Genomic DNA, 57,045 nt, shown 5'->3' with positions numbered 1-57,045 from the left:
CGGTGTACCAGCGCCTCGAGGTCGGGGCCGGTACCAGGATGCTCTCCCTCGGCTGCGGTTCCGGGCTCGCGCTGCTGATCGCGGCCTCGCGCGGGGCGCGCGTCACCGGCGTCGACACCGACCGCGAACGGCTCACCCTGGCCCGCGAACGCCTTGCCGCCGATCCGGGACAGGCCGTCGGACCGGGCGGTAGCGATCCGCGTGCGAGGCTCGTGGACAGCATTCCGGCGGCCACCCCCGACGGCGAGGCGCCCTACAACCTGCTGACCGCCTTCCAGCCGATCGGCTGCGCGGCAGGGGACTCCGACGGCCTCGCCCCCGCGCTGGCCTCCGCGGTGCCGCTGGCCCTGCGGGGAGCGACGGTGGTGCTGGCCGGCTGGGGACCGCCGGAGCGGTGCGCGACGGCTCCGGTGCTGCGGGTGGCGGCCCGGCTCACCGAGTCGGCGCGTGCCCCGCGCTCCGGGAACGGCTGGCGGCCGGCGCTGCGGGACGACCTCGAGGAGGTCGCGGCGCGGGCCGGCCTCAAGCCGGACGGCTCGGGCCGGGTGTCCTGTCCGTTCGGCTACGCGGACGTGGACAGCGCGGTGCGCGGCCTGCTGTCGACCGGGCTGTTCGACACGGCCATCCGGGCGACGGACCGTACCCAGGTGGAGAAGGAGGTCGCGGAGGCGCTGCATCCGCATCTGCGGCCCGACGGCACGGTGTGGATGCCGAACGTCTTCCGCTACCTGGTGTGCGTGACCTGACGGGAAGGCGAAGGGCGCCCCGCTTGGCGGGGCGCCCTTCGTACGTGCTGCCGTCCGGTCCGTCCGCGGCCTGACCGGTCAGCCCATGAACTTCTTGAACTCGTCGGGCAGTTCGAAGTTCTTGTCCTCCTGGGCGGGCAGGTTGAACGCGCCGCCCTGCGCCGCCTGCTCGCGACGGGCCGCCGCGGCCTGCTCCTCGGCCTTGCGCTTCATCGGGTTGCCGCTCTTGCGCTTGCCCTTGGCCTGCTTGACCTGCTTCTTCTGGCGGCCGGCCCCGCCGCCCATGCCCGGCATCCCCGGCATGCCGGGCATGCCGCCGCCCTGGGCCATCTTCGACATCATCTTGCGGGCCTCGAAGAACCGCTCCACGAGGTTCTTCACGGCGGAGACCTCGACACCGGAGCCCTTGGCGATGCGGGCCCGGCGGGAGCCGTTGATGATCGTCGGCTCGGCGCGCTCCTTGGGGGTCATCGACTTGATGATCGCGGCCGTGCGGTCGACGTCCCGCTCGTCGATGTTGTTGATCTGGTCCTTGATCTGTCCCATGCCGGGCAGCATCCCGAGCAGCTTGGAGATGGAGCCCATCTTCCTGACCTGCTCCATCTGCGCCAGGAAGTCGTCGAGCGTGAAGTCCTTGCCCTTGCTCGACGCCAGCTTGGAGGCCATTTTGGCGGCCTCTTCCTGGCTGAAGGTCTTCTCCGCCTGCTCGATCAGGGTGAGCAGGTCACCCATGTCGAGGATGCGGGACGCCATCCGGTCGGGGTGGAAGGCGTCGAAGTCCTCGAGCTTCTCACCGTTCGACGCGAACATGATCTGCTTGCCCGTGACGTGGGCGATCGACAGGGCCGCACCACCGCGGGCGTCGCCGTCGAGCTTGGAGAGCACCACGCCGTCGAAGCCGACGCCGTCGCGGAAGGCCTCGGCGGTGTTGACCGCGTCCTGGCCGATCATCGCGTCGACGACGAAGAGGATCTCGTCGGGGCTGACGGCGTCGCGGATGTCCGCGGCCTGCCGCATCAGTTCCTCGTCGATGCCCAGCCGGCCGGCGGTGTCGACGATGACGATGTCGTGGACCTTGGACGTGGCGAACTCGATGGAGTCCTTGGCGACCTTGACCGGGTCGCCCACGCCGTTGCCGGGCTCCGGCGCGTACACCGCGACACCGGCGCGGTCGGCGACGACGCTCAGCTGGTTCACGGCGTTGGGGCGCTGGAGGTCACAGGCGACGAGCAGCGGCGAGTGGCCCTGTGCCTTGAGCCAGAGGCCGAGCTTTCCGGCGAGGGTGGTCTTACCGGCACCCTGCAGACCCGCGAGCATGATCACGGTGGGCGGGTTCTTGGCGAACCTCAACCGCCGGGTCTCGCCGCCGAGGATGCCGACGAGCTCCTCGTTGACGATCTTGACGACCTGCTGGGCGGGGTTCAGCGCCTGGGAGACCTCGGCGCCGCGCGCCCGCTCCTTGACGTTGGCGATGAACGCGCGGACGACGGGGAGGGCGACATCTGCCTCGAGGAGGGCGATACGGATCTCGCGAGCCGTGGCGTCGATGTCCGCCTCGGACAAGCGGCCCTTGCCCCTGAGGTTTTTGAAAGTCGCGCTAAGGCGGTCGGAGAGAGTATCGAACACGGCGCTCGTCGGTCCTCAGGGTCGGGGGCGTGGCAGGTCAATCGCCCTCCAGGGTATCCGGACCCCGGAGGACGCGGAGCCCTCGCCCGTTTCTCGTGACGAACAGGCTCCGGGCACGGGCTCAGCCCAGCTCCTTCTCGACCTCTCCGGCCACCTCGGCGGCCCGGGACGGGGACAGGGGATCACCGTCGCGGTCCGTGACGTAGAAGGCGTCCACGGCGTTCGCCCCGAGGGTGGAGATGTGGGCGCTGCGCACTCTCACCGCGCTCTGCTCCAGCGCCCGGCCGATCCGGTGCAGCAGCCCGGGGGCGTCCTGGGCGCGGACCTCGATCACCGTGGCCAGCCGGGAACCGGCCGCCGCGACGGTCACCCTGGGCGGTGGCGCCTTCACGCCGCGCCGCCGCGGGTAGGCGGCCTCCCGCTCGGCGAGTCTGGCCCGGATGTCCAGGGAGCCGTCCAGGGCGCGCACGAGGTCGGCGCGCAGCCGGGCGGCCTGCGGGAGGGACCCGTACTCGGCCGCGACCCGCCAGCTGAGCACCAGCAGCCCGGCCGTCTCGCCCATCTCGGTGGGCAGCTCCACGGCGCGCAGGTCGGCGGCGCGCACGGTGAGGCGGTGCAGGGCGAGCACCCCGGCCGCCGCGGGCAGCACGCCCGGCCGGTCGGGCAGCGCGATGAGGAGTTCCACTCCGACGGGTTCGGATCCGCCGTCCTCGGCGGCCGGTTCGGGCCGGGTGTGCAGGGACAGGACGGGCTCGCCGGTGCGCAGGGCCTCGACGGCGAGGCGTTCCTGTTCGGCGCTGGGTGCGAGCGGTTCCGGTGCGGGGGGTTCCTCGCCGACCAGGAGCGCGGCGACCCGCTTGACGAGGTCGGTGACGAGGGACGCCCGCCAGGAGCTCCAGGCGGCGGGGCCGGTGGCGAGCGCGTCGGCCTCGGTGAGCGCGTGGAGGAGTTCCAGGGTGGAGGCGCCGCCCACGGCGGTGGCCACGGAGCGCACGGTCGCGGGGTCGTCGAGGTCGCGACGGGTGGCCGTCTCGATGAGCAGCAGGTGGTGGCGCACGAGCGTGGCGACGACGCCCACGTCCTGCTTGTCGAAGCCGATGCGGGCGGCCATGTCGCGGGCGATCACCTCACCCGCGACGGAGTGGTCCCCGGGCCAGCCCTTGCCGATGTCGTGGAGCAGGGCGGCGATCAGGAGGAGGTCGGGACGGCCGACGCGGCGGGTGAGGTGCGAGGCGCGGACGGCTGTCTCGACGAGGTGGCGGTCGACGGTCCAGGTGTGGACGGGGTTGCGCTGGGGCCTGCAGTGGACCCGCTCCCAGTCGGGCAGCAGCCGGGTGATGATGCCTTCCGCTTCGAGGGCCTCCCAGACCCCGACGGTGGACTCACCGGCACCGAGCAGCGTGACGAGCTCCTCGCGGGCCTGCGCGGGCCACGGCACGGGCAGCGGCTGGGCGGCGGTACCGAGGTGGCGTACGAGGTGGCGTGAGAGCGGCAGTCCGGCCTCGGCTGCCGCGGCGGCGGCCCGGAGGGTGAGCACGGGGTCGCGTTCGGGGCGCGCGGTGCGGGCGAGGACCACTTCGCCCTCGGCCTCGACGACGCCGTCGGCGAGCGGCGTGCGTTCCGGTGCGGTCTTGGCCCCGCCGCCGAGGATCGTCCGCAGCCGGGGGCGCGCGGAGCGGGAGCGCAGGACGCGGTTGACCTCGCGCCAGGTGACGTCGGTGGCGTACGAGACCGTCCGTGCGGCCTCGTAGACCTGGCGCAGCAGGGCGTCCGCGTCGAGGAGGCCGAGAGCTGCGGCGACCTGGTCCTGCTCCTGGAGGGCCAGGCGGTCGGTGGCCCTGCCGGTGGTGAGGTGGAGCGCGTCGCGTGCGTCCAGGAGGGTGCGCCGGGCCTCCGCGAGACCTTCGCGGGGCGCGTCCGCGAGCCAGGAGGCGGCGACCGCGCGCAGGGCGGTCGCGTCGCGGAGGCCGCCGCGGGCTTCCTTGAGGTCGGGTTCGAGGAGGAACTGGAGCTCGCCCATGCGTTCGGCCCGTTCACGGCAGAGCTCGTCGAGGGCGGGAAGGCGCTTGGGTGCCTGGTTGCGCCAGTCGGCGAGGACCGTGGTCCGCAGTCCGGCGACGAGGCCGAGGTCTCCGGCGACGGGGCGCGCGTCGAGCAGTCCGAGCTGGACCTTGAGGTCCTCCCCCGCCGTCCTGGTCGCTTCGCCGGGGGTGCGTACGGAGTGGTCGAGGGCCAGGCCGAGGTCCCAGACGGGGTACCAGATCCGGTCGGCGAGGGTGGCCACGGCTCCGGCGTCCGCGGTGCCGTCGTGCAGGAGCAGGAGGTCGAGGTCGCTGCGGGGGGAGAGCTCGCCGCGGCCGTAACCGCCGACGGCGACGAGGGCGGCGCCGCGGACGCCCGCTTCCCCGGCCGCCGCGGTGAACAGTCCGTGCAGCCAGTCGTCGGTGAGCCGGGCCAGGGCTGCACGGCGCGGCGGCCCGGACCGCGCCTCCTCCTGGAGGAGGCGCAGCCGGGCCGCCGCATAGCCGCTGGGTCCCGAGTCCTCGGATCCGGTGGTCACTTCGGTGCTCGTCACCCAGCTGCCTTTCCGTTCACAGGGACCGTCGGTCAGAGTGCGTCCGGGCCGCGTTCGCCGGTCCGTACGCGGATCGCGGTGTCGACCGGGACGCTCCAGACCTTGCCGTCACCGATCTTGCCCGTGCGGGCGGCCTTGACCACGACGTCGATGAGCTGTTCGGCGTCCTCGTCCTCGACGAGGACCTCGATACGGATCTTCGGGACGAGGTCGACCGTGTACTCGGCACCACGGTAGACCTCGGTGTGTCCGCGCTGACGCCCGTAGCCGCTGGCTTCCGTGACCGTGAGGCCCTGGACACCGAAGGCCTGGAGGGCCTCCTTGATCTCGTCCAGCCTGTGCGGCTTCACGACTGCGGTGATGAGCTTCATGCGTCCACCTTCTTGTTCGTCGGGGCTGCCGTGGCGCCGGGCGCCGGGGTGGTGCGGGAGGCGGAGCCGCCGCCTGCTCCGCTGAAGTCGTAGGCCGTCTCGGCGTGCTCGACCTGGTCGATGCCGGAGACCTCGACGTCCTCGCTGACCCTCATCCCGATCGTCCTGTCGAGGACGAACGCGAGGACGGCGGAGACCACCAGGGAGTAGGCGAGGACCGCGAGGACACCGACGGCCTGCTTGCCGAGCTGTTCGAGTCCGCCGCCGTAGAAGAGGCCCTTGGCATCGGACTGCACACCACCGGTGGCGAAGAAGCCGACGAGAAGGGAGCCGAGGATACCGCCGACGAGGTGGACGCCGACGACGTCGAGGGAGTCGTCGTAGCCGAACCTGTACTTGAGGCCGACGGCCATGGCGCACAGGACACCGGCGATGACACCGATCGCGATGGCGCCGAGCGGGCTGACCGCTCCGCCCGCGGGGGTGATGGCGACGAGGCCCGCGACGGCGCCGGACGCGGCGCCCAGGGTCGTGAAGGAGCCGTGGCGGATCTTCTCGTAGGCGAGCCAGCCCAGGACCGCCGCACCCGTGGCGACCTGCGTGTTGACGAACATGACGGCCCCGACCCCGTCGTCGTTGCCGAGCCACGAGCCGGCGTTGAAGCCGAACCAGCCGAACCACAGGAGGGCGGCTCCGAGCATGACGAGCGGCAGGCTGTGCGGCCGCATCGGGTCCTTCTTGAAGCCCACCCGCTTGCCGATGACCAGGATCACGCCGAGGGCGGCGGCACCGGCGTTGATGTGCACGGCCGTACCACCGGCGAAGTCGATGACGCCCATCTCGAAGAGCCAGCCGCCCGCGCCCCAGACCCAGTGCGCGACCGGGAAGTAGACGACGGTGACCCACAGGGCCACGAACAGGGCCCAGGAGGTGAACTTGACCCGGTCGGCGAGAGCGCCGCTGATGAGGGCCGGGGTGAGGATGGCGAACATCATCTGGAAGACCGCGAAGACGTACACCGGGATGGTGTAGCCGTCCCAGAGTTCGGTGACGCCGATCCCGCTGAGGCCGACGAAGTCCGAGCTCCAGCCGATGACCGAGCCGACGTCGGTGCCGAACGCGAGGCTGAATCCGTAGAGCACCCACAGGACCGTGACGATCCCGAGGCTGATGAAGCTCATCATCAGCATGTTCAGGGTGCTCTTGACGCGGACCATGCCTCCGTAGAAGAAGGCCAGGGCCGGGGTCATGAGCATCACCAGCGCGGTGCAGATGAGCATGAACCCTGTGTTGGCGGCAGACAGCTCGGGGGCGTCTGCGGCAAGCGTCGTGATGCCTGGGGGCATCGGCGTCTCCTCGTCGTCGGTGCGGCCACGTGCGGGGGTGCGGGACCACGGTGAAAAGGTGCGGGCCGGTTATGCGCCATGAGATTCGCGCAGCGCGGTTTCCACGAATGCCGCACGGTGTTTCACCGCAGTGACGAAGGAGCTCCGCGTGTTACGTCCGAATGAACCAGTGGTGTCGGACCCGGTGCGGTGCCTACCATGCTGCCCGCACCGCATACGGCGGGGCCGGCCTGCCCTCGGACGTGAACCGGCCACGACGGCGGCCCGTCGACCTGGCGATGGGGGAGCCGAGTCGGGTTGGTACGGGCGGTCGTCGTGGCCGGTGGTGCGGGGTCCGTTCAGACCGCTTCCGCGGTCTCCGGGAGCTGCTCGGTGAGCAGGTCGGTGAGCCGGGCGACCTCCGGGATGTCCCCGAAGTCCCTGGCAGCGGTGTCGACGGTCTTGCGGAGCCTGGTGTTGACGCGTTCCGACCTGACCTTCTTGGCGATCCTCAGCGCGGCGGTGGCGGGCACGGTCGACTCCTCCGGCTCACGCTTGAGGAGGTGCACGGTGGCCATGCCGATCAGGTTGAGCGCGTACGACCTCTGGTGCTCGTCGTCCTCGCCGAAGAGCTCGACGGCACGGGCCATCACGGGCTCGGCGAGCGAGGCGTACGTGGGGCTGCGGCCCGCGACATAGGCGAGGTCACGGTAGGAGTGGGCGTTCTCGCCGTGCAGTTCGGCGTCGGAGAAGAAGCGGATCCAGTCGGGCTCGGGCTCGTCGTCGAGGACGGCGTCGGCGAAGGTGTCCTCGGCCATCCGGACGGCTCGCTTGCACTTGCTCGGCTGGCCCATGTTGGCGTAGGCGCGCGCCTCCATCGCATACAGCATGGCCTGGGTCCGTGCGGTGGCGCAGTCGCGGCTGCCGTACTGGGCGAGGTGGATGAGTTCGAGTGCGTCGTCGGGCCGGCCGAGGTGGATCATCTGGCGGCTCATGCTGGAGAGGATGTACGAGCCCAGCGGCTTGTCGCCGGCCTCCTTCGAGGCGTGCAGGGCGAGCACGAAGTACTTCTGGGCGGTGGGCTGGAGGCCCACGTCGTAGCTCATCCAGCCCGCGAGTTCGGCCAGCTCGGCGGCGCAGCGGAACAGGCGCCTGGCGGTGGCCTGGGGCTGCGGCTCCTGCAGCAGGTCGGTGACTTCGTGGAGCTGGCCGACGACGGCCTTGCGGCGCAGTCCGCCGCCGCACTGGGCGTCCCACTGGCGGAACATGGCCGTGGTGGATTCCAGCAGGTCGAGCTCGGGTCCGGAGAGCCGTGAGGGGCGGCTCTCCGCGGTCGGCAGCTCGGGTTCGGGCTGTCCCGGGCGGGTGACCGGCACCAGCCAGCGCTGCATGGGTTCTACGAGGGTGGGCCCGGCGGCCAGGGCGAGGGAGCTGCCGAGGAAGCCGCGCCGGGCGAGCATGAGGTCGCTGCGCGAGAACTCGCTGAGCAGCGCGACGGTCTGCGGTCCCGCCCAGGGCAGGTCGACTCCGGCTACCGAGGGTGCCTGGTGCGGGGTGCGCAGCCCGAGGTCCTCGACGGAGACGACGGCGCCGAAGCGCTCCGAGAGGAGTTCGGAGAGAATCCGCGGGATGGGTTCGCGCGGCTGTTCGCCGTCGAGCCAGCGGCGCACGCGGGAGGTGTCGGTGCTGATGTGGTGGGCACCCAGCTGCCGGGCCCGCCGGTTCACCTGGCGGGCGAGCTCGCCCTTCGACCAGCCGCTCCGCACGAACCACGATCCCAGTTGCCCGTTGGGGCGCTTTCCGGCATGCGTCTCGCCTGCGCCACTGCCACCCACTGGAACGCCCCCATCCCGCTGAAAACTGTCGCGCGAACCTCTATCAGAATCCCGCGCCCCGGTGCTGTCCGTGCGGGCGCTGTGCGCCGTCGAACAGATCGACGGATTGCCCGAGGCATACTCAACTGCACATGCAATTGCAGGTTCGAGTACCCACAGTAATCCTACGATCACCGCTCCGGCGAGGGTCGTTGCAGAAACGCCACCATTCGCCACCCCTTCGGATGAACCCGATCCACGTGGTTCGCGATTCACTTGACAGGTCACGTTCAGCAGCGAGCGGAGTGAAGCATTCAGGGGCGCGCGACACTCAGCGCGCCCCTCTGTGACGCCACCTCGCGCGCCGGCGGATCGGCAGCGCGCGGAGTACGCCGAGTACGGGGCTCCGGGTCGTAACCACCGGCGAGTCGGACCCGTTGGAGGGGGCATGGGCTTCACGATCGGCGGCATCCGGGACATGCGGTCCGCCACGCGGCGCCGCGGCCGCGCGGCCGGGGCGACCGAGGTGGCCGAGTACACAGGACTCTGGGGCTGGGCGGTGGCTCCGGGCGCCCGTGCGGCGGCCGGCATGTGCTCCTGCGGTGACACCGCGTGTGCCGCCCCCGGCGCGCATCCGCTGGACTTCGCCCCGGAGGTCCCGCCGGGCGCCACCCTGGGCACGGCCGCGGACGCCTGGGCCGAGGTGCCGGGCGCCTCGATCCTCCTCCCGGTGGGCCGGACCTTCGACGTGCTCGACGTCGCGGAGGCGGCGGGGCGGCGCGCGCTGGTGCGGATGGAGCGGATGGGGCTGCCGCTGGGACCGGTCGCGGTGACCCCGACCGGCCGTACACAGTTCTTCGTCGCACCCGGCGCCGCGGCGGGCCTGCCAGGGCTGCTCTACCGGATGGGCTGGGACGACGCGGATCTCGACCTGCGGGCGCTGGGTCCCGGTGCCTACGTGACCGCTCCCCCCTCGGACCTCGGGGGCCTCGGCCCTGTCAGCTGGCTGCGTCCGCCCGTGCCGGACACGGCCGCCACTCCCCCGCAGGCCCGGCTCCTCCTGGGCACCCTCGCCTACATATGCCACCGCTGGTGAACGCCGGAGGGCGGTGAACCCCTTCCGGGTCCACCGCCCTCAGCGCCTGTGCGGGGCCGGGCCTGTCAGTCGCCGATCAGCGCGTCGACGAAGGCACCCGGCTCGAACGGGGCCAGGTCGTCCGGCCCCTCGCCGAGGCCGATGAGCTTCACGGGGACGCCCAGTTCGCGCTGGACCGCGATCACGATGCCGCCCTTGGCGGTGCCGTCCAGCTTGGTGAGGACGATGCCGGTGATGTCGACCACCTCGGCGAAGACCCGCGCCTGGACGAGGCCGTTCTGACCGGTGGTGGCGTCGAGCACGAGCAGGATCTCGTCGAGCGGTCCGTGCTTCTCCACGACCCGCTTGACCTTGCCGAGCTCGTCCATCAGGCCCGTCTTGGTGTGCAGCCTGCCCGCCGTGTCGATGAGCACCACGTCGGCGCCCTCGGCGATGCCCTCCTTCACCGCGTCGAAGGCGATCGACGCGGGGTCGCCGCCCTCCGGGCCGCGCACCGTGCGGGCGCCGACGCGCTCGCCCCAGGTCTGGAGCTGGTCGGCGGCGGCTGCGCGGAAGGTGTCCGCGGCACCGAGGACGACGCTGCGCCCGTCGGCGACGAGTACCCGCGCGAGCTTGCCCGTCGTGGTCGTCTTACCGGTGCCGTTGACCCCGACGACCATCACGACGCCGGGAGTCCCGTCGCCGCCCTCCGTCCTGACCGCTCGGTCGAAGTCGGGGCCGAGCAGAGTGACGAGCTCTTCGCGCAACAGGGCGCGCAGTTCGTCGGGCGTACGGGTGCCGAGGACGCGGACCCGCTCACGGAGCCTCTCCACCAGCTCCTGGGTGGGTGCGACGCCGACATCGGCGGTGAGGAGGGTGTCCTCGATCTCCTCCCAGGTGTCCTCGTCGAGGTTGTCGCGGGACAGGAGCGTGAGGAGCCCCTTGCCCAGGGAGTTCTGCGAACGGGCGAGTCTGGCGCGCAGCCGCACCAGACGGCCGGCGGTGGGCTCGGGTACCTCGAGCGCGGGGGTCTCCGGCTCGATGACGACCGGGGTGTCCTCGACGGGGGTCCCGGCGCCGGGAAGACCGACCTCCTCGATGGTGCGCCGCGCTTCGTCGCGCGGCGTCTCGGCTTCCTCGCCGACACGGGGCTCGGTGGGAGGAGTGATGGTCGGCGTGCTCGACGGCGCCGAGGGCGGCAGCTGCTTCTTCTTGCGGCTGCTGACCACGAGCCCGCTGATCAGGCCGACCGCGACCAGGGCGATGACTACAGCAAGGATGACGATTTCCATAACGCGTCCAGTATCGGCCACGGCGGCGGTCCGGCGCGGTTGTGGAGAGCGGCCGGCGCCGGACGCCGGGGCGGTATGCCACGTTTGGGGGTAAAGGTACCCTGCTGCCCGTGGAGAACCGCGGCCTGGATCCCGTCCCCGACCACGAGCGCACCGGCCGGGTCCGCGCCCTCTTCCCCACCTGGGCGACGGCCAACATGACCGTGTTGCTGCTGACCGTGGGAGCGGGGCTCACCGTCTTCAACGGGCTGAACTTCTGGCAGGTGCTGGTCGTGGCGGTCACGGCCCCCGTGCTGTCGTTCGGACTGGTGGGGCTGGTCTCGATCGCGGGCAAGCGCGGCGGGGCACCGGGCATGGCCCTGTCCCGAGCGGTTTTCGGACAGCGTGGCAACCACCTTCCCGGCGCCCTGCTGTGGGTGGCCCGCTGGGGCTGGGAGACGCTGAACGCGGTCACCGGCTCCTACGCACTGCTGGCGGTGCTCGACCTGGCGTTCGGCATCCGGAGCAGCCATCCGCTGGTGCTGGTGACTCTGACCGCCTTCGTCGCCGGGAGCTTCCTGGTCTCGGGGCTCGGCATCAGGGCGCTGCGGCTGTGTTCCCGGACCTCCGCCTGGCTCTTCGCGGGCGCCGGTCTCCTGGTCCTGGTCCACCTGATCGGCGCATCCCCCTGGCACGCCGTCCTGGGCCGGCCACCGGGGCCGGCCGCGATGATGGTCGCCGGGATCGGGACACTGGCTGCCGGGGGCATCAGCTGGGTCCCCTCGGCGCCGGACTTCGCCCGCTACCTGCCCCGTTCCGCCTCCGGGAGGGTGATGGTCGCGGCCACGGTGGGCGGGGCGCTGGTCACGGTGCTGCCGCTGGTGATGATGGGCGCGGTGATGGCGGTGAGCTCACCCCGGCTGGCCGTCACGAAGGACCCGGTGGCATTCATCGGCGAGCTGCTGCCGGGCTGGATCTCGGTGCCGTATCTCCTGACCGCCGTCGTCGGCATGATGCTGATCAACGCGATGTCGATGTACTCCGCGGGTTTCGTCGCACAGACACTCGGATTCGCGGTCCCCCGCGCCTGGGCCGTGGGGGTGAACGCGGCGATCAGCCTGCTGCTCGGGGGAGCTCTGATGCTGGTGGCCAGGAGTTTCCTCGACACGTTCCTGTCGTTCCTGACCTTGCTCGGCGTCACGTTCTCCGCCTGGATCGGCGTCTTCGGCGTCGATCTGCTGCGGGGCCGCGTCTACGACTCCGCGGCCCTGATGGACACCGCTCCCGGCAGCGGCTACTGGTACGCCGCCGGGTTCAGCCGGCAGGCCGTGGGCGCCTGGGGAGCGGCGCTCGTGGTGGGACTGCTGCTGACGGACGTGGAGTGGTTCACCGGCCCGCTGGCCGCCTCCTGGACCGGGCGTCACGGGCTGGGGTGGGCGGCCACGATCCTGGTCGCGGCCGGGGTGTACGGGGCGCTGCCGCGCCCTGCGGACGGTACGGGTGGCACGGTGACCCGGTTCTGACGCCGTGTGCCGGCGCACCGGCCGGGGCGGGACAGAACGCTGCCCCGGGCCGGCATGGGCCGGACCGGGGCAGCGGGTCGAGGAGAGGGGCAGCGGGGATTAGCCCATCTCCTCCAGCGCCTTGCCCTTGGTCTCCTTCACGAACTTGAGCACGAAGGGGATCGAGAGCACGGCGAAGCAGGTGTAGATGATGTAGGTGCCCGACAGGTTCCAGTCGGCCAGGCTCGGGAAGCTCGCGGTGATCGCCCAGTTGGCGATCCACTGGGCGGACGCGGCGACGCCGAGCGCGGCGGCGCGGATCCGGTTCGGGAACATCTCGCCGAGGAAGACCCAGACCACGACACCCCACGAGAGGGCGAAGAAGAGTACGAAGACGTGGGCCGCCACCAGTGCCACGACGCCCTGGGTGCCGGGCAGTTTGCCGTCGACCAGGTCGGCGGAGAAGGCCCAGGCTTCGAACGCCAGGGCGATGGCCATGCCGGTGGACCCGACGAGCGCGAGCGGCCTGCGGCCCACCCGGTCCACCAGGACCATGGCGATCACGGTGCCGATGATGTTGATGATCGACGTGGTGAAGGAGTAGAAGAACGAGCCGGACGGGTCGATGCCGACGGACTGCCACAGCGTCGCCGAGTAGTAGAACGCCACGTTGATGCCGACGAGCTGCTGGAAGACCGAGAGCCCGATACCGACCCAGACGATCGGCAGGAAGCCGAAGCGGCTTCCGAGCAGGTCGCTGAACTTGGACTTGTGCTCCCGGCGCATGGCCGTCTCGATCTCGTTCACCCGCGCGTCGAGGTCGACGTTCTTGCCCTCGACCTCCTCGAGGATCTTCCGGGCCCGGTCCTTCTTCCCGACGGAGATCAGGAAGCGCGGCGACTCGGGGATCGCGAAGGACAGCAGTCCGTACAGGACGGCCGGCACGACCATCACTCCGAGCATCCACTGCCAGGCCTCGAGGCCGCCGATCTCGCCGCGCTGGTCGCCGTCGGCGAGCTGGAGGATGCCGTAGTTGACCAGCTGCGAGACCGCGATGCCGATGACGATGGCGGCCTGCTGGAAGGAGCCGAGGCGGCCCCGGTAGGCGGGCGGCGAGACCTCGGCGATGTAGGCCGGGCCGATGACCGACGCCATGCCGATCGCGAAGCCTCCGATGACCCGCCACATGGCGAGGTCCCAGAGGGCGAAGGGGAGCGCGGAGCCGACGGCGCTGATGGTGAACAGCACCGAGGCGATCTGCATGCAGCGGATACGGCCGATCCGGTCGGCGATGCGCCCTGCCGTCGCCGCGCCGATGGCACAGCCGATCAGCGCGATGGCGATCACCTGGGCCAGCGTTCCCGACCCGATGTCGTAGCGGTCGCGGATGGCCTCGACGGCCCCGTTGATCACCGAACTGTCGTAGCCGAACAGGAAGCCGCCCATCGCTGCGGCTGCCGTGATGAAGATGACATGGCCGAGGTGGTCCGGGTGGGCCTCCCGGGCTCCGGACTCCGGTCCGCGCGCTGTGCTGGTCACATGAACTCCTGGTACCTGGCCGCAACGTCAGGTGTGGGGGGTGAACCCTCCCAGTGGCGCACAACTTCTAGCCGACCACCACTTGAAGGTAAAAACAACATTGCTGAGGTTATGCGTTCAAGTTTCGAAGTCAAGACTCGGGTCCGAGTCGAGAGGTGCCTCACAAGTACCCGGGAGTGCCCAAAAGGCGCGTTGAAGTGTTGAAGATTAGGTGAAGAGAGTGTGAGTATCCGTCAGCCGTTGTACGGAAGCCTCAGCGAAGCCGCTGGCTGATCACCTTGGAGACGCCGTCACCCTGCATGGAGACTCCGTAGAGCGCGTCGGCGACCTCCATCGTCCGCTTCTGGTGCGTGATGACGATGAGCTGGGAGCTCTCCTGGAGCTCCACCATGATGCGGATCAGGCGCTGCAGGTTGGTGTCGTCGAGCGCCGCCTCGACCTCGTCCATGACGTAGAACGGGCTCGGCCGGGCCTTGAAGATGGAGACCAGCAGGGCAACGGCCGTAAGGGACCGCTCGCCGCCGGACAGCAGCGAGAGCCGCTTGACCTTCTTGCCCGGCGGCCTGGCCTCGACGTCGAGACCGGTCGTCAGCATGTTGTCGGGGTCGGTGAGGACGAGACGGCCCTCGCCCCCCGGGAAGAGCCGGGAGAAGACGCCTTCGAACTCGCGGGCGGTGTCCCGGAACGCCTCCGTGAACACCTGCTCGACCCGCTCGTCGACCTCCTTGATCACCTGCATCAGATCGGCCCGGGTCTTCTTCAGGTCTTCGAGCTGCTCGGACAGGAACTTGTGCCGTTCCTCGAGCGCCGAGAACTCCTCCAGGGCGAGCGGATTCACCTTCCCGAGTTGCTGATACGCCCGTTCGGCGGCCTTCAGCCGCTTCTCCTGCTCGGACCTGACGAACGGCTTCGGCTGGTTGCGGGGATGGCCCGGATCCGCCGGGAGGTCCTCGCCCTCCGCCGCGGGGGACGGGGGCACCAGCTGCTCCGGCCCGTACTCGGCTGCCAGGCCGGCCGGCTCGACACCGAACTCCTCCAGCGCCCTGGCCTCCACCTGCTCCATGCGCAGACGCTTCTCGGCTCCGAGCACCTCGCCCCGGTGCACCGAGTCGGTGAGCCGGTCGAGCTCGCCCTTGAGGTCGCGGCCGCGACCGCGTTCGGCTGCCAGGTCCCGCTCGCGGTCGGCCTTCGCCGCCTCGGCCCTGGTCCGTTCCTCCCCCGCCCGGACGACCGAGACCTCGACGTGGGCGAGCAGTTGCCGGGCACCCGACGCCACGGCGGTGGCGACGGCGGCCTCGTGACGCAGCCGGGCGCGGCGCTGCTCGGCGCGGGCGCGTGCCTCGCGCTCGGCGCGGGCCGCGCGGTCGAGGGCGTCGGCCCGCCCGGCGAGGGCCTTGACCCGCTCCTCATGGGTACGCGCCTGGAGCCGGGCCTCCATCTCGGTCTGGCGCGCGTTGGCGCCGTCGGCCGCGAGCCTGTCCCGGACGGAGGTGTCGGGCTCCTCCTCCATGGGGTTCTCCTGCGCGACGAGCAGCCGCTCCGCCAGTTCCTCGGCCTCCGTCACGGCACGCTCCAGTGCCCCCTGCGCCCGGGCCGCGGAAGAGGTCATCCGCTCGGCCTCCTCCGCGGCACCCCGGGCCTGTCCCGCCAGCCGCCCGAGCTGCTGCGCCACTTGTGACTTCTCCCGGTCGGCGGCCCGGCGCCGCTCGCCCAGCTCCTCCACCCGGGCCGCGCCCTCCTCACGCCGTGCAGCGGCGGCGCGCTGGGCCGACGCGAGTTCCTCGCACCGCACGGCGAGCTCGGCCAGTTCGGCGGCGGCCTCGTCGACGGAGGCCTGGACCTCCAGCAGGCTGGGCGCCCCGGCGGATCCGCCGTGTGCGTAATGGGAGCCCAGCACATCGCCCTCGGCGGTGACGGCGGTCAGCCCCGGGTGCGCGGCGACCAGCTCCTCGGCGTCCTCCAGGGTGCCGACGACGACCATGCCGTGGACCAGCCGCCGTACGGCCGCCGTCAGTTCGGCGGGCCCCTGCAGCAGACCGGCGACGGCGGGCGCGGCGCATCCCCCGGTGGCGACGGCCCGGCCGGCCTCCGGTACGGCCGCCCCGGAGGCCGCCGGACCACCTCCGGTGCGCTCGGCCCCGGCGACCGCGCTTCCCGGGCCGTGTCCCGCCCCGGACGCCTGCCCGGGCACCTGGCCTGTGGGCGAGCCGACGGGCTCCGGCACGTGCTGCGCGCCCTGTGCCGGTACCAGCCCCGCTCCCGCTCCGCCGGGCACGAGCGCCGCGCGGCCCGCGTCCTGCTTCCGCAGCAGGCGGATGGCGTCCGCCGCGGCGGCCGGATCCGTCACCGCCACGGCGTCGGCGGCGGCGCCCAGCGCGGCGGCCACGGCGACCTCGTGCCCCGGGGCCACGGTGAGCAGCTCCGCGACCGGCCCGAGCAGTCCCGGGAGCCGGTCCCCCGCGTCGAGCAGTACCCCGGTGCCGTCCTTGCGCCGCAGTCCCAGCGACAGTGCCTCGTGCCGGGCGGAGACCGCCGCGCGGCTGCGTTCCGCCGTGGTGACCGCCTCACGCGCCGCGCTCAGGGCCGCCTCCGACCCGGCGAGCTCCCGCTTGGCGGACTCGTGCTGTTCCGCCAGCTCCGCGTCATCCGCGTCCAGGCCGTCGACCTCGGCCTTCAGCCGCTCGTACTCCTCCTGTGCCGCGACCGCGCGGTCCCGCGCCTCGTCCCGCGACGCCGCCAGCCGGTCGATCTCCGCCTGGGCCGAACCCGCCCGGCTGCGGGCGGCGTTGACCTGCCCGCTGAGCCGGGCGAGCCCTTCTCGCCGGTCGGCGACGGCCCGGGCCGCGTCCCGGAGCCGACGTTCCTCGGAGGCCAGCTCCTTCTCCAGTTCCGCCCGGTGTGCCGTGGTGTCCTCCAGGGCGTGCTCGGCGGCTTCGAGTGCCGCCTCCAGCTCCGCCTCCTGCTCGCGGATGCGCGCCGCCTCACGCTCCATGTCCTCCGGGTCCCGCCCGCGCCGCTCCTCCTCCGGCGCGGCGGTGGCGCTCTTCACCCGGGCGTCGGCGAGCGAGATCGTGCCTCGTACGCGCTCGGCCAGCTGGGAGAGCTCGTACCAGGTCTGCTGGGCCCGCTGCAGTCGCGGTGCGAGCCGGCGCACCTGGTCCTCCAGGTCCGCCTCGCGGGCCAGCGCCGCCTTGAGTTCGGCCTCGGTCGCCTGCCGGCGCTGTTTGAGGGCGGCCTCGTCGGCGATCTCCTCGCGCAGCGCCTCCCGGAGCCGCACGAGGTCATCGGCGAGGAGCCGCAGCCGGGCGTCCCGCAGGTCGGCCTGGATCACAGCGGCCCGGCGCGCCACGGCGGCCTGCCGTCCCAGCGGTTTGAGCTGGCGTCGCAGCTCGTCGGTGAGGTCCTGGACGCGGGCGAGGTTGGCACCCATCGCCTCCAGCTTCCGCAGCGCTTTCTCCTTGCGCTTGCGGTGCTTGAGCACACCCGCCGCTTCCTCGATGAACGCGCGGCGTCCCGTCGGATCGGCGTGCAGGACCGAGTCCAGCCGGCCCTGGCCGACGATGACGTGCATCTCCCGGCCGATACCGGAATCCGAGAGGAGTTCCTGGATGTCGAGCAGCCGGCAGGTGTCGCCGTTGATCTGGTATTCACTGCCGCCGTTGCGGAACATGATCCGGGTGATGGTCACCTCGGCGTACTCGATGGGCAGCGCGCCGTCGGAATTGTCGATCGTCAGCGACACCTCGGCACGGCCCAGAGGCGGCCTTCCCGTGGTGCCGGCGAAGATCACGTCTTCCATCTTGCCGCCGCGCAGGGATTTGGCCCCTTGTTCCCCCATGACCCAGGAGAGCGCGTCCACCACATTGGATTTGCCTGATCCGTTGGGACCGACGACGCAGGTGATCCCCGGTTCGAACCGCAGGGTCGTGGCGGAGGCGAACGATTTGAAACCACGGAGGGTCAGGGCCTTGAGGTGCACGCCGCCGGACTCTACCTTTCACTCTCGGTTTCGCTGATGAAGGTGCAGGGCACATCAGACGGTAAGCGAAGAGCGAAAGGCCGGAGACGGCACAGGGGGGAAAGAAAGAAGGGACGCCGGAGCGTCCCTGGTAAATCCTGCACGGTGCTTCTGTGCAGTCCTCCGAGCACAGCCTTACGCGACGGATCGCGGACCGACCGGATCACGAGCGATCTCGGTGCTCCAGGACGACGATCCGTGACGCAGACTTCGATGGTTGATCCCGAGCGGCCGACTTGCGGCCCGACCGGCCCCGGCAGGGCCTTGGGGTCAGGTCAGCGCGGGCTCCGCCTGGGGTACGTCGATGTCGATGCTGTCGAGCAGCGACTCCTGGTGCTGAGCGGCGGCGTTGAGCGCGTCGTTCTCGTCCTGGATCCGTACGAGCTCGGATTCCAGGTCCTGGACGCGCTTCTGAAGCCGTCGCATCTCGGCGAGGAGTCGCGGGTCGGAACCGCCGACGTAACCGAGAAGCGCCTTTGCCATGATGGATGGTCCTCCACACTGAGTGACACCGATGCGGTGTGGGTCGTGAGGGAATCGCACCCGCGGTGTTCGGCAGTGCTCTGTATCCACTGCTGTTCTGCTGCTACCAGCTCTACCGAACAGCTAAGGTGCGCGGGGTTTTCAGCGTCTCACCAAAAAGTTTGACGGTCAACACGATCACACGCCAGGAGGCCGGGCGTCCCGGGGGTGCGCGGCCTTACGATCATGCGGCGCGACTCTCCTGCGGGCTCCCGGGAGCGTGGAGATCTTCGTCAATGCCGCAGCCTGGCACGCCGCGCGCTTCTTGGCAACCATGTCCGGGTGGCCACTGCTTTCGCAGGTCATTTCGGGTGTGAGGCGCCGCCCGCCCTTCCCGGTCACTGTTCGCGGCCCCTCGTGCACGCAATGGATGCGAGCGCTTTCCCGGGGCACCCTCAGCGGATCGCGAATCCGTCGTATCCGCCGCGAGGCGTGTCCCAGATCTCAGTCACTCCGTCCACGTGGCCGGGCGTGTCGTCGGAAGCGAGCCAGTCCAGCAGACGGTGGCAATTCTCACGCGACCCTTCGGCCACCACCTGCACCCGGCCGTCGTCGAGATTAAGGGCGAAGCCCGTGAGGTTTCCGATCTCCAAAGCATTTGCCCTGGTGAACCAGCGGAACCCTACTTGCTGTACTCGTCCGCGTACCCATACGACGAGTCGTGCGTCTTCGTTCATGCCCGAACGCTAACCGGCCAATTGCTCGACGAGCACATGCCCCCGATCCGCCATGGCGTAAGGTCCCCTCGCAATACCTCACCCGAACGGGTGAGTTCGATCTTGAATACGGTGACGTCGTGACGTCGTGACGACGCCCGGAGCACGAGGAAGGCACAGCGCATGGGACGGCATCGACGCGCAGGCGCGGCCCCCGCCGCTGAGCAGCAGGCGGCGGACGCGGAGCACGTGCACCGGAGTGCGCACCGGAGGAGGCGAGCCGGCATACCGGTGCGCGCCGGGCTTCTCGGAGTCTCCGCGGCCGTGGCAGTCGGAGCCGTCGCCGTCGCCTCCGGCCTGCTGCCCGGCGGTGACAGCTACAGCGTCAGCGGCGGTGGAGCGGCCGACCAGGTGCACGCGGGCGGTGCTCCCGACCTGCTGACCCAGGGCGAGTCCTCCGCCGAGCCGACCGGCCGCACGCCGGCCTCCGCCTCGACCGGGGCCGACCGGGGTGCCGGACGTTCCGCCGCACCGTCGAAGTCCCCCTCGGCCACACCCAGCCAGAAGAAGCCGGGCACGAAGCCGTCCACGTCCGCCCCGAAGCCGACGACGAAGGCTCCGGAACGGACCAAGGCTCCGGCCCCCCGGCCGACGAAGAGCACGTCGGCCGGCTCCGCCGCCAGGACGCCGACTGCTCCGAAGCCCTCGTCGGCCGCCCCGAGCAGCAGGCCCGCCGTCCCGGCGAGTCCGTCCGCCGTCTCCGACCAGGCCGCCGTGCTCGCCCTGGTCAACCAGGAGCGCGCCAAGGTCGGCTGCAGCCCGGTGACCACCAGCAGCTCGCTCACCGCGCTCGCCCAGGACTTCAGCGAGGACATGGCGGCACGCGGTTTCTTCGGCCACACCGACCCCGACGGGGCGACCCCCTGGGACCGCGCCGCGGCGGCCGGCGTCCAGGGCCTCGGCGGCGAGAACATCGCCCGCGGACAGGCCGGTGCCCAGGCCGTGATGGACGCCTGGATGAACAGCGACGGCCACCGCGCGAACATTCTCAACTGCGATTACAAGACCCTCGGGGTCGGCGTGCACCTCGGTTCCGGCGGCCCCTGGTGGACGCAGGACTTCGGCTTCTGATCCGTCGCCCTCGTCCTCCGTCGCGCCGGTGCGGCCCTCACCACGAGTGGGAGGCGCACCGGCGTGAGCCGTGGACATGGGTGAGCGGAGGACAGCGCGTGGTGACACGGCGACGTCCGCGCGCGCCGACGACGGCTCGGCCTTCGACGTCTTCTCGCGGCAGTGCCCCTCCCGCGGAACGCCGGACGTCACCGGCCGAGGCGGCGGCCTGAGGCTGTGCGCGCGCCGCACGGGAGCGGCGCCCGCCTCAACGAGCCGCGCCGCCGGGTGCCCGAAGTCGTGGAGGCCCGGAGCCGGTACGACGCGGCACACCGGGCCTGACACCGGGACGTCAGACGATCCGCGGCGGGCGCTGGCAGCGCGGACAGAAGTAGCTGGACCGGTTCATCCACGGCCGCCTGCGCATCGGCGTACCGCAGCGGCGGCAGGGCTCGTCCTCGCGTCCGTACGCGTCCAGCGACCGGTCGAAGTATCCGGACTCCCCGTTCACGTTCACGTACAGGCTGTCGAAGCTGGTGCCTCCCTGGTCGAGGGCCTCCCGCATCACGGCCCGGACGTGACCGAGCAGTTCCGCCGTCCTGGGGCGGGTCAGGGTCGCGGTCGGCCGCTCGTAGTGCAGCCGGCTGCGCCAGAGCGCCTCGTCCGCGTAGATGTTGCCGACGCCGCTGATCAGTGACTGGTCGAGCAGCGCGCGTTTGACCGTCGTACGGCGCAGGCGCAGGGCCAGATGGAACGCCGTGTCGTCGAAGGCCGGGTCGAGGGGGTCGCGTGCGATGTGCGCGATGACGTCCGGCAGGCCGTCGGGGGTGTTGTGGTGCAACGACAGCCCGCCGAAGGTGCGCTGGTCGACGAAGCGCAGTTCGGTGCCGAGCGTGTCGTCGAAGCGGATCCTGATGCGCAGGTGCTTCTCGTCCGCGGCCTCCCCGGGCTGCACCAGCAGTTGTCCGCTCATGCCCAGGTGGCCCAGGAGCGAGGACTCCGCCTCGTCGAGGGGGATCCAGAGGTACTTGCCGCGGCGCATCGCCGTGCCGAAGCGCAGGCCGCGGAGCCGGGCCGCGAAGTCCGCGCCGCCCAGGAGGTGCCGGCGGACCGCGCGGGGGTGGAGGACCTCGACGTCCTCGACGGTGCGCCCGGCGGTCCAGCGCTCCAGACCCCGCCGCACGACTTCGACCTCGGGCAGTTCGGGCACGGCGGGCGCTCCTTCGAAGACGTGACGGGACAGAGGAAACCCCCCGGCGCGCCAGGGCGCCGGGGGGTTTCCGGATGACTCAGGCCGGAGCCGCGTCCGAGTGCGGCGACGGGTCGGCAGGGATGTCGGCGATCCCTCCGTCGGCTGCGGCCTTGGCCGCGGCCTCCCGCGCTTCCGCGGCGGCGCTGATCTCACGCCAGGCGGACTCCGCCGCCTGCTGCTCCGCTTCCTTCTTGCTACGGCCGGTGCCGGTGCCGTACGAGACACCACCGACGCGAGCAGCAGCAGTAAAGGTCTTCTCGTGGTCCGGGCCGGTCTCCGTGACGAGGTACTCGGGGACTCCGAGGCTCTCGCTCGCGGTGAGCTCCTGGAGACTGGTCTTCCAGTCCAGGCCGGCTCCGAGGTTGGAGGACCTGTCGATCAGCGGGTCGAAGAGCCGGTGCACCAGCTCCGAGGCCGCACTGAGGCCCTGGTCGAGATAGACGGCGCCGATCACCGCTTCAAGGGTGTCGGCGAGGATGGAAGCCTTGTCCCGGCCACCCGTGCCCTCTTCACCGCGGCCGAGCCGGATGAAGGAGCCGAGTTCTAGGCCGCGGCCCACTTCCGCAAGCGCACGCGAGTTGACCACCGCGGCCCGCAACTTGGCCAGCTGGCCTTCGGGCAGGTCGGGGTGGGTGCGGTACAGCGTGTCCGTGACCACCAGGCCGAGCACCGAATCCCCGAGGAATTCGAGCCGCTCGTTGGTGGGCAGACCGCCGTTCTCGTATGCGTACGAGCGATGGGTCAGCGCACGCACCAGAAGGGCGGACTCGAGGTGATACCCGAGCCGCCCTTCCAGAAGCGTGTGGGACGAGGCTGTGTTGACGTTGTCTGCCTGCTTCTTGGCGCTGGACAACTCAGACATCGGGCCTCTCACCAGCCGCTCAGACCTCGAGGACCTGGCGCTTGTTGTAGGTGCCGCAGCTCGGGCACGCAATGTGCTGGAGCTTCGGCTCCTGGCAACGCTCGCACGAAACCAGGGTGGGGACCGCAGCCTTCCACTGCGACCGGCGGTGGCGCGTGTTGCTGCGCGACATCTTCCGCTTCGGAACAGCCACGGCTACTTCTCCTGCTTCTCGTCGACGCCCGGTTCGGCGCCGCCCATGTTGTCCTTCTCGCCGTCCTGAACGGTCTCGGCGAGTCCTTGCAGTGCCGCCCAACGTATGTCGGCGACATCGTGGTGGTGGTCCGGATTCTCGTCCAGCCTGATTCCGCATTCGGAACACAGACCGGCACAGGTCTCCTTGCACACCGGCTGCAGCGGCAGTGCGAGCACCACCGCGTCACGCAGCACAGGCTCGAGGTCGAACGAGTCGTCCTCGAGAAAGAACCTGTCCTCGTCGTCCTCGGCGTCGTCGACCGGGTCCGCGGTCCTGCTGCGGTTCCGGTCATCGGCGTCAGGGTACGAGAACAACTCCTGGAAGTCCGCTTCGACCTCGAGGGCCAGCGGCTCCAGACACCTTACGCACTCCCCCTCGGCCGTCGCACGGGCGGTGCCTGTGACGAGCACCCCTTCCATGACTGATTCGAGGCGGAGGTCCAGCGCCACCGGCGCGTTCTCCGGTACGCCGATGACCCCGTCGATGCCGAGGTCCTTCGGTGCTTCCGCCGTGCGGGTCAGCCGCTTCTGGGTACCCGGACGCCGGCCCAGCTCGCGCGTATCGAACACGAGAGGGCTGCGGTGGTCGAGGTGGCCGTTCAGGGCTTTTCCTGCTTTCGAGATCATGTGCGTGGTGCGGCTTCGGGAAGGCCGCCCCTGTCCCTTGGGGAAGAGGGCAGCCGGGATCGCGGACATACGCGCGACCGAAGAGCCAGGATACTGGACGTACCGCCCAGCTCCCAATCCGGTACGGACCGCTCCGGTCAGCGGCCCTGTTCGTACCGGCGCAGCTGTTCCAGGTCGATCATGCTCGTGTCGAACAGGCTGGTCTCGTCGAGCGCGCTCTCGCCCTGCTGCGCGGGGGCCTGGTCCTGCTGCTGCCAGCCGTACTCCTGCTGCCGGTCCGGGTCGTACGCCTGCTGCTGCTGGTAGGCGGCGTACGGGTCGGGCTGCTGCTGGTAGCCGTATCCGTCCTGGACCTGCTGGTCCTGGTAGCCGTAGGTCTGCGCGTACTGCGGCCCGGCCTCACCCTGGACCGGGAATCCGGTCTGTGCGGGGTCCTGGTAGCCGGCCGCCGGCGCGTAGTCCGGCTGTGCGGGCTCCGCGTAGGAGGGCTGCGGGGTGCTCTGCCGGGGTTCGGGGGTGGAGAGCTCCGCCAGGCCCGCCCAGTGGTCCTCGTCGCTGGTGTGCAGGTGACCGCCGGCCGCGTCCTGGGCGGCCATGTGCGCGCCGAGCTCGTCGGTGGCGACCCGGCCGTGCAGCTTCTGACGCCCCCGGCCGACGGCCTCCAGGGTCTTGGCGAGCACGGCCTCGAAGGCGCCGAGCTTGGTGTCCACGTAGTCGTCGGCCCGTCGGCGGAGCGTCTCCGGGTCCGCGCTCCGCTCCGGCGCCTCGGCGAAGTCGGGGTCCTCGTAGCCCTGCTCGTCGACGCCCGCGCTCCGGCCCAGCAGCTTCTCCCGGCCCCGGTCCACCGAACCGATCGTCTTGGTGAGGACGACCTCGAAGTTGGCCAGCTTGCTGTCGACGTACTCGTCGGCCTCGCCGCGGACCTCGTCCGCCTCCCTGCGCGCCTCGGCCAGGATCCGGTCGGCCTCGGCCTGCGCGCGCTGGGCGATCTCGGTGCCGGAGATCAGCGAGCCGCGCTCGGCGCGGGCGGAGTCGAGGATCCGCTCGGCTTCCCGCCGGGCCTGCTCGACGAGCTGCTCACGGCCGCCGATGAGCTCCTCGGCGTGGGCGAGCGAGCCGGGAAGGGCCTCACGGACCTCCTCGAGCATCGCGAGCAGTTCGGCCCGGTTGACCACGCAGGACGCCGACATGGGCATGGAGCGGGCGTTCCCCACCGTTTCGACGATCTCGTCGAGCTTCTTCTGCACGTCCACCGTGTGCTCGCCACTCTCTGCTGCTGTTGGAGACGGACGGGACGACTGTAAGGCCAGTCGCCTCCCGTCCGACACCTGGTGACGGGCGGTCAGCGCATCACGTGCGGCCGAGACGCTCCACGAGGGCTTCGTGGACCGTCGGCGGCAGCAGGTGCGCCACGTCACCGCCCCAGGTGGCGACCTCCTTGACCAGGGAGGACGACAGGAAGCTGTAGGTGGGGTTCGTCGGCACGAAGAGGGTCTCGACGCCCGAGAGGCCGTTGTTCATCTGGGCCATCTGCAGCTCGTAGTCGAAGTCGCTGACGGCCCGCAGGCCCTTCACGATCGCCGGGATGTCGCGCTGCTTGCAGAAGTCGACCAGCAGACCGTGGAAGGACTCGACCTCGACGTTGCCGAAGTCCGCCGTGACCTCGCGGATCATCCCGATCCGCTCGTCGATCGTGAACAGGCCCTTCTTGGACTGGTTGATCATCACGGCGACGTGAACGACGTCGTACAGCTTCGACGCTCGTCCGATGATGTCGAGATGTCCGTTGGTGATGGGGTCGAACGACCCCGGACAGACGGCGCGGCGCAACGTGGTTCCCTCGCTCTCCGGTGCGGTCATCGTGCGTCTTCGCACGTAGAGGCGGCGCGACCGTACCAAAACGTGGCCTCGCCGTAGCGACGGGCCCGCTGCGGCTCGAATCCTTCGGGCCAGTTGAATTCCCCGCCTCTTGTGCTCCGTTCCACCGTGACGAGAGCGTCGCCCCTGAGCCACCCCTGAGCACGGAGTGTGAGCAGGATCTCCCGAAGATCGTCGTCCGTGACGGCGTACGGCGGATCGAGGAACACCACGTCGTAGGGGTCGGACGGCGCCGGGCCCGTCACGATCTGTTCGGCTTTGCCCGTACGGAGTTCGGCACCGGGCAGACCGAGGGTGCGGATGTTGTCACGCACGGTACGCGCGGCCTTGGGGTCGGCCTCCACGAGCAGCGCGTGGGCCGCTCCGCGCGAGAGCGCCTCCAGGCCCACCGCGCCGGAACCCGCGTACAGGTCGGCGACGCGGACGCCGTCGAGCGTCCCCAGGAGCGCTTCCCAGGTGGAGAACATGCCCTCGCGCGCACGGTCGGAGGTGGGGCGGGTGCCGGTGCCGGGCGGGACGGCCAGGCGGCGTCCGCCGGCCGAGCCGGCGATCACGCGGGTCATGGTCTGTTCCTCGGGTCGCGGGCGGCGCACCGGACGGGACGTGCGCCGTGCTCCCCACGATATGGCGTCGCCGTGGATCCGCCCGGTCACCCCTTGTCGAGGTACTCCTCCCGGTCCTTGTCGAGCAGGGCGTCCAGCGCGGTGCGCAGCTCAGGCAGCCGCTCGAGCCCGGGGTCGTCCGCGACGACCCGTACGGCCTCCTCGCGGGCCGCCGCGATGACCTCCTCGTCGTCGATGACGCTGAGCACCCGCAGGGAGGAGCGGACCCCGGACTGCGCCTGCCCGAGGACGTCGCCCTCACGCCGCTGTTCGAGGTCGATGCGGGAGAGCTCGAAACCGTCGAGGGTGGCCGCCACCGCGGAGAGCCTGGCCCGGGCGGGACTCGCCTCGTGGGCCTCGCTGACCAGGAGGCAGAGGCCGGGGGCGCTGCCGCGCCCGACGCGGCCTCTGAGCTGGTGCAGCTGGGACACTCCGAAGCGGTCCGCGTCCATGATCACCATCGCGGTGGCGTTGGGGACGTTCACGCCCACCTCGATGACGGTGGTGGCGACCAGGACGTCGGCCTGGCCGGCGGCGAACCGGCGCATGACGTCGTCCTTGTCGTCGGGGGGCATCCTGCCGTGGAGGACCTCGACGCGCAGACCGGCGAGCGGGCCCTTGGCCAGCTCTTCGGCGATGTCCAGCACGGCGAGCGGCGGCCGCTTCTCGGCGTCCTCCTCGGAGGCGGCCTGCTTCGACCCCGTCTTCCCCTTCTTACCGGCTGCCTCCTCGGCGTCGTCACCGATGCGGGGGCAGACGACGTAGGCCTGGTGGCCGTTCTCCACCTCCTCGCGGACGCGCTCCCAGGCGCGGCTGAGGAAGTGCGGCTTGTCCTTGGCGGGGACGACATGGCTGGCGATCGGGGAGCGGCCGGCGGGGAGCTGGTCGAGTACGGAGGTCTCCAGGTCCCCGAAGACGGTCATGGCGACCGTACGGGGAATGGGTGTGGCCGTCATGACCAGCAGGTGGGGCGGCTGCTTCCCCTTGGAACGCAGCGCGTCACGCTGTTCCACGCCGAAGCGGTGCTGCTCGTCGACGACGACCAGGCCCAGATCGTGGAACTGCACCTTGTCCTCGATCAGCGCGTGCGTTCCGATGACGATCCCGGCCTCACCCGTGACCAGGTCGAGGAGGGCCTGACGGCGGGCCGCGACGCCCATGGACCCGGTGAGCAGCACCACTTTGGTGCCCCGGTCGGAGCCGCCCAGCATGCCGCCCTCCGCCAGCTCGCCCATCATCCCGGTGATCGACCTGTGGTGCTGCTGGGCCAGCACCTCGGTGGGTGCGAGCATCGCCGCCTGGCCGCCCGCGTCGACGACCCGGAGCATGGCCCGCAGGGCGACGAGTGTCTTTCCGGACCCGACCTCTCCCTGGAGCAGCCGGTGCATGGGGTGTTCGGTCGCCAGGGCGTCGAAGATCTCCCCGGTGACCTTCTGCTGGCCCTCGGTGAGGGTGAAGGGAAGCGTCGCGTCGAAGGCGTCGAGCAGCCCGTCGGGGACGGCCCCGCGGGCCACCGCCGGGAGCTGGGTGTCCGCGTAACGGCGGCGGGCGAGCGCGACCTGCAGGACGAAGGCCTCGTCCCAGCGCAGCCGGTCCCGGGCGGCCGCGATGTCCGCCTTGGTGTGCGGGCGGTGGATCCTCAGCAGCGCTTCGGGGAGGGGGACGAACCCCCGCCCTTCGCGCAGCGCCGGGGGAAGCGGGTCGACCGCCTCCCGCGCACTGGGCAGGACGATGTCGACGGCCTTGGCGATCCGCCAGGAGTCGAGCTGCTTGCAGGCGGCGTAGATCGGCAGCAGCTGCCCCGCGAAGGCGTCGACGGCCTCGGTCACATCGGCCGTCCCGTCGCTGTCCTCCGCGTCGAGGAGCTGGTACGTGGGGTGTGCCAGCTGCATCTTCCTGTTGAAGAGGGAGACCTTGCCCGCGAACATCGCCCGCCGGCCGGGGAGCAGTTCCTTGTGTGGCTTGTGGACGCCGTGACCGAAGAAGACCAGCTGGAGCCTGCCGCTCCCGTCGGTGAGGGTGACCTCCAGCCGTTTGCCGCGACCGTTGTTGAACATCATGATCCGCGCGTCGGCGACCTGTGCGACGACCGTCACGTGCTCGTCCAGCGGGAGCTCGGTGAGCGACGTGAGACGGCCCCGCTCCTCGTAGCGCCGCGGGTAGTGGTGCAGCAGATCACCGACCGTGTGCAGGTCGAGGTGTTCGGCCATCACCTTCGCGGTGGCTCCGCCGAGCAGCTTCTTGAGGGGTTCATCGAAAGCGGACACGCGGTCCATTGCACACCACGCCACTGACAGATGTCCTGCCGCGCGGCACCGGCCGACGTGTCACTCGACGCCGATCAGCAGGGGCGCCGCCTGGTGGCCGCCCCGGTAGACGACCGTGTCGACGGCGAGGTACCCCTCCCTGACGTGTGCGCTCAGCTCGTCGGCCAGCGAGTCGGGGACGTCCTCGCCCAGGACGAGGGTGACGAGTTCGCCGCCGGCCGACAGCATCCGGTCGAGGACCGTGCGGGCCGTTCCGGGGACGTCCCCGCCGATGACGGCGACGTCCCCGTCGATCATGCCGAGGATGTCGCCGGCCTGGCAGATGCCGGCCATGGTCCACGACTGCCTCTCGGCGACGGCCAGTTCGGCGTACCGGGTGGCTCCGGCCGCCGAGGTCATCGCGACGACGTCCTCGTCGAAGCTGCGGCCGGCCTCGTGGACGGCGAGCGCGGCGATGCCCTGGACGGCGGCGCGGGTGGGGACCAGCGCGACCCGGATGCCTTCGGTCCTGGCCTGTTCGGCGGCCGCGGCGGCGGTGTGGCGCAGTTGCGCGTCGTTGGGCAGCAGCACCACCTCGCGGGCGTGGGCCCGCCGGATGGCGTCGACCAGTTCGCCGCTGGCGGGCGGCTCGCCGGGGCGCGCCAGCACGGTCGTCGCCCCGGCCTCGGCGCACAGGGCGGAGAGTCCGTCGCCGGGGACGACCACGACGACCGCGCGCTGGACGGGGTCCCGGTGGGCGCGGATCCGGTCGGCGGCGAAGTGGGTGATGCGGATCCGGTAGGGCCGGCCCGCCTCGACCCCGGCCTCGACGGCCGCCCCGGCGTCGTCGGCGTGGACGTGGACGTTCCACAGCCCGTCACCGCCGACCACGACGAGCGACTCCCCCAGGGCGTCCAGCCGGCTCCGCAGCCGGGCGACGGCCTCGTCGGGCGCCTCCAGCAGGTAGATGACCTCGAAGGCAGGGCCGCCGTCCGGATCCGCGTCCCCGCAGTCGCCGGTGAGGGGCAGGACCTCGGGGGCGGGCCGGACGGCGTGTGCCCGCGCCCGCCCGCCGACCGCTTCCAGCAGTGCGCCCAGCACCGTCACCAGGCCCTGGCCGCCCGCGTCCACGACGCCCGCGCGCCCGAGGACGGCGAGCTGGCCGGGGGTGGCCGCCAGGGCGGCGCGCGCCCCTTCGTACGCCGCCTCGACCACGTCCTTGAGCCCCGTGCTCCCGTCCGTGGCCCGGGCGGCGTCGGCCGCCGCAGCCGCGACGGTGAGCACCGTGCCCTCGACGGGATGGGCGACGGCCAGCCGTGCCGCGTCGGCGGCCTCCGTCAGCGCGGCCCGCAGGTGATGCGCGTCGCCCGACTCGGCCAGCACCGAGGCCATGCCCCGCAGCAGCTGGGCCAGGATGGTCCCGGAGTTCCCCCGGGCGCCGATCAGCGCGCCGTGTGCCATGGCCCGTACGGCGTCGGCGGGCGCGGGCACGGTGGTACCGGTCTCATGGGCGGCGAAGACGGCTTCGACGGCCGCGGCGGCCGACTCGACGGTCAGGTACAGGTTGGTGCCGGTGTCCCCGTCGGCGACGGGATAGACGTTGATGGCGTCGATGGCCGTACGTTCCCGGCCGAGGGCCTCCAGGGCGAGTGAGCACCAGGTGCGCACCGCGACGGCGTCAAGATCGTCGGGGGACTGCGGCACCGTTGGTCCTCCTTGGGACGGCCGTGGGGGGCTGGCTGCACCGCAGGGTAGCCGTCGTGCGCGGGCCCCTCGGGCACAGGTGCGGGGCGGAGCCCTCGGGCAGCCGTGGTAGTTTCGTATCTCCGGAGCAGGCGTTGTATGCTGCTTCGGTTGCCCGACGAAAGCCGGGCCAATCCCTCCGGTGCCGCCACTTCAGCAATGATTCCGGCGCGCCGGAATTCACTGTAAGTGCATCTGAAGTCTTTGGAGTGACCCGTGGCTGCCAACTGCGACGTTTGCGGCAAGGGGCCGAGCTTCGGCAACAGCATTTCGCACTCGCACCGCCGTACGTCCCGTCGCTGGAATCCCAACATCCAGCGCGTGCGTGCCGTGGTCGGTCGGACGCCGAAGCGGCTCAACGTCTGCACCTCGTGCATCAAGGCCGGCAAGGTCGCGCGCTGACGTCCCCGTCGTAGCGCAGCCTTCCGGTTGCCCAAAAAGCCGGTCCACCTCGGTGGACCGGCTTTTTGCTGTGGTTCAGGAGGCGGACCGTGCCGTCCAGCCGTGGTCGACGGGGCCGATGCCGCCTCCCAGCGCGAAGCCGGCCCGGATCGCGCCGGTGACGTACTCCTTCGCGCCCCGCACGGCGGCCGGGACGTCCTGGCCTCGGGCGAGTCCGCACGCGATGGCCGACGCGAGGGTGCAGCCCGTGCCGTGGGTGTGCCGGTTGTCGAGCCTCGGGGCGCGCAGCCAGTGCTCCTCGCTGCCGTCCGTCAGCAGGTCCACGGCCTCGCCGGGCAGGTGACCGCCCTTGATCACCACCCAGCGCGGGCCGTACGCGAGGATCTCCGCGGCGGCCCGGCGCATCCCCGGTTCGTCGGTGACGGTGACGCCGGTGAGCTGGGTCACCTCGTCGAGATTCGGGGTGGCGACGGTGGCCACGGGCAGCAGCCTGGTGCGTACGGAGTCGAGCGCTTCGGCGGCCAGCAGCGCGTCCCCGTGCTTGGAGACCCCGACGGGGTCGACGACGACGGGCGCACCGGTCCCCGCGAGGAGCTCCGCGACGGTGTCGACGAGGGCGGCCGAGGACAGCATGCCGGTCTTCACCGCCTGGACGCCGATGTCGTCGACGACGCTGCGGTACTGGGCTCGCACGGCCTCGGCCGGCAGCTCCCAGGCGCCCTGCACGCCCAACGAGTTCTGGGCGGTCACCGCGGTCACCACGCTCATTCCGTGGGTACCGAGGGCCAGCATCGTCTTGAGGTCGGCCTGGATGCCCGCACCGCCGCCGGAGTCTGATCCGGCGACGGTGAGGACACGGGGCGGTATCGGGGCAGTTGTGCTCATGCCCCGGAATCTACTAGGGCGTGCCGGGGAAGTGGCGCCGTCCGCCCGCAGGGCGGACGGGACCTCCCCGGTACGTCCTAGGCGTCCTCGATGGATCCGAAATGGTCCCAGCCGCCCTTGCTCGTCCAGGGCGCCCCGTCGACGGTGACCTGGGGCAGCGCGGACGGGTTGAGGACCTCTCCGATGACCCTCCAGCGGGCGGGGAGCTTCACGTCGGAGGGGAACGTCGCCACGATCGCGTGGTCCTCTCCCCCGGTGAGCACCCACTGCAGCGGGTCGACCCCGACGGCCTGCCCGATGTCGGACATCTGCGAGGGGATGTCGATGAGCCCGGAGCGCAGGTCGATGCGGACCTTGCTGGCCTCGGCGATGTGGCCCAGGTCCGCGACGAGGCCGTCGCTGACGTCGGTCATGGCGGTGGCGCCCAGCCCGGCCGCCGCGGGGCCCGCGTGGTAGGGCGGTTCGGGGCGCCGGTGTGCCTCGACGAACGCGCGCGGGGAGCGGAACCCCCGCGAGAGGACGGCGAATCCGGCGGCGGACCAGCCGAGCCAGCCGGTGACGGCCACGACGTCACCGGGCCGGGCGCCGGCCCGGGTGACGGGTTCGTGGTTGCGCAGGTCACCGAGCGCGGTGATCGAGACGGTGATGGTGTCGCCGCCGACGACGTCGCCGCCGACCACGGCCGCACCGGCGACCTGGCATTCGTCCCGCAGCCCGTCCATCAGCTCGGTGGCCCAGGTGACCGGCAGGTCGGCCGGCACGACCAGGCCGAGCAGCAGCGCGGTGGGCACGGCGCCCATGGCCGCGATGTCGGCGAGGTTCTGGGCGGCGGCCTTGCGGCCGACGTCGTACGCCGTCGACCAGTCGCGGCGGAAGTGCCGCCCTTCCAGCAGGATGTCCGTACTGGCCACGACCCTGCGGTCGGGAGCGGCCACGACCGCGGCGTCGTCGCCGGGCCCCAGCCGTACCGCCGGAGTGGTGGTGAGCCGGGAGGTGAGCTCTCTGATGAGCCCGAACTCCCCCAACTCGCCCACGGTTCCCTTCACCGAGTCTCACCTCTCATCTCTCGCACCGGACACCTGTCCGGGCTGCTTCAGCGGCCGGAGGTCCGGACCGTGGGCGGACGGCCCACGGGAGCCGGTGGCCCCGGGACGTGCCGGTGTCACTGTCCCCCTACCGCACCGGTGGGCTTGCGGTCGCGAGCCCCCACTGCTGTCGGTACCGTCGAGAGACACGTCAACCTGTGTGGTGCCCGCGCCGCGCTCTGGGCGTGAACCGGCCCGTAGGTCTCCCCGTGGCGCGGGGCGACGCGATAACGTGGCGTCCCTTTCCCCCACATGATCCTCGTGGCCGCCCTGGAGGTTCCGTGGTACAGGCGTACATCCTCATCCAGACCGAGGTGGGCAAGGCGTCGACCGTCGCCGAGACCATCGCAAAGCTTCCGGGAGTGATCCAGGCAGAGGACGTCACAGGCCCCTACGACGTGATCGTGCGCGCACAGGCCGACACGGTCGACGCGCTCGGCCGGATGGTGGTCGCCAAGGTCCAGCAGGTGGACGGCATCACGCGTACCCTGACCTGCCCGGTCGTCCACCTCTGACCCCTGTCTACGCTGGTCCGGTGACCCACACCCGCCGCCGGTCCCGCCGCTCCCGTGTCCTCGCCCCGTCCGCCGCCCTGTTCGTGCTGGTCTCGGCCGGCTGTTCCGTCGGCGGCGACCAGCCCTCGGTGGCGGTTCCCTCGCCGTCGCCGGAGGCCGCCGGGTACTGCGCGAAGCTGCACAACGCGCTGCCGGAGGACGTCGTCGGTCTGGAACGGAGCGACCCGTCACCGGATTCGGACCTGACCGCCGGCTGGGGGGACGGGGCGATCGTACTGCGCTGCGGCGTCACCCGGCCCGCGAGGATGGACGATTCCCAGTCCGACGCCGTCGACGCGGACGGTGTCAACTGGCTGCTGGAGCAGCGTGATGACGCCGGCCCGCGGTTCACCACCACGTACCGCAAGGCGTACGTGGAGGTGACGCTCGGGACGGAGTACGCCCACGACGCCACCCCGCTGTCCGCGTTCGCGGCGGCCGTGAGGAAGACGGTCCCGGAAAGCCTCTGAGGGCTGCCCCGCGCACGGGACAGCCCTCGGAGGTCAGCGCAGGCCGGTGGAGCGGTTCAGCGCGGACGTGATCAGCCGGTCGACCAGCTCCGGGTACTCCACGCCGCTCGCCTGCCACATGCGGGGGAACATGGAGATCGGGGTGAAGCCCGGCATCGTGTTGATCTCGTTGATGACGAACGTGCCGTCCTCGGTGAGGAAGAAGTCGGCGCGTACCAGCCCCTCGCAGGAAGCCGCCTCGAAGGCCTCGACCGCGAGCCGCCGCACCTCCGCGGTCTGCTCGTCGGTGAGGGGTGCGGGCACGAGGCCGGCCGCCGAGTCGATGTACTTGGCCTCGAAGTCGTAGAAGTCGTGCGCGGTGACGGGCGGGATCTCGGCGGGCACGCTGGCGCGCGGTCCGTCCTCGAACTCCAGCACGCCGCACTCGATCTCCCGGCCGCGCAGCAGGGACTCCACGATGAACTTGGGGTCGTGCCGGCGGGCCTCCTCGACGGCCTCGTCGAGCCCCGCGGCGTCGTCGACCTTGGTGATGCCCATGGAGGAGCCGCCGCGGGCGGGCTTCACGAAGAGCGGCCAGCCGTGCTCGGCGGCGAACTCCATGATGCGCTTGCGGGCGGCGGGGCGGTCCGACTCCCACTCCCGGGGGCGGACGACCTCGTACGGGCCGACCGGCAGCCCGAAGGAGGTGAACACCCGCTTCATGTACTCCTTGTCCTGGCCGACGGCCGAGGACAGGACACCGGCGCCGACATAGGGAACGCCGGAGAGTTCCAGAAGCCCCTGGAGCGTGCCGTCCTCGCCGTAGGGACCGTGCAGCATGGGGAAGACGACGTCGACCTCGCCCAGGACCGTGGGCACCGAGCCGGGTTCGCTCACGACGACGTCACGGTTGCCGGGGTCGACGGAGAGTGTCACGGCGCCCCGGGCCGAGTCGGCCAGCTGGTCCACGTCGGGCACCCGCCGGTCCGTGATGGCCATGCGGGCCGGGTCGTCGGACGTGAGGGCCCAACGTCCGTCCCTGGTGATGCCGATCGGCAGGACGTCGTACTTGGTCCGGTCGATGGCGCTCATGATGGCACCGGCCGTGACGACCGAGATGCCGTGTTCGGAGCTCCGGCCGCCGAACACGACGGCCACACGCGGCTTGCGGCCCGGCTGGGAGCTCTGCTCGGAGCTCAGGGGGCTCTCGGTGCTCTGGGGGAGGTTCTGGCTGCTCATATCGCGACGAGCGTACCTGCTGGTAGGGCTCGAGTCAGCGTCGCTCGGGCTTGGCGCTGCGCGACATCAGTTCCTTCAAGGCGACGACCGGCGGCTTGCCCTCGTGGACGATGCCGACAACCGTCTCGGTGATCGGCATGTCGACGTCGTGCCTGCGCGCCAGATCGAGCACCGATTCGCAGGACTTGACGCCCTCGGCGGTCTGGCTCGTGACGGCGACGGTCTCCTGGAGCGTCATCCCGCGCCCGAGGTTGGTGCCGAAGGTGTGGTTCCGCGAGAGCGGTGAGGAGCACGTCGCCACCAGGTCGCCGAGTCCGGCCAGCCCGGAGAAGGTCAGCGGGTCGGCACCCATGGCGAGTCCCAGCCGTGTCGTCTCGGCGAGACCGCGGGTGATGAGGGAGCCCTTGGCGTTGTCGCCGAGACCCATGCCGTCGGCGATGCCCACGGCGAGGCCGATGACGTTCTTCACGGCGCCGCCGAGCTCGCAGCCGACCACGTCGGTGTTGGTGTACGGCCGGAAGTACGGGGTGTGGCAGGCGGTCTGGAGGCGCCGGGCGACGTCCTCGTCCGAGCAGGCGACGACGGCGGCCGCGGGGCGGCGTTCGGCGATCTCCTTGGCGAGGTTGGGTCCGGTGATGACGGCGATCCGGTCCGGGGTGACCTCGGTGACGTCCGCGATGACCTCGCTCATCCGCTTGGCGGTGCCGAGTTCGACGCCCTTCATCAGGGAGACGAGCACGGTGCCGGGCTCCACGTGCCGGGCCCAGTCGGCGAGGTTGGCGCGCAGGGTCTGCGACGGCACGACGAGGACGGCGAAGTCGGCGCCGCGCAGCGCCTCGGCGGGATCGGTCGTGGCCCGGACCGAGGCGGGCAGCTCGACGCCCGGCAGGTAGCCGGGGTTGGTACGGGTCGTGTTGACGGCCTCGGCGACCTCGGCGCGACGGCCCCACAGGGTCACCTCGCAGCCGGCGTCGGCGAGGACCATGGCGAAGGCCGTACCCCATGAGCCGGTTCCGAAGACGGCCGCCTTCGCGGGGTGCGTCACGTCGATCCCTTTCCCTCTGCCTTGCGCCGCTGTTCGGCACGGGCCTTGCGGTGATCGTAGAGCTCGGCCGGTGCCTTCTCGCCCCGCACGTCCTCGAGCTGGGCCGTGATCGCGGCCATGATGGTCTCGGTCGCCTGGCGCAGGACGTCCGGCGTCGGTTCCAGGCCGTAGTAGCGGGAGAGGTCGACCGGCGGTCCGGCCTGGACCCGGAGGGTCTTGCGCGGGAACAGCTGGAGCTTGTTCTCCTTGGCGTACGGAGGCATCGCGAGGTTGGCGCCCCACTGCGCGACGGGGATGACCGGGGCCTTCGTCATCAGCGCGACCCGGGCGGCGCCGGTCTTGCCTGCCATCGGCCACATGTCGGGGTCGCGGGTGAGCGTGCCCTCCGGGTAGAAGGCGACGCACTCGCCCCGCTCGATGGCGTCGACCGCGGCGCGGAAGGCGTCGAGGGCGTTGGTCGTCTCGCGGTAGACGGGGATCTGGCCGGTGCCGCGCAGGATCATTCCGACGAAAGGCGTCCTGAACAGTCCGGCCTTGGCCAGGAGCCGCGGCACGCGTCCGGTGTTGTACTGGAAATGCCCGTACGACAGCGGGTCCAGATAGGAGTTGTGGTTGACCGCGGTGATGAATCCGCCATCGGCCGGAATGTGCTCCATTCCCCGCCAGTCCCGCTTGAACAGAACCACCAGGGGCGGTTTCGCGATGACCGCCGCCAGGCGGTACCAGAAGCCGATTCTGCGGCGGGACACTCGGACGCCTTCCTCTAGGAACTGGGCTGCTGCGCGGCTCGCGGCGGTGCTGTCGTGCCCCGGGCCCCTGCTGTGTGGAGAACACCGTACGCCTCACCCGTGGGGGCGGACCTCCGGGTTGTCGTACCGGCACGCGAGAATATGGGCTGATGCGTACGGAGGGGGAGATCGCCACGAACACCGACCCGACCGGGCCCTGGTCCCTGGTCGTCCCGCTGAAACCGCTCGCACGGGCGAAGAGCAGGCTCGGCCGGGCGGTGGGCGGGGAGCTGCGTCCACGCCTCGCCCTGGCGTTCGCGCGGGACACCGTGTCGGCCGCGCTGTCCTGCCGCGCGGTGGGTGATGTGGTGGTCGTCACGGACGACCCGGTGGCCGGGGCGGCGCTCGCCGCCCTCGGCGCCCGCACGGTGGCCGACACCCCGGCGGCCGGGCTCAACGCGGCACTGGAGCACGGCGCGCGATGGGTGCGCGGGCGGCGCGGGGACGCGGCCGTGGCCGTGCTCAACGCGGATCTTCCCGCGCTGCGCCCCGACGAATTGGCGCGGGTGCTCGAATTCTCCGCCGAATTCCCCCGCGCATTTGTCGCCGACGCCCAGGGAATCGGCACCACATTTCTTTCCGCTGCCTCAGGGGTGGAATTGCGTCCGGCGTTCGGCGGGGCGTCGCGTGCGCGCCATCTGGCCTCGGGGGCGGTGGAGGTCGCGCTGCCGCGTCTCGACTCGGTCCGCAGGGACGTGGACACCGGGGACGACCTGGAGGCCGCGCTGGCGCTGGGAGTGGGTCGGTTCACCGCCGGGCTGGCGTCCCCGGTGGTGCCCGTGGCGGACGGATAGGCTGCCGCTCATGCAGGCGACCTCGTTCACGTACGACTCCGAGACCCGCACCGGCAGTGTGCTTCTCGACGACGGCACCCCGGTGGACTTCGACGCGTCCGCGTTCGACGCGGGAGGGCTGCTGCTCCTGCGCCCGGGCCAGCGGGTGAGGATCGAGACCGAGGGTGAGGGCGCGTCGACGCGCATCACCCTGGTGACGCTGCAGACGCTCTGAGCGGCCCCCGGACAGCCCGCGGGCCGGGCTCCCCGAGGGGAGCCCGGCCCGGCGCGTATGAGGAACGAGCGGTGCCCGGTCTCACTTCTTGCGTGCGGTGACCTTCTTGGCTGTGGTCTTGCGTGCCGTGGTCTTCTTCGCGGGCGCCTTCTTCGCCGTGGCCTTCTTGGCGGGCGCCGTCTTGGCCGCGGCGGTCTTCTTCGTCGCCGTCGCCTTCTTGGCGGGGGTCGCCTTCGTCGCCGCGGGCGCGGTCTTCTTGGCCGTCGAGGTGGTCTTCTTGGCGGTGGTCTTCGCCGGTGCCGTCTTCTTCGCGGCCGCCGTGGTCTTGCGCGCCGTGGCCTTCTTGGCGGTGGCCTTCTTCGCTGCCGCCTTGGCCGTGGTGCGGGTGGAAGAACCGCCCGAGAGGCTGCCCTTGGGTGCCTTCTTCACGGCCACGTCGTTCTTGGGGAGCTTCTTGGAGCCGCTCACCAGGTCCTTGAAGCCCTGCCCCGCGCGGAAGCGGGGCACGGAGGTCTTCTTGACCCGTACGCGCTCGCCCGTCTGCGGGTTGCGGGCGTACCGGGCGGGGCGGTCGACCTTCTCGAACGAGCCGAAGCCGGTGACCGAGACACGGTCCCCCGCGACGACCGCTCGGACGATCGCGTCGAGTACCACGTCGACCGCGTCTGCGGCCTGCTGGCGGCCGCCGACCTTGTCGGCAATCGCTTCTACGAGCTGCGCCTTGTTCACGTCTTCCCCTTCGGAGACATTGCCGGAACGAAACTGTTCAGGCTTTTTCGCACGTTAGGCAGATATATACCGCAAATCAAACACGAAACGGGCTAATCACCCTAGTGCCGCAACGAAGTCGACCGCTGCGCCGTCCACAGAGTCAGTCACCTTCGGGGAATCGGCCCTCATCGAGGTCCTTCATCAACCGGTCCAGACGCTTTGCCGCGCCTGGGAGATCGTGCTTAGCCGCGGCCGTGACGACCAGCAGCTTCCGGGACAGCGCCATCCGTACGCCCTCCGGGACTTGCAGTGCGCGCACCTTTGCGTGCGCTTCTTTCAATCGGTCGGCGACTCGGCCATAGAGCTCGAGTTGGCTGTCGCGTTCCATGCACCGATTGTGCCATCTGGGGCGAGTTGTCGCCCGAGGGGGTCTCAACAAGCGACTGCGCCCCCTGCCTTCCGGCAGGGGGCGCAGTCCGGGAAAAGCGCTGCTCAGGCGTCAATCGTGCGCGGCTTGTGGGACGGCCTGGCCGCCTCGTAAGTCGCAATGTCCGCTTCGTTCTGAAGGGTGAGGCTGATGTCGTCGAGCCCGTTCAGCAGTCGCCAGCGGGCGTTCTCGTCGAGCTCGAAGTCGGCCGTGATCCCGTCGGCGAGGACCTGGCGCTTCTCCAGGTCGACGGTGACCTCCGCGGTCGGGTCGGCCTCCGTCAGCTCCCAGAGCCTGTCGACGACGTCCTGGCCGAGGACGACGGTCAACAGACCGTTCTTCAGGGAGTTGCCACGGAAGATGTCGGCGAAGCGGGAGGAGATGACGGCCTTGAAGCCGTAGTTCTGCAGGGCCCAGACCGCGTGCTCACGCGAGGAGCCCGTACCGAAGTCGGGACCGGCCACCAGGACGGAGGCACCCTCGCGCTCGGGGCGGTTGAGGACGAAGTCCTCGTCCTTGCGCCAGGCCTCGAAGAGCCCGTCCTCGAAGCCGTCGCGGGTGACCTTCTTCAGCCAGTGCGCGGGGATGATCTGGTCGGTGTCGACGTTGCTGCGGCGCAGCGGGACGGCCCGGCCGGTGTGTGCGGTGAATGCTTCCATGGCTCTCAGACTCCGGCGGGCGTACGGGCGTCGGACAGATCGGCGGGCGAGGCCAGATGGCCCAGCACGGCGGTGGCGGCGGCGACCTGCGGGGACACCAGGTGCGTGCGGCCGCCCTTGCCCTGCCTGCCCTCGAAGTTCCGGTTCGAGGTGGAGGCGGAGCGCTCACCGGGGGCCAGCTGGTCGGGGTTCATGCCGAGGCACATCGAGCAGCCCGCGTGCCGCCATTCGGCGCCGGCGGCGGTGAAGACCTTGTCCAGACCCTCCTCGACGGCCTGGAGGGCGACCCGGACGGAGCCGGGCACGACCAGCATCCGTACGCCGTCGGCGACTTTGCGCCCGTCGAGGATCGAGGCGGCGTTGCGCAGGTCCTCGATGCGCCCGTTGGTGCAGGAGCCTACGAAGACCGTGTCGACGCTGATCTCGCGCAGCGGCTGGCCGGCGGTCAACCCCATGTACTCCAGGGCCTTTTCGGCCGCGTGGCGCTCCGAGGCGTCTTCGTACGAAGCGGGGTCGGGGACGTCGGCCGACAGGGGCGCGCCCTGGCCGGGGTTGGTGCCCCAGGTGACGAACGGCGCGAGCGCGGTGCCGTCGATGACGACCTCGGCGTCGAAGACGGCGTCGTCGTCGGTGCGCAGCGTCTTCCAGTACTCCACCGCGGTGTCCCACTCCGCACCCCGGGGCGCGTGGTCGCGGCCCCGCAGGTAGTCGAAGGTGGTCTCGTCGGGGGCGATCATGCCCGCGCGGGCGCCGGCCTCGATCGACATGTTGCAGATGGTCATCCGGGCTTCCATCGAGAGCTTCTCGATGGCGGGGCCGCGGTATTCGAGGATGTAGCCCTGGCCGCCGCCGGTGCCGATCCGGGCGATGATGGCCAGGATGAGGTCCTTGGCCGTGACGCTGTCGGGGAGTTCGCCCTCGACGGTGATCGCCATGGTCTTCGGGCGGGCCAGCGGAAGCGTCTGGGTGGCCAGGACGTGCTCGACCTGGCTGGTGCCGATGCCGAAGGCCAGCGCCCCGAAGGCTCCGTGGGTGGAGGTGTGCGAGTCGCCGCAGACCACGGTGGTGCCGGGCTGGGTCAGGCCGAGCTGCGGGCCGACCACGTGCACGACGCCCTGCTCGACGTCACCCAGCGGGTGCAGCCGGACACCGAAGTCCGCGCAGTTCTTGCGCAGGGTCTCCAGCTGGGCGCGGGAGACCGGGTCGGCGATCGGCTTGTCGATGTCGAGGGTCGGGGTGTTGTGGTCCTCGGTGGCGATGGTGAGGTCGAGACGCCGCACCGGCCGGCCGGCCTGGCGCAGACCGTCGAAGGCCTGCGGGCTGGTCACCTCGTGCAGCAGGTGCAGATCGATGAAGAGGAGGTCGGGCTCGCCATCGGCGCGCCGGACGACGTGGTCGTCCCAGACCTTCTCCGCGAGTGTCCTACCCATCGCTTTCCCTCCGGCCGGCGTCTTCACCGGCCCAACTAGAGATTCGGGTGCCGCCGTCCGGACCCCCGAGCGGGGCGGTGGCTGCGGGCCGTTGTAAGGCCGCTCGTACAGGTTCGCAACTTCCGGAGAAAATTGAACTTGCGTTTCACAGAGTGAGACGGGAGTATCGTCGTATGGACAACTCTAGCGGCGTCGGCGTTCTCGACAAGGCAGCTCTGGTATTGAGCGCCCTGGAGTCCGGTCCGGCCACCCTCGCCGGGCTGGTCGCGGCGACAGGGCTCGCACGGCCCACGGCACACCGACTGGCCGTGGCACTCGAACACCACCGCATGGTGGCGAGGGACATGCAGGGCCGTTTCATTCTCGGCCCCCGGCTGGCGGAGCTCGCGGCCGCGGCCGGCGAGGACCGCCTCCTGGCGACGGCCGGACCCGTACTCACACACCTGCGTGACATCACCGGCGAGAGCGCACAGCTCTACCGCAGGCAGGGCGACATGCGCATCTGCGTGGCGGCGGCGGAGCGGCTGTCCGGACTGCGGGACACCGTGCCGGTCGGCTCCACCCTCACCATGAAGGCGGGTTCCTCCGCGCAGATCCTGATGGCCTGGGAGGAGCCGGAGCGCCTGCACCGGGGCCTGCAGGGGGCCCGCTTCACGGCGACCGCCCTGTCGGGCGTACGGCGACGGGGCTGGGCCCAGTCGATCGGCGAGCGTGAGCCGGGCGTGGCGTCGGTCTCGGCCCCGGTCCGCGGGCCGTCGAACCGGGTGGTCGCCGCGGTGTCCGTCTCCGGCCCCATCGAGCGCCTCACCCGCCACCCGGGCCGGATGCACGCGCAGGCCATCATCGACTCGGCCGCGCGACTGAGCGAGGCCCTGCGTCGCACGGGCTGAGCCCTGCGGCGGCCCTCCCGCCGGCCCGCCACCTCCTCACCCTCCCTCCCCTGAGGCCGCCCCAGCGCCGTGGCGGCCCCCTTCTCCAGGCCTCCGCTCCCGGACCCTCCGGTGCCCACTCCCCCGGACCACGTCCCGGACCACGGTGAACTCTCCCCCGCGCAGCGCCCACCGGGCGCCCCACCGGCCACCCTCGTACACCTCCGCCGGCCCCGCGGGCGTGACGTGATGCACGCAACAGGCCTGCTCCGCCCGGGTGTCGGCCGTACGGCAGCGGACCCGCCCGAGCAACTCCCCACGGGGGCCGAGCGGGTGGCGGCGGACGCGGGGCGCCTCCGGCTCCGGGGAGCGCACGCGAAAGGCCCCCCACCGAGGTGGAGGGCCTTTCCGTACTGCCGTGTTGTACCCCCGACCGGATTCGAACCGGCGCTACTGCCGTGAGAGGGCAGCGTGCTAGGCCGCTACACAACGGGGGCGTGGTTACTGCTGACTTGCGCTGGGCTACCAGGACTCGAACCTAGAATGACGGTACCAGAAACCGTAGTGTTGCCAATTACACCATAGCCCATGGTGTGACAAGTACCCCCGACCGGATTCGAACCGGCGCTACTGCCGTGAGAGGGCAGCGTGCTAGGCCGCTACACAACGGGGGCCCTAGCGATCCTGCATCAAGAACGTGGGTGCGACCCAGATGTTCTCGCGGGAAGGATCTGTACCCCCGACCGGATTCGAACCGGCGCTACTGCCGTGAGAGGGCAGCGTGCTAGGCCGCTACACAACGGGGGCTTGTTACTTCGGTCTTGCGCTGGGCTACCAGGACTCGAACCTAGAATGACGGTACCAGAAACCGTAGTGTTGCCAATTACACCATAGCCCACTGAAACGCAACCCCTGGGGGCTTTGTTTCTGTCTGCGCTTCCCGGCCGGATCTTTCGGCCCGCTCGGGCGGCGCAGGAAGAACATTACCTGAAGGTGTCCGGCGCTCCAAAACGGGTATGGCCGGCCAGCAACCCGGGAAGCTCATCCAGTCCCGTGATCCGCATGAGCTCCGGGCGCCCGCCCCGCCCTTCGCGGTCCAGCCAGATGCCCGTCAGCCCGGCGGCCACCGCGCCGCCCGCGTCGATGTCGGGTTCGTTCCCCACGTAGGCCACCTCGCGCGGATGCAGCTCCAGCACCTCACAGGCGGCGTGGAACGCTCCCGCGTCCGGCTTGGAGACGCCGAGCTCGACCGCGCAGACCACGGCCTCGAAGCGGTCCCGCACCCCGAGGGCGCGCAGCTTGCGGTCCTGGTTGTGGATGCTGGAGTTCGACAGGACGGCGTGGCGGTACCCGTCCGCCAGCCGGTCCAGGACGGGCAGGGTGTCGGGGAAGAGCGCCCAGGCGGCCTCGTAGTGGGTGGCGTGCCGGCCGAACCACTCGTCGGCGTCGGCGTCGCTCAGCCACCGTCCGAGGAAGGCCCGTACGCGCTCACGCCGCTGTCCCTGGAAGTCGGTCTCACCCTCGGCGAAGCGCGCCCACTGCACGTCCGTGACGGCCTTCCACACGTCGAGGGCGTGCTCGAGGGAGGTGTACGCGGCGGGCAGCCCCTCGGCCTCCAGATGCTTGCGCATGCCGACGCGATCGGCCCCGGAGTAGTCGAAGATCGTGTCGTCGATGTCCCAGAGGACCGCTCGGATCGGCATGCCGGCCAGGTTACCGGCGCGTCCGCCACATGCCGACGGGGTGGCCGCACCGGTTTCGGGCGGCCACCCCGTCGTGGGGAGCTGAAGCTACGCGGCGAGCTTCGCCAGCGCCGCGTCGATGCGGGCGATCGTCTTCTCGCGGCCCAGGATCTCCAGGGACTCGAAGAGCGGCAGACCGACCGTGCGGCCGGTGACCGCGACGCGGACAGGGGCCTGCGCCTTGCCGAGCTTCAGGCCGTGCTTCTCACCGGCGGTGAGGACGGCCGTCTTGAGCGCCTCGGCGTTCCACTCGGCGGCGAGCAGCTCGGCGCGGGCGGTGACGAGAAGCGCGTCGGAGCCCTCCTTCATGGCCTTCGCCCAGGACGCCTCGTCCTCGACGGGCTCGTCCAGGAAGAGGAAGTCGACGTTGGCGGTGATGTCCGAGAGCACCGTCACACGGGTCTGGGCGTGGGGGGCGATCTCCGCGAACTGCTCCGCGTCGAAGGCCTCGGGCGGCCACGGGGCGAAGGGGGCCTTCAGCCAGGGGCCGCAGGCCTCGGTGAAGGTCTTCACGTCGAGCATGCGCAGGTGCTCGGCGTTGATGTGCTCGGCCTTCTTCAGGTCGAAGCGCGCCGGGTTGGCGTTGACGTCGGCGATGTCGAACGCGGCCACCAGCTCGTCGCGGCCGAAGATGTCGCGGTCCTCGGCGATCGACCAACCGAGCAGCGAGAGGTAGTTGATCAGCCCCTCGGGCAGGAAGCCGCGCTCCCGGTAGAGGTTGAGCGAGGCCTGCGGGTCGCGCTTGGACAGCTTCTTGTTGCCCTCCCCCATCACGTACGGGAGGTGGCCGAAGGCGGGGGTGTCCTTGGCGACGCCCAGCTCGATCAGCGCCCGGTAGAGAGCGATCTGGCGCGGGGTGGAGGAGAGCAGGTCCTCGCCGCGCAGGACGTGGGTGATCTCCATCAGCGCGTCGTCGACCGGGTTGACGAGCGTGTAGAGAGGAGCGCCGTTGGCACGGACGATCCCGTAGTCCGGGACGTTCTCCGGCTGGACGGTGATGTCACCGCGGACCAGGTCGGTGAAGGTGATCGCCTCGTCGGGCATCCGGAAGCGGACGATCGAGGTACGGCCCTCGGCCTCGTACGCCGCCTTCCGCTCGTCGCTCAGGTCGCGGCAGTGGCCGTCGTAGCCCGACGGCCTGCCGGCCGCGCGGGCGGCGTCACGGCGGGTGTCGAGCTCCTCCGTGGTGCAGTAGCAGTGGTACGCGTGCCCGGCGGCCAGGAGCTTCCCCGCGACGTCCTTGTAGAGGTCCATCCGCTGCGACTGGCGGTACGGGGCGTGCGGGCCGCCGGTCTCGGGGCCCTCGTCCCAGTCGAGTCCGAGCCAGCGCATCGATTCGAGCAGCTGCGTGTAGGACTCCTCGGAGTCGCGGGCCGCGTCGGTGTCCTCGATACGGAAGACCAGGGTGCCCTGGTGGTGCCGGGCGAAGGCCCAGTTGAAGAGGGCTGTCCGGACCAGGCCCACGTGGGGGTTGCCGGTGGGGGAGGGACAGAAACGTACGCGGACTGGTGCGTTAACCACGCTTGATCACCTTGTTGGTGAGAGTGCCGATGCCTTCGATGGTGACGGCGACCTCGTCGCCGACGTGCAGGGGGCCCACCCCTGCGGGGGTTCCCGTGAGGATCACGTCGCCCGGGAGCAGCGTCATCGCTTCCGTGATGTGGACGATCAGGTCCTCGACGGAGCGGACCATGTCGCTCGTCCGGCCGAGCTGGCGCTGCTGACCGTTGACCGTGGCCTGGATGGCCAGGTCGCCGGGGTCGACGTCGGTCTCCACCCACGGGCCGAGCGGGCAGGAGGTGTCGAAGCCCTTCGCCCGGGCCCACTGGCTCTCGCGGCGCTGGACGTCGCGCGCGGTGACGTCGTTGGCGCAGGTGTAGCCGAAGACGACGTCCTTGACGCGCTCCCTCGGGACCTCGCGGCACATGCGGCCGATCACCACGGCGAGCTCGGCCTCGTGGTGCAGTTCCTCGGAGAAGGAGGGGTACTCGATGGAGTCGCCCGAGCCGATCACCGAGGTGGTGGGCTTGAAGAAGGCGACGGGCACATCGGGGACCTCGTTGCCCAGTTCGGCGGCGTGTTCCGCGTAGTTGCGGCCGATGGCCACGACCTTGTTGGGGAGCACGGGCGGCAGCAGCCGGACCTTCTTCAGCGGGACCTTGGTCCCGGAGAGCTCGAAGTCGGCGTACGGGATGCCCTTGATGATGTCGAGGACGAGGCTGTCGGGGCTGTCGCCCTCGACCGCGCCGAAGGCGACATTGCCGTCGATGGAGAACCTGGCGATGCGCACGGGATGCTGTCGCCCCTCACTTGCTGGCTGGCTGAAGACTGACGCTCCAGGCTATCGCCTCGGCCTCGTCGGGCGAGGCGCCGGCAAGGGTGAGGGGCCCGCGCCGCGCGCACGAGGGCCCGGCGCTACTTCGCCGTCGCGACCGGGGCCTCCATGAGGATGGTGCGGCGCGGGTTGGCGGTCTGGGTGGGCAGGTCGGCGGCGTGCTCCCGCTGCTCCGGCGTCTGCAGCGCTCCGGCGTCGTCGAGGTGCGCCAGCGTGGTGCGCCGGGGGTTGGCAATGTTGCGGAACGTCATCGTCGTCTTCATCTGCCGTGTGGACCCTTGTCGCCGGGGCGCTGCCCTGAGGTGCGCCGGTTGTCGGATTCGCTATCCCTGTAAAGCGTCAGGCTAAACATCCGATTCCCCGCCATGGCCGGGAGGAGACGGCGATCATCGTGTGAGTTTGCTCACGAACTTGCTGACAAAGGGCTCATTCCGGACAGTTGATCACTGGAGGCAAAGCAGACAATACGTGACTGAATCCGCCATTCCGCTCCCGATCATGGCGACTGGGACACCTGCGCCCCCCAGGAAGCCCATCCATAATCGCCCGGTTTGACCCTGAACACGCTCCACACCTTGTTACGCCCCCATCACACCGTGTCATCCAGGTCACAGCCCGGTACGCGGGCCTTGTTGGAGATCCTCCACTGTGCTGGAATTCCACGCACCGCCGCGGGTTTCAGGCCCAGCGCGCAGGGGCGCAACGCAGCGCCGAGTGGCGGCGGGAGGGGGAAGTACGCCGGTCACTCACGACCACCATGGGGCGCGTCCAGCGCCCCACGACGCCGACACCGTCCCGCCGCGCCACGCGCGGAGGGACGCCTGGTCCAGAGGTTGCGACGCTAGTGCAGGGACGTTTCAAGAGGGATGGCATGGGGTCGCCCCAGCCCCGCCAGGGCCGAGGGGAAACCCCGGCGGAGCAGGAGCCGCGCGGCGGGAACGACCGCGGTTCCTCGCCCCAGCACGCCCAGAATCCCGGTGCGGCCGGCGACGGCGGTGACCGCGCGCAGCGCTCCGGCGCGACGAGCACCGCCGGCGCGGAGGCCGCGACGCCCGCCAAGTCGGCCGGGCCCACGTCCGCCGGTTCACGCCTGGCCCTGCGCAACTGGCGCATCAGCACGCGTCTGGTCTCCCTGCTCGCCCTCCCCGTGGTCGCGGCGACCACCCTGGGCGGACTGCGCATCAACGAGTCCATGAACGACATGGACCAGCTGGAGCACATGCAGCTCCTCACGCAGATGACCAGGAAGGCGACCGCGCTCGCCAACGCCCTCCAGGAGGAGCGCGACAGGTCGGCCGGCCCGCTGTCGAACGGCGTGAAGGCCACCGACTACAAGGTCACCCAGCCCCGGGAGCGCACCGACCGCGCCAAGGCCGCCTTCTTCGAGGCCACGGACGAGATCGGCAACACGCCCGGCGACGCGGCACTGGACAGCATCCACGCGAGTGTCAGCCAGATCGGCACGCAGCTGGGCAACATCACCAGCATCCGCAAGGACGCGTACGCCCCCGACAGCCCGAGCCTCAACACGATCGACCAGTACAGCCAGCTGATCACGTCGCTGCTGAGCCTTTCGCAGGACATGGCCCAGGCCACCAGCAACCCGGAAATGATCAAGCGGACGCGTGCGCTGGCGGCCTTCTCGTCCTCCAAGGAGTACGCCTCCGTGGAGCGGGCGATCATCGCCGCGGCGCTGCCCGACGGCAACAGCGACAAGACGCACCTGAACGACAACGACCAGGCGTTCGGGCGCAACGCGCAGGGCAAGGCGGGCACGACCCTCAAGACGTTCGAGACGACCTACGAGTCCACCGGCAGGAGCTCCGCCGAGCTGCTCGCGCCGCTGGACAACGGGAATCCCGAGATCACCGCCGCCGACATCTACGCGAAGAAGGTCCTCGACAGCCCGCTGGGCATGGAGGGCAGCGGCGGCAAGACCCGCACGTACATGGACTGGTACGACCAGAGCTCCACCAAGATCCAGGCCATGAAGACCATCGAGGCGTCGCTCCTCGGTGAGATGGAGAGCAAGGCGCGCGAGCTGCGTGAGGAGTCGCAGCGCGACGCGATCCTCAACGGCGCGATCATCCTCGTCGTCCTCGGTGTGTCGCTGGTCGGCGCCTTCGTCGTGGCGCGGTCCATGATCCGCTCGCTGCGCCGGCTGCAGGACACCGCGACCCGGGTCGCCCAGGACCGGCTGCCCGAGCTCGTCAAGCAGCTCTCGGAGACGGACCCGCAGGACGTCGACACCTCCGTCGAGTCGGTCGGCATCCACTCCCGTGACGAGATCGGCCAGGTGGCCACGGCCTTCGACGACGTGCACCGCGAGGCGGTCCGTCTGGCCGCCGAGCAGGCGCTGCTGCGGGGCAACGTCAACGCGATGTTCACCAACCTCTCGCGCCGCAGCCAGGGCCTCATCCAGCGCCAGCTCTCGCTCATCTCCGAGCTGGAGTCGCGCGAGGCCGACCCCGACCAGCTGTCCTCCCTCTTCAAGCTCGACCACCTCGCGACCCGTATGCGCCGTAACGGCGAGAACCTCCTCGTCCTCGCCGGTGAGGAGCCGGGACGGCGCTGGACCCGGCCCGTGCCGCTGGTCGACGTGCTCCGTGCCGCCGCCTCCGAGGTGGAGCAGTACGAGCGCATCGAACTGGCCGCCGTGCCGGCCACCGAGGTCGCCGGCCGCGTCGTCAACGACCTCGTGCACCTCCTCGCCGAGCTGCTGGAGAACGCCACGTCGTTCTCCTCGCCGCAGACGAAGGTCCGCGTCACCGGTCACGCGCTGCCCGACGGCCGGGTGCTCGTCGAGATCCACGACACCGGTATCGGCCTCTCCCCCGAGGACCTGGCCGCGATCAACGAGCGGCTCGCCTCGCCGCCCACCGTGGACGTCTCGGTGTCCCGCCGGATGGGTCTGTTCGTGGTCGGCCGGCTGTCGCTGCGTCACGGCATCCGCATCCAGCTGCGGCCGTCCGACTCCGGCGGTACGACCGCGCTCGTCATGCTGCCCATGGAGGTCGCGCACGGCGGCAAGCAGCCTCCGAAGCCGGGCCAGCAGGGCAAGGGCCAGCAGGGTGGCGCCCCGGGCGGGCTCCTCGCCGGCGGTGGCGCTCCCGCGGGTGGCCAGCGGCCCGGACTCGGCGGCTCCGCGCCGGCTCCCGCCAAGGGACTCGGTTCGACCGCCCCGCGGGGTCAGGTCGGCGCGGGCTCGGGTCCCCGGGCCGCGCTGCCCGCACGCGACGGCGGACCGCGTCAGCCCCAGCAGGGCAACGGCCCGCAGGGTCCCGGCCTGCCCGGTCAGGGCCGGCCCGAGGGTCCGCGTCAGGGCGGCGGCCTCGCCGGTGCGTTCGCCGGCGGTGCCCGCCCCGGGGCACGCCCCCCGCAGGACCCCCCGGCCGGTACGGACTCCGGCCGGCCCAACCTCTTCGGCCACTCCGGCCAGCAGAGCGGCCCACCCGCGCGGCAGGCTCCGCAGCAGGCCCGGCCCGGCCAGGGCGAGGACGGCGGCCGCCAGCAGTCCGGCGGTCCCGGCCGCCAGCTGCCGCCCTCCGGCGGACCGCGGGCCGAGCTGCCCGGCGGCAGCCTTCAGCCGCAGCGTCCGCAGGGCACGAGCTGGGGAGTCGAGGAACAGGGCGGCCCCCGGCGCATGCAGCCGGACTCGCCGCGCGGTCACGAGGAGCACGACGCCGGCCGGTTCGCCCGGCCGGGCACCTCCGGCCCGGACCGGGCCTTCAGCCCGCCGGACCAGCGTCCGCCGGCGAACGACCTGCAGGGCCCCGGCGCCACCGCGGAGTTCGCCCGTCCGGACTTCTCGGCGCCGCAGGCGCCCCAGGCGGTGGACCCGGCGAGCACCGCGCAGTTCGCCCGCCCGGACTTCAACGCCCCGATGCCCCAGGACCAGGGCTTCGGCACCCCGTCCCCGCAGCGCCCACAGGCGCCCGCACCGCACCGGCAGGACAACGCCGACTACGGCGCGCCGCGTCCGCAGGCCCCCACCGCGGGCGAACCGCCGCGCCGCCCGGCCCTGCCGCAGCAGCCCGAGGGACTGCCGCCGGCCGGACCCGGTGACGGGCGTACGCCGCTGTACGACACGCTGGAGACGAACTGGTTCCACGGACCGCAGCAGGGTGGGCAGCAGCCGCCCGCCGCGGAGCCGCAGGCGCCGGCCGCCGCCCAGCCCGTCGGCACCCCGCCGCCCATGCCGCGCCGTGGCGCGGCCGACACCGGCGCCACGAGTTCATGGCGCGCTTCGCCCAACGACGAACTCGTGCGTCAGGCGGAGCGGGTCAAGAAGCCCGCCGCGGGCGGGATCACCACTTCCGGGCTGCCCCGCCGCGTCCCACGTGCCAATTTGGTGCCGGGCACTGCTCAGCAGCAGAATCATCAGTCCGGACCTCAGGTTTCGCGTGCGCCCGATGACGTACGCGGCCGTCTGACCAATCTCCGCCGGGGCATCCAGCAGGGACGACAGGCCAACACAGGCTCGTCTACCGGCAGTTTCCAACTCGGCCCCACTCACCAGCAGGAGCGTTAGTTGAGCCCCATGAGTCAGGCCGCGCAGAATCTGAACTGGCTGATCACCAACTTCGTGGACAACACCCCAGGGGTGTCCCACACGGTGGTGGTCTCCGCGGATGGCCTGCTGCTGGCGATGTCCGAAGGTTTCCCGCGCGACCGCGCCGATCAGCTGGCGGCCGTCGCCTCCGGACTGACGTCGCTGACGGCGGGTGCCTCCCGGATCTTCGAAGGCGGCGCCGTGAGCCAGACGGTCGTGGAGATGGAGAGAGGTTTCCTCTTCCTCATGTCCATCTCGGACGGGTCCTCGCTCGCCGTCCTTGCCCATCCGGACGCGGACATCGGTCTGGTCGGGTACGAGATGGCACTCCTCGTGGACCGTGCGGGGACCGTCCTCACCCCTGACCTCCGTGCCGAACTACAAGGCAGTCTGCTCCACTGAGCGGCCATGCGGCAGACAGCTGACACGATCCCCCCAGGTAGTACTCAAAACCCTCACCCGTCCGGCCGACACAGCCCCCCACCGGCCACCTTCAGACGGCAAGCCGACACCCTGCTGTCACGCCCGGAGGATTTATGACCCCGCCACCCGCCTCACCTGATCCGTACGGCGCACTGCACCACGCGTCGTACGACGGTGAAGGCGACCAGCCGCTGGTCCGTCCGTACGCCATGACCGGCGGCCGGACCCGGCCGCGCTACCAGCTCGCGATAGAGGCGCTGGTCAGCACCACAGCGGACCCCGCCCACCTCGGGACGCTGCTCCCCGAGCACCAGCGGATCTGCCACCTGTGCCGCGAGGTCAAGTCGGTGGCCGAGGTCTCGGCCCTGCTGTCCATGCCCCTCGGTGTGGCGCGGATCCTCGTGGCGGACCTGGCGGAAGCCGGCATGGTGGCCATCCACCAGCCGGGCAACGGAGAGGCCGGCGGCGCGCCGGATGTGACACTGCTCGAAAGGGTGCTCAGTGGACTTCGCAAGCTCTAGCGGCGGTACGGCCCGCTCCACCACCTCGGCGAAGATCGTGGTGGCAGGGGGCTTCGGCGTGGGTAAGACCACGTTTGTCGGTGCCGTCTCGGAGATCAATCCGCTGCGCACCGAAGCCGTGATGACGTCCGCGTCCGCGGGCATCGACGACCTGACCCACACCGGGGACAAGACCACGACCACCGTGGCCATGGACTTCGGACGCATCACCCTGGACCAGGACCTGATCCTCTACCTGTTCGGCACCCCCGGACAGGACCGCTTCTGGTTCATGTGGGACGACCTGGTCCGCGGCGCCATCGGCGCCGTCGTCCTCGTCGACACCCGCCGCCTCGCCGACTGCTTCCCCGCCGTCGACTACTTCGAGAACAGCGGCCTGCCCTTCGTCATCGCCCTCAACGGCTTCGACGGACACCAGCCCTACACCCCCGACGAAGTACGCGAGGCCCTCCAGATCGGCCCCGACGCTCCGATCATCACGACGGACGCCCGGCATCGCGCGGACGCCAAGAGCGGCCTGATCACGCTGGTCGAGCACGCCCTGATGGCCCGGCTGAAGTAGCCGTAAGTCGGTAGTGATCTACGGAAGTTGCTGTAGTCACCCGGGGGCGGGCTGTGTCCTTTGACACGCTCCGCCCCCGGGTTCATAACATTTCGACAGAGAATCGGGGTCCCGTCGATACCCGACGCGCACGACCGGTACCGCTGCGCTCATACGAGCCTCGCCTTTTGACGGGGCTCGCTCTTTATGCCCGATTTATCTGCGGGCGCCCATAGCCGGAATCACACATTCCGACTGTTTGGAACGCGACCGGTCCGCGTGCTGCAATGCCTCGAACTACCCAGTAGTACGGCCCCTGAACGATAATCCGGCACAACGTAGGTGCCGACGCCGAGAGGTTGTTGGTCGAGTGAGGCGAAGCAACGAGGGCTCCGCGGCGCAGCCGGAGCGGGGCAACTTCACGCCGCCGCCGCGCGCTGCTGTGTCCCCGCCTGCGGACACGTCGTCCGAGGCGGAACCGGCTGGTGGCAGCACCAGTCGGCTGTCACCGCGCAACTGGCGGGTGCCCACCCGGCTGAACGCGATTCTCCTGATCCCGGCGCTGGTCGGTCTGGTCATGGGCGGCTTCCAGGTGAAGGGGTCGGTCGACACCTGGAACGAGGCTCAGGACGCCGAGAAGACGGCTCTGGTCGTCCGTGCGGCCGCCGAGTACGGGCAGGCGCTGCTCAACGAGCGTGACCTCACCGCTCAGCCCCTGCTCTCCAACAAGCGCACCGCCGCCGAGGTGGAGCAGGTGCGCGCCACCACGGACAGCGCCGCGCAGAAGTTCGACGCCGCCGTGCAGAACATGCCGGACAAGGCGGGCCTCCACCGCCGTCTGAAGCTGTTCGAGGCGGAGGAGCCGCTGCTCCCCGAGCTCCGCAAGGCCGCCTACGCCGAGGCGATGGACCCGGTGAAGACGGAAGAGGGCTACACCAAGGTCCAGCACTCGCTGATGGAGTTCTCCAACGAGCTCGGCCTGGGTACCGGCAACATCACCAGTTACGGCCGGACCGTGTACGCGATCGAGCTGTCCAAGGCCGCCGCGTCGCTCCAGCGCTCGATCGGCATGCACCTGCTGGTGCGCCCGAGCCAGGAGGCGCGCAAGTTCAACGGTCAGGTGACCGCTTTCAGTTCGTACAACTACCTGGAGCAGATCGCCCTCGGCGAGTTCGTCTCCGGTGGCACCGAGGCCGACGCGGCCCGGCTCAAGGAAGTCATGGCCGCCAAGGCCGCCGAGGGTGCCGAGCAGCTGAAGGCCGCCGAGGCGCGGGCCAAGGCCGCCGGCAAGCCCTTCGTCGCCCCGCCGAGTGTCGAGGGTTCGGTCTTCGACGGCATGGCCCAGCAGATAGGCCAGGGCAAGCAGCCGGACGAACTGAAGGCCAAGGGCATCACCCCCGAGACCTGGATGGCCGCCGCGACGGCCAAGTTCGACGGCTACACGACGGTCGAGAACGAGCTGGTCGACAAGGCCGTGGCCGAGGCCGCGGAGATCTCGACCGACGCGCGCAACGACGCCATCGTCAACGCCGCGATCGTGATCATCTCGCTGCTCGCCGCGTTCATCATCGCCGGTCTCATGGCCCGCCAGATGAGCCGCTCCATGCGCCAGCTGCGTACGGCCGCCTTCGGTATCGCCGAGCAGCGGCTCCCGATGCTGGTCGACCAGCTGTCGCGGACCGAGCCGGGCCGGGTGGACACCCGGGTGCAGCCGATCCCGATCAACAGCCAGGACGAGATCGGCGAGGTCGCCCGCGCCTTCGACCAGGTGCACCGCGAGGCCGTCCGGCTCGCCGCCGAACAGGCCATGCTGCGGGGCAACGTCAACGCGATCTTCACCAACCTCTCGCGGCGCAACCAGTCGCTCATCGAGGGCCAGCTGACCCTCATCACCGACCTGGAGAACAACGAGGCCGACCCGGACCAGCTGGAGAGCCTCTTCAAGCTGGACCACCTGGCCACCCGTATGCGCCGTAACGGCGAGAACCTCCTCGTCCTCGCGGGCGAGGAGCCCGGCCGGCGCTGGAACCAGCCGGTGCCGCTGGTCGACGTACTGCGGGCCGCCTCCTCCGAGGTGGAGTCCTACGAGCGCATCGAGCTCACCGGCGTGCCGGAGAGCGAGATCCACGGCCAGGCCGTGACCGACCTCGTGCACCTGCTGGCCGAGCTGCTGGAGAACGCCACCACCTTCTCCTCGCCTCAGACCAAGGTCCGGGTCACCGCCACCCGGCTGCCCGACGGCCGCGTCATGGTCGAGATCCACGACAAGGGCATCGGCCTCACCGCCGAGGACTTCGCGGACATCAACCACAAGCTGGCCAACCCCCCGACCGTCGACGCGGCGGTGTCCCAGCGGATGGGCCTGTTCGTGGTCGGCCGGCTGGCCGACCGGCACGGCATCCGCGTACAGCTGCGCCCCTCGGGCGAGCAGGCGGGGACCACGTCGCTGGTCATGCTGCCGGACGCCATCACCCACGGTGGCGGCGGCGAGTCGGCCCCGGAGGGCGACTTCACCGTCTCCTCGATCATGCCCGAGCAGCAGCGCCCGCAGGCCTTCGAAGCGGCGCCTCAGCACTCCCCGATGCGTACGGCGGCGGAGCTCGGGTTCGACGACTCGCGCTACGAGGCGCCTGCCGCCGACACCCCGCAGCTGGACCCGGTCAACCGATCGCTGATGCGTGAGGAGCGCCGGGCCGCGCTGGAGGCGCAGACGGGCGGCGAGCGTCCGCAGTACCAGAACGCCGCGGGACAGCCGGACTACGCGCAGGAGCAGTTCGCTCAGGAGCAGTACGGCCAGGAGCAGTACGGCCAGGGACAGTACGCCCAGGAGCAGTACGCTCCCGAGCAGCAGTACCCCCAGCAGCAGGACTTCGCGCAGCCCGGTCACGAGGGCGGCTACGACCCGTACGCTGCTGGCGGCAACGGCTACCAGGACCCGCAGCAGAACGGCTATGCGGAAGGCGCGTACCCCGCTCAGGACGGTCGTCAGGAGCAGTACGCCGATCAGTTCGCCGCGCAGGACGACAGCTCCCACCAAGGGGGCTGGGCGGATCAGGGTGCGTACCAGGGCACCTTCGAGCCGCAGACGCAGCCGGAAACGGAATCCGTCCCGAGCGCTCCCGCCGAGCCTCAGGAGCACGTAGGCTTCGACCGCCCGGGGCCCACCCCCAATCCCGGTCACGACCTGACCGAGGCGGGCCTCCCGCGCCGGGGGGCCGGCCAGCAGCACTGGCAGCCCACCGGCCGAGGAAACGATCAGCCTGCCGCGCCGGAGCAGCGCCAACGGCCTCAGCAGGAACAGGGGCAGGCGGAGCAGGCCGACGGGGAAGGCCCCGACGACTGGCGGTCGGCGAACGACGAGCGCTGGGAGCGGGCCGAGAAGCTCCGGGACCCCAAGGCCGGTGGAATAACCCCTTCCGGACTCCCCCGGCGCGTACCGAAGGCCAATCTGGTCGAGGGCACGGCGGAGCAGACCCAGCAGGGCGGCCCGCAGGTCTCCCGCGCCCCCGAGGACGTACGCGGCAGGTTGAGCAACCTGCGCCGCGGTGTCCTGCGGGGACGTACCGCGGGGTCGGACACAAGTAATACCTACAACCAGGAGCGTTAGTGTGAGCCCGATGAGCCAGGCGGCGCAGAATCTGAACTGGTTGATCACCAACTTCGTGGACAACACCCCCGGGGTGTCGCACACGGTGGTGGTCTCCGCCGACGGACTCCTGCTGGCGATGTCCGAAGGTTTCCCGCGTGACCGCGCCGACCAGCTGGCGGCTGTCGCCTCCGGTCTGACGTCGCTCACCGCGGGCGCCTCCCGGATCTTCGAAGGCGGTGCCGTGAATCAGACCGTTGTGGAGATGGAGCGAGGATTCCTCTTCATCATGTCCATCTCTGACGGGTCCTCACTGGCCGTCCTCGCCCACCCTGACGCCGATATCGGTCTGGTTGGGTACGAAATGGCACTTCTCGTGGACCGTGCGGGAAGTGTCCTTACCCCGGACCTGCGCGCCGAACTCCAGGGAAGTCTTCTTAACTAATAGACAGACAGTGCGTTTCTCGTCACCGCGCCATAAGGTGCGGTGGCGCGGCACCACTGGGATGGCGACCGGCAGTCGGAGGAGGAAACGTGGCAGCACCCACAGGCGGACACCCGTACGAGGGCGGTCAGCGGGTCCCGGGTGAGCAGGGTGACAACCGTTTCGACACCCCCTCCATGCCCGGCAGACAGGGCCCGCAAGACCATTACCAGCCTTATCAGCCCTACCAGCAGCCCCAGCAGGGTTCGCACGGTGGTGACTGGCCGCAGCAGCAGCCCCAGCAGCCCGGTTCCGGGTGGCCGCAGCAGCAGCCCCACTACCAGCAGCCCCCGCACGAGCAGCAGCCGCCTCAGCGGTACGAGGCCCCGTCGCGCATCCAGCCGGTGCAGCGGCAGGCCCCGGCACCGGCGAAGCCCGCGGCGCACAACCCGCTGGTCCGTCCGTACGCCATGACCGGCGGCCGGACCCGGCCGCGCTACCAGCTCGCCATCGAGGCGCTGGTCAGCACCACGGCCGATCCGTCCCGGCTGCAAGGGCAGTTGCCCGAGCACCAGCGGATCTGCCGGCTCTGCATCGAGATCAAGTCGGTGGCCGAGGTGTCGGCCCTTCTCTCGATCCCCCTCGGCGTTGCCCGGATCCTCGTCGCCGACCTGGCCGAGGCCGGACTCGTCGCTATCCATCAGCCCGGCGGCGACGAGGCCGCCGGCGGCCAGCCAGACGTGACACTGCTCGAAAGGGTGCTCAGTGGACTTCGCAAGCTCTAGCGGCGGAGCGGCCCGCTCCACTACCTCGGCGAAGATCGTGGTGGCAGGGGGCTTCGGCGTGGGTAAGACCACGTTTGTCGGTGCCGTCTCGGAGATCAATCCGCTGCGCACCGAAGCCGTGATGACGTCCGCGTCCGCGGGCATCGACGACCTGACCCACACCGGGGACAAGACCACGACCACCGTGGCCATGGACTTCGGACGCATCACCCTGGACCAGGACCTGATCCTCTACCTGTTCGGCACCCCCGGACAGGACCGCTTCTGGTTCATGTGGGACGACCTGGTCCGCGGCGCCATCGGCGCCGTCGTCCTCGTCGACACCCGCCGCCTCGCCGACTGCTTCCCCGCCGTCGACTACTTCGAGAACAGCGGCCTGCCCTTCGTCATCGCCCTCAACGGCTTCGACGGACACCAGCCCTACACCCCCGACGAAGTACGCGAGGCCCTCCAGATCGGCCCCGACACCCCGATCCTCACCACGGACGCCCGGCACCGCGCGGACGCCAAGAGCGCACTGATCACGCTGGTCGAGCACGCCCTGATGGCCCGCCTGCGCTGATCCCGCCGCCGCACGTCGAATGCCCCGCACTCCGTGAAGGAGCGCGGGGCATTCGTCCGTGCGGGCCCGCTGGGGCCCTAAGGGGCCCTTCCCGGGGCCCCGGAACGCGACAGCGGCCGTCGCAGGGCCGGTGAGGCCCTGCGACGGCCGCCGCAGGCGTTCTTGTCAGCCCTGCCAGCTGTGCGGGGCGCGGAAGCCGGGGGTGCGCTCCAGCCGGCGCCATCCGGCGGTGCTACGCCCCCGGTGGGCGGGCGCGTCGGGCTGGGCGGCGGCGCGGGCGAGCAGGACCGCGGTGATCGCGGCGAGCTCCTCGGGGCCGGCCTGGCCCTTCTCGACGCGCAGGACCGAATCGGCGGGAGTGACGCTCATGATGTCTCCGTCTTCTGGGCAGTGGTCGCGAGACGTGAGCGGAGGCCGTGCCTCCGCTGC

The 57,045-nt window shown here is 70.9% G+C and carries 51 protein-coding genes and 5 tRNA genes (1 of these 56 only partly in view); 18 read left to right on the top strand and 38 right to left on the bottom strand.

Going from position 1 to position 57,045, the window contains the following annotated elements; genetic code table 11:
* Window positions 1-746 carry the 3' portion of a methyltransferase domain-containing protein gene (locus tag ACHFIV_RS06420; protein WP_398964550.1) on the top strand. Its footprint begins 121 nt before the window's first position, so the window shows 746 of its 867 coding nt (coding positions 122-867); the start codon falls outside the window, past its left edge; it ends in the stop codon at window positions 744-746.
* 78 nt (window positions 747-824) lie between these two features.
* Here the strand turns inward: ACHFIV_RS06420 and ffh are convergent, their stop codons facing one another.
* The 5 genes from ffh to nsdA form a co-directional block, all read right to left on the bottom strand.
* The gene (gene ffh, locus ACHFIV_RS06415) at window positions 825-2,372 is read right to left on the bottom strand and encodes a signal recognition particle protein (protein ID WP_398964549.1); all 1,548 of its coding nucleotides are present in this window, start codon (window positions 2,370-2,372) and stop codon (window positions 825-827) included.
* Between the two features lie 121 nt (window positions 2,373-2,493).
* Window positions 2,494-4,947 carry a [protein-PII] uridylyltransferase gene (locus ACHFIV_RS06410; protein ID WP_398964547.1) on the bottom strand — a complete coding sequence of 818 codons (2,454 nt, stop codon included), beginning with the start codon at window positions 4,945-4,947 and terminating at the stop codon, window positions 2,494-2,496.
* 32 nt (window positions 4,948-4,979) lie between these two features.
* Entirely contained in the window at window positions 4,980-5,318 is a 339-nt protein-coding gene (locus tag ACHFIV_RS06405) for a P-II family nitrogen regulator (protein ID WP_033304048.1), read from the bottom strand.
* Entirely contained in the window at window positions 5,315-6,664 is a 1,350-nt protein-coding gene (locus ACHFIV_RS06400; protein ID WP_398964545.1) for an ammonium transporter, read from the bottom strand. Before ACHFIV_RS06400 ends, ACHFIV_RS06405 begins: the two co-directional genes overlap by 4 nt.
* A 338-nt stretch (window positions 6,665-7,002) precedes the next feature.
* Window positions 7,003-8,478, bottom strand: a complete 1,476-nt coding sequence (gene nsdA, locus ACHFIV_RS06395) for a transcriptional repressor NsdA (protein WP_398964542.1) — start codon at window positions 8,476-8,478, stop codon at window positions 7,003-7,005.
* A gap of 427 nt (window positions 8,479-8,905) precedes the next feature.
* Here nsdA and ACHFIV_RS06390 point away from each other — a divergent pair, with 427 nt between their 5' ends.
* On the top strand, window positions 8,906-9,553 hold the full coding sequence (locus ACHFIV_RS06390; RefSeq protein ID WP_398964540.1) for a bifunctional DNA primase/polymerase: 648 nt from the start codon (window positions 8,906-8,908) through the stop codon (window positions 9,551-9,553).
* A 65-nt stretch (window positions 9,554-9,618) separates the two neighbouring features.
* Here the strand turns inward: ACHFIV_RS06390 and ftsY are convergent, their stop codons facing one another.
* Window positions 9,619-10,824: a signal recognition particle-docking protein FtsY gene (ftsY, locus tag ACHFIV_RS06385; protein WP_398964538.1), complete on the bottom strand. Its 1,206-nt coding sequence runs from the start codon at window positions 10,822-10,824 to the stop codon at window positions 9,619-9,621.
* A 110-nt stretch (window positions 10,825-10,934) separates the two neighbouring features.
* Here ftsY and ACHFIV_RS06380 point away from each other — a divergent pair, with 110 nt between their 5' ends.
* Complete coding sequence (locus ACHFIV_RS06380) at window positions 10,935-12,326, top strand: purine-cytosine permease family protein (protein ID WP_398964537.1); 1,392 nt, start codon at window positions 10,935-10,937, stop codon at window positions 12,324-12,326.
* Window positions 12,327-12,425: 99 nt separating this feature from the next.
* On the opposite strand, the gene ACHFIV_RS06375 is transcribed toward ACHFIV_RS06380, so the two are convergent.
* The 4 genes from ACHFIV_RS06375 to ACHFIV_RS06360 form a co-directional block, all read right to left on the bottom strand.
* Complete coding sequence (locus tag ACHFIV_RS06375) at window positions 12,426-13,844, bottom strand: sugar porter family MFS transporter (protein WP_398964536.1); 1,419 nt, start codon at window positions 13,842-13,844, stop codon at window positions 12,426-12,428.
* Window positions 13,845-14,097: 253 nt separating this feature from the next.
* A complete protein-coding gene (locus ACHFIV_RS06370; protein ID WP_398964534.1) occupies window positions 14,098-17,823 on the bottom strand; it encodes an AAA family ATPase in 3,726 nt (1,241 codons plus the stop codon).
* A gap of 309 nt (window positions 17,824-18,132) precedes the next feature.
* On the bottom strand, window positions 18,133-18,345 hold the full coding sequence (locus ACHFIV_RS06365) for a hypothetical protein (protein ID WP_033304037.1): 213 nt from the start codon (window positions 18,343-18,345) through the stop codon (window positions 18,133-18,135).
* A gap of 434 nt (window positions 18,346-18,779) precedes the next feature.
* Window positions 18,780-19,061: an acylphosphatase gene (locus tag ACHFIV_RS06360; RefSeq protein WP_398964533.1), complete on the bottom strand. Its 282-nt coding sequence runs from the start codon at window positions 19,059-19,061 to the stop codon at window positions 18,780-18,782.
* A gap of 162 nt (window positions 19,062-19,223) precedes the next feature.
* Between ACHFIV_RS06360 and ACHFIV_RS06355 the strand changes: the two genes are divergently transcribed.
* A complete protein-coding gene (locus ACHFIV_RS06355; RefSeq protein WP_398964532.1) occupies window positions 19,224-20,171 on the top strand; it encodes a CAP domain-containing protein in 948 nt (315 codons plus the stop codon).
* Window positions 20,172-20,502: 331 nt separating this feature from the next.
* Here ACHFIV_RS06355 and mutM read toward each other — a convergent pair whose 3' ends face one another.
* The 9 genes from mutM to ACHFIV_RS06310 all read right to left on the bottom strand — a co-directional run bounded on the left by mutM (window position 20,503) and on the right by ACHFIV_RS06310 (window position 29,555).
* Complete coding sequence (mutM, locus tag ACHFIV_RS06350; RefSeq protein ID WP_398964530.1) at window positions 20,503-21,360, bottom strand: bifunctional DNA-formamidopyrimidine glycosylase/DNA-(apurinic or apyrimidinic site) lyase; 858 nt, start codon at window positions 21,358-21,360, stop codon at window positions 20,503-20,505.
* A gap of 79 nt (window positions 21,361-21,439) precedes the next feature.
* Complete coding sequence (gene rnc / locus ACHFIV_RS06345) at window positions 21,440-22,264, bottom strand: ribonuclease III (RefSeq protein ID WP_398964528.1); 825 nt, start codon at window positions 22,262-22,264, stop codon at window positions 21,440-21,442.
* Window positions 22,265-22,283: 19 nt separating this feature from the next.
* Entirely contained in the window at window positions 22,284-22,457 is a 174-nt protein-coding gene (gene rpmF, locus ACHFIV_RS06340) for a 50S ribosomal protein L32 (protein WP_003965982.1), read from the bottom strand.
* A gap of 2 nt (window positions 22,458-22,459) precedes the next feature.
* Window positions 22,460-23,125, bottom strand: a complete 666-nt coding sequence (locus ACHFIV_RS06335) for a YceD family protein (RefSeq protein ID WP_398964526.1) — start codon at window positions 23,123-23,125, stop codon at window positions 22,460-22,462.
* A 137-nt stretch (window positions 23,126-23,262) separates the two neighbouring features.
* Window positions 23,263-24,378 (bottom strand): cell division initiation protein, encoded by a 1,116-nt coding sequence (locus ACHFIV_RS06330; RefSeq protein WP_398964524.1) that lies wholly within the window; start codon window positions 24,376-24,378, stop codon window positions 23,263-23,265.
* A gap of 97 nt (window positions 24,379-24,475) precedes the next feature.
* Window positions 24,476-24,955: a pantetheine-phosphate adenylyltransferase gene (coaD, locus tag ACHFIV_RS06325; protein WP_398964582.1), complete on the bottom strand. Its 480-nt coding sequence runs from the start codon at window positions 24,953-24,955 to the stop codon at window positions 24,476-24,478.
* Between the two features lie 26 nt (window positions 24,956-24,981).
* Entirely contained in the window at window positions 24,982-25,596 is a 615-nt protein-coding gene (gene rsmD / locus ACHFIV_RS06320) for a 16S rRNA (guanine(966)-N(2))-methyltransferase RsmD (RefSeq protein ID WP_398964523.1), read from the bottom strand.
* A gap of 56 nt (window positions 25,597-25,652) precedes the next feature.
* The gene (gene recG / locus ACHFIV_RS06315; RefSeq protein WP_398964522.1) at window positions 25,653-27,881 is read right to left on the bottom strand and encodes an ATP-dependent DNA helicase RecG; all 2,229 of its coding nucleotides are present in this window, start codon (window positions 27,879-27,881) and stop codon (window positions 25,653-25,655) included.
* A gap of 51 nt (window positions 27,882-27,932) precedes the next feature.
* Window positions 27,933-29,555 (bottom strand): DAK2 domain-containing protein, encoded by a 1,623-nt coding sequence (locus ACHFIV_RS06310; protein WP_398964520.1) that lies wholly within the window; start codon window positions 29,553-29,555, stop codon window positions 27,933-27,935.
* 255 nt (window positions 29,556-29,810) lie between these two features.
* On the opposite strand from ACHFIV_RS06310, the gene rpmB reads away from it, so the two are divergent.
* Window positions 29,811-29,996, top strand: coding sequence for a 50S ribosomal protein L28 (gene rpmB, locus ACHFIV_RS06305; RefSeq protein ID WP_003965989.1), 186 nt, complete (start codon window positions 29,811-29,813; stop codon window positions 29,994-29,996).
* A gap of 75 nt (window positions 29,997-30,071) precedes the next feature.
* On the opposite strand, the gene thiD is transcribed toward rpmB, so the two are convergent.
* Together thiD and ACHFIV_RS06295 are read right to left on the bottom strand one after the other, a co-directional pair.
* Window positions 30,072-30,881: a bifunctional hydroxymethylpyrimidine kinase/phosphomethylpyrimidine kinase gene (gene thiD, locus ACHFIV_RS06300; protein WP_398964518.1), complete on the bottom strand. Its 810-nt coding sequence runs from the start codon at window positions 30,879-30,881 to the stop codon at window positions 30,072-30,074.
* 77 nt (window positions 30,882-30,958) lie between these two features.
* The gene (locus ACHFIV_RS06295) at window positions 30,959-31,927 is read right to left on the bottom strand and encodes a thiamine-phosphate kinase (RefSeq protein WP_398964517.1); all 969 of its coding nucleotides are present in this window, start codon (window positions 31,925-31,927) and stop codon (window positions 30,959-30,961) included.
* A gap of 320 nt (window positions 31,928-32,247) precedes the next feature.
* Between ACHFIV_RS06295 and ACHFIV_RS06290 the strand changes: the two genes are divergently transcribed.
* Window positions 32,248-32,481: an Lrp/AsnC family transcriptional regulator gene (locus ACHFIV_RS06290; protein ID WP_033304016.1), complete on the top strand. Its 234-nt coding sequence runs from the start codon at window positions 32,248-32,250 to the stop codon at window positions 32,479-32,481.
* A 20-nt stretch (window positions 32,482-32,501) separates the two neighbouring features.
* Window positions 32,502-32,990 carry a DUF3515 domain-containing protein gene (locus tag ACHFIV_RS06285; RefSeq protein WP_398964515.1) on the top strand — a complete coding sequence of 163 codons (489 nt, stop codon included), beginning with the start codon at window positions 32,502-32,504 and terminating at the stop codon, window positions 32,988-32,990.
* A 33-nt stretch (window positions 32,991-33,023) separates the two neighbouring features.
* Here ACHFIV_RS06285 and ACHFIV_RS06280 read toward each other — a convergent pair whose 3' ends face one another.
* From ACHFIV_RS06280 to ACHFIV_RS06270, 3 genes are read right to left on the bottom strand one after another with little or no spacing between them, the layout of a single operon-like run.
* Complete coding sequence (locus tag ACHFIV_RS06280) at window positions 33,024-34,208, bottom strand: D-alanine--D-alanine ligase family protein (RefSeq protein WP_398964514.1); 1,185 nt, start codon at window positions 34,206-34,208, stop codon at window positions 33,024-33,026.
* Between the two features lie 34 nt (window positions 34,209-34,242).
* On the bottom strand, window positions 34,243-35,253 hold the full coding sequence (locus ACHFIV_RS06275; protein WP_398964512.1) for an NAD(P)H-dependent glycerol-3-phosphate dehydrogenase: 1,011 nt from the start codon (window positions 35,251-35,253) through the stop codon (window positions 34,243-34,245).
* Complete coding sequence (locus ACHFIV_RS06270) at window positions 35,250-36,002, bottom strand: lysophospholipid acyltransferase family protein (RefSeq protein ID WP_398964510.1); 753 nt, start codon at window positions 36,000-36,002, stop codon at window positions 35,250-35,252. The genes ACHFIV_RS06275 and ACHFIV_RS06270 overlap by 4 nt, the downstream gene beginning before the upstream one ends.
* Before the next feature lie 149 nt (window positions 36,003-36,151).
* Here ACHFIV_RS06270 and cofC point away from each other — a divergent pair, with 149 nt between their 5' ends.
* Window positions 36,152-36,835, top strand: coding sequence for a 2-phospho-L-lactate guanylyltransferase (gene cofC / locus ACHFIV_RS06265; RefSeq protein ID WP_398964509.1), 684 nt, complete (start codon window positions 36,152-36,154; stop codon window positions 36,833-36,835).
* A 10-nt stretch (window positions 36,836-36,845) separates the two neighbouring features.
* Window positions 36,846-37,049: a hypothetical protein gene (locus ACHFIV_RS06260; RefSeq protein ID WP_398964507.1), complete on the top strand. Its 204-nt coding sequence runs from the start codon at window positions 36,846-36,848 to the stop codon at window positions 37,047-37,049.
* A gap of 81 nt (window positions 37,050-37,130) precedes the next feature.
* On the opposite strand, the gene ACHFIV_RS06255 is transcribed toward ACHFIV_RS06260, so the two are convergent.
* The 4 genes from ACHFIV_RS06255 to leuC form a co-directional block, all read right to left on the bottom strand.
* The gene (locus ACHFIV_RS06255; RefSeq protein WP_398964505.1) at window positions 37,131-37,778 is read right to left on the bottom strand and encodes an HU family DNA-binding protein; all 648 of its coding nucleotides are present in this window, start codon (window positions 37,776-37,778) and stop codon (window positions 37,131-37,133) included.
* 142 nt (window positions 37,779-37,920) lie between these two features.
* Window positions 37,921-38,148 carry an SCO5555 family protein gene (locus tag ACHFIV_RS06250; RefSeq protein ID WP_398964503.1) on the bottom strand — a complete coding sequence of 76 codons (228 nt, stop codon included), beginning with the start codon at window positions 38,146-38,148 and terminating at the stop codon, window positions 37,921-37,923.
* A gap of 104 nt (window positions 38,149-38,252) precedes the next feature.
* Window positions 38,253-38,846, bottom strand: a complete 594-nt coding sequence (gene leuD, locus ACHFIV_RS06245; RefSeq protein ID WP_398964501.1) for a 3-isopropylmalate dehydratase small subunit — start codon at window positions 38,844-38,846, stop codon at window positions 38,253-38,255.
* A gap of 5 nt (window positions 38,847-38,851) precedes the next feature.
* Window positions 38,852-40,276, bottom strand: a complete 1,425-nt coding sequence (leuC, locus tag ACHFIV_RS06240) for a 3-isopropylmalate dehydratase large subunit (RefSeq protein WP_398964500.1) — start codon at window positions 40,274-40,276, stop codon at window positions 38,852-38,854.
* A gap of 173 nt (window positions 40,277-40,449) precedes the next feature.
* Between leuC and ndgR the strand changes: the two genes are divergently transcribed.
* Window positions 40,450-41,166, top strand: a complete 717-nt coding sequence (ndgR, locus tag ACHFIV_RS06235) for an IclR family transcriptional regulator NdgR (RefSeq protein ID WP_033303994.1) — start codon at window positions 40,450-40,452, stop codon at window positions 41,164-41,166.
* Between the two features lie 403 nt (window positions 41,167-41,569).
* On the opposite strand, the gene ACHFIV_RS06230 is transcribed toward ndgR, so the two are convergent.
* From ACHFIV_RS06230 to ACHFIV_RS06190, 9 genes are all read right to left on the bottom strand, one after another.
* Window positions 41,570-41,642 (bottom strand) — tRNA-Glu (locus ACHFIV_RS06230).
* Between the two features lie 20 nt (window positions 41,643-41,662).
* Window positions 41,663-41,734: transfer RNA gene (locus tag ACHFIV_RS06225), tRNA-Gln, on the bottom strand.
* A gap of 12 nt (window positions 41,735-41,746) precedes the next feature.
* Window positions 41,747-41,819: transfer RNA gene (locus tag ACHFIV_RS06220), tRNA-Glu, on the bottom strand.
* A 60-nt stretch (window positions 41,820-41,879) separates the two neighbouring features.
* Window positions 41,880-41,952: transfer RNA gene (locus ACHFIV_RS06215), tRNA-Glu, on the bottom strand.
* Between the two features lie 19 nt (window positions 41,953-41,971).
* Window positions 41,972-42,043, bottom strand: a tRNA-Gln gene (locus tag ACHFIV_RS06210).
* 85 nt (window positions 42,044-42,128) lie between these two features.
* Window positions 42,129-42,848, bottom strand: coding sequence for an HAD family hydrolase (locus ACHFIV_RS06205; protein ID WP_398964497.1), 720 nt, complete (start codon window positions 42,846-42,848; stop codon window positions 42,129-42,131).
* A gap of 87 nt (window positions 42,849-42,935) precedes the next feature.
* Window positions 42,936-44,408 (bottom strand): glutamate--tRNA ligase, encoded by a 1,473-nt coding sequence (gltX, locus tag ACHFIV_RS06200; protein WP_398964495.1) that lies wholly within the window; start codon window positions 44,406-44,408, stop codon window positions 42,936-42,938.
* Entirely contained in the window at window positions 44,401-45,177 is a 777-nt protein-coding gene (locus tag ACHFIV_RS06195; protein ID WP_398964494.1) for a fumarylacetoacetate hydrolase family protein, read from the bottom strand. Before ACHFIV_RS06195 ends, gltX begins: the two co-directional genes overlap by 8 nt.
* Window positions 45,178-45,302: 125 nt before the next feature.
* Complete coding sequence (locus ACHFIV_RS06190) at window positions 45,303-45,485, bottom strand: hypothetical protein (RefSeq protein ID WP_398964492.1); 183 nt, start codon at window positions 45,483-45,485, stop codon at window positions 45,303-45,305.
* A 608-nt stretch (window positions 45,486-46,093) separates the two neighbouring features.
* Here ACHFIV_RS06190 and ACHFIV_RS06185 point away from each other — a divergent pair.
* The 8 genes from ACHFIV_RS06185 (at window position 46,094) to ACHFIV_RS06150 (ending at window position 56,616) form a co-directional block, all read left to right on the top strand.
* Entirely contained in the window at window positions 46,094-49,753 is a 3,660-nt protein-coding gene (locus ACHFIV_RS06185) for a sensor histidine kinase (protein WP_398964490.1), read from the top strand.
* 9 nt (window positions 49,754-49,762) lie between these two features.
* Entirely contained in the window at window positions 49,763-50,176 is a 414-nt protein-coding gene (locus ACHFIV_RS06180) for a roadblock/LC7 domain-containing protein (RefSeq protein WP_006127850.1), read from the top strand.
* 134 nt (window positions 50,177-50,310) lie between these two features.
* Window positions 50,311-50,718, top strand: coding sequence for a DUF742 domain-containing protein (locus tag ACHFIV_RS06175; RefSeq protein ID WP_003966010.1), 408 nt, complete (start codon window positions 50,311-50,313; stop codon window positions 50,716-50,718).
* Window positions 50,699-51,280, top strand: coding sequence for a GTP-binding protein (locus tag ACHFIV_RS06170; RefSeq protein ID WP_014153856.1), 582 nt, complete (start codon window positions 50,699-50,701; stop codon window positions 51,278-51,280). Before ACHFIV_RS06175 ends, ACHFIV_RS06170 begins: the two co-directional genes overlap by 20 nt.
* A gap of 349 nt (window positions 51,281-51,629) precedes the next feature.
* The gene (locus ACHFIV_RS06165; protein ID WP_398964488.1) at window positions 51,630-54,866 is read left to right on the top strand and encodes a nitrate- and nitrite sensing domain-containing protein; all 3,237 of its coding nucleotides are present in this window, start codon (window positions 51,630-51,632) and stop codon (window positions 54,864-54,866) included.
* Between the two features lie 10 nt (window positions 54,867-54,876).
* Entirely contained in the window at window positions 54,877-55,290 is a 414-nt protein-coding gene (locus ACHFIV_RS06160) for a roadblock/LC7 domain-containing protein (RefSeq protein WP_006127847.1), read from the top strand.
* A gap of 89 nt (window positions 55,291-55,379) precedes the next feature.
* Window positions 55,380-56,054, top strand: a complete 675-nt coding sequence (locus ACHFIV_RS06155; RefSeq protein ID WP_398964486.1) for a DUF742 domain-containing protein — start codon at window positions 55,380-55,382, stop codon at window positions 56,052-56,054.
* Window positions 56,035-56,616 carry a GTP-binding protein gene (locus ACHFIV_RS06150; RefSeq protein ID WP_014048542.1) on the top strand — a complete coding sequence of 194 codons (582 nt, stop codon included), beginning with the start codon at window positions 56,035-56,037 and terminating at the stop codon, window positions 56,614-56,616. Before ACHFIV_RS06155 ends, ACHFIV_RS06150 begins: the two co-directional genes overlap by 20 nt.
* 165 nt (window positions 56,617-56,781) lie before the next feature.
* On the opposite strand, the gene ACHFIV_RS06145 is transcribed toward ACHFIV_RS06150, so the two are convergent.
* On the bottom strand, window positions 56,782-56,985 hold the full coding sequence (locus ACHFIV_RS06145; protein WP_014153860.1) for an acyl-CoA carboxylase subunit epsilon: 204 nt from the start codon (window positions 56,983-56,985) through the stop codon (window positions 56,782-56,784).
* Between the last annotated feature and the right edge of the window lie 60 nt (window positions 56,986-57,045).

Source organism: Streptomyces sp. ALB3 (assembly GCF_044385685.1).
In the GTDB taxonomy this organism is placed as follows: Bacteria; Actinomycetota; Actinomycetes; order Streptomycetales; family Streptomycetaceae; genus Streptomyces.
Note: the sequence above shows the minus strand (reverse complement) of the source record. Positions and strands in the feature narration are given on the sequence as shown.

Excerpts from the sequence above, each read along its gene's own strand:
- ACHFIV_RS06160 (WP_006127847.1), top strand. The coding sequence starts at position 54,877 with ATGAGCCAGGCGGCGCAGAATCTGAACTGGTTGATCACCAACTTCGTG.
- ftsY (WP_398964538.1), bottom strand. The coding sequence starts at position 10,824 with ATGGAAATCGTCATCCTTGCTGTAGTCATCGCCCTGGTCGCGGTCGGC.
- ACHFIV_RS06145 (WP_014153860.1), bottom strand. The coding sequence starts at position 56,985 with ATGAGCGTCACTCCCGCCGATTCGGTCCTGCGCGTCGAGAAGGGCCAG.
- ACHFIV_RS06355 (WP_398964532.1), top strand. The coding sequence starts at position 19,224 with ATGGGACGGCATCGACGCGCAGGCGCGGCCCCCGCCGCTGAGCAGCAG.
- cofC (WP_398964509.1), top strand. The coding sequence starts at position 36,152 with ATGCGTACGGAGGGGGAGATCGCCACGAACACCGACCCGACCGGGCCC.
- recG (WP_398964522.1), bottom strand. The coding sequence starts at position 27,881 with ATGGACCGCGTGTCCGCTTTCGATGAACCCCTCAAGAAGCTGCTCGGC.
- ACHFIV_RS06280 (WP_398964514.1), bottom strand. The coding sequence starts at position 34,208 with ATGAGCAGCCAGAACCTCCCCCAGAGCACCGAGAGCCCCCTGAGCTCC.
- ACHFIV_RS06360 (WP_398964533.1), bottom strand. The coding sequence starts at position 19,061 with ATGAACGAAGACGCACGACTCGTCGTATGGGTACGCGGACGAGTACAG.
- ACHFIV_RS06180 (WP_006127850.1), top strand. The coding sequence starts at position 49,763 with ATGAGTCAGGCCGCGCAGAATCTGAACTGGCTGATCACCAACTTCGTG.
- ndgR (WP_033303994.1), top strand. The coding sequence starts at position 40,450 with ATGGACAACTCTAGCGGCGTCGGCGTTCTCGACAAGGCAGCTCTGGTA.
- ACHFIV_RS06250 (WP_398964503.1), bottom strand. The coding sequence starts at position 38,148 with ATGGAACGCGACAGCCAACTCGAGCTCTATGGCCGAGTCGCCGACCGA.
- ACHFIV_RS06365 (WP_033304037.1), bottom strand. The coding sequence starts at position 18,345 with ATGGCAAAGGCGCTTCTCGGTTACGTCGGCGGTTCCGACCCGCGACTC.
- ACHFIV_RS06405 (WP_033304048.1), bottom strand. The coding sequence starts at position 5,318 with ATGAAGCTCATCACCGCAGTCGTGAAGCCGCACAGGCTGGACGAGATC.
- rnc (WP_398964528.1), bottom strand. The coding sequence starts at position 22,264 with ATGTCTGAGTTGTCCAGCGCCAAGAAGCAGGCAGACAACGTCAACACA.
- ACHFIV_RS06175 (WP_003966010.1), top strand. The coding sequence starts at position 50,311 with ATGACCCCGCCACCCGCCTCACCTGATCCGTACGGCGCACTGCACCAC.
- thiD (WP_398964518.1), bottom strand. The coding sequence starts at position 30,881 with ATGAGCACAACTGCCCCGATACCGCCCCGTGTCCTCACCGTCGCCGGA.
- ACHFIV_RS06390 (WP_398964540.1), top strand. The coding sequence starts at position 8,906 with ATGGGCTTCACGATCGGCGGCATCCGGGACATGCGGTCCGCCACGCGG.
- ACHFIV_RS06205 (WP_398964497.1), bottom strand. The coding sequence starts at position 42,848 with ATGCCGATCCGAGCGGTCCTCTGGGACATCGACGACACGATCTTCGAC.
- ACHFIV_RS06190 (WP_398964492.1), bottom strand. The coding sequence starts at position 45,485 with ATGAAGACGACGATGACGTTCCGCAACATTGCCAACCCCCGGCGCACC.
- ACHFIV_RS06335 (WP_398964526.1), bottom strand. The coding sequence starts at position 23,125 with ATGATCTCGAAAGCAGGAAAAGCCCTGAACGGCCACCTCGACCACCGC.
- leuC (WP_398964500.1), bottom strand. The coding sequence starts at position 40,276 with ATGGGTAGGACACTCGCGGAGAAGGTCTGGGACGACCACGTCGTCCGG.
- ACHFIV_RS06400 (WP_398964545.1), bottom strand. The coding sequence starts at position 6,664 with ATGCCCCCAGGCATCACGACGCTTGCCGCAGACGCCCCCGAGCTGTCT.
- leuD (WP_398964501.1), bottom strand. The coding sequence starts at position 38,846 with ATGGAAGCATTCACCGCACACACCGGCCGGGCCGTCCCGCTGCGCCGC.
- ACHFIV_RS06185 (WP_398964490.1), top strand. The coding sequence starts at position 46,094 with ATGGGGTCGCCCCAGCCCCGCCAGGGCCGAGGGGAAACCCCGGCGGAG.
- ACHFIV_RS06260 (WP_398964507.1), top strand. The coding sequence starts at position 36,846 with ATGCAGGCGACCTCGTTCACGTACGACTCCGAGACCCGCACCGGCAGT.